This is a genomic window from Niallia sp. M35 (genome assembly GCF_050971705.1).
Classification (GTDB): Bacteria; Bacillota; Bacilli; order Bacillales; family Cytobacillaceae; genus Niallia; species Niallia circulans_A.
In genome coordinates, this window is the sequence record NZ_JBPCEP010000006.1 from 173,014 (window position 1) to 230,684 (window position 57,671).

Genomic DNA, 57,671 nt, shown 5'->3' on the forward strand with positions numbered 1-57,671 from the left:
AAGCATTTGATATTCTAGGGATTACAACTGTTAATGGCAATGTCTCCCTGGACCAAGCAACAACAAACACATGCAAAATACTAGATTTAGTAAAAGCAGATCATATTCCAGTAATAAAAGGAGCTGCCACCCCCCTCGTACGGGCACCATTCTTCGAACATCGCATACATGGAGAAGATGGTTTAGGCGGAGCACTAAAGGAGACAGCTGTCACTCATCCAGTGAGTGATGGCTTCGCTCCCGACTTTTTAATCAATTCCATTTTAAGCTTTTCGGGCGAAGTAACATTAGTGTTTACTGGCCCCTTAACCAATTTAGCCTTAGCCGTGAAAAAATGTCCGCAAATTACGAATCATGTGAAAGAAGTTATTTTTATGGGTGGGGTTGTAAAAGGTCCAGGTAATGTAACGCCAACTGCTGAATTTAACAGCTATGTCGATCCCGAAGCAGTAAAAATCGTCTTACATGCAGGCTTTCCTGCTATCACGCAAGTCGGATTAGATGTAACAAGAAAAGCATTATTAACGAAAGATCATCTTCATTTAATAACGGATAAATCTTTACAAGATTATATTGCTCAAAGTACAAATGACTATCAACAAAAATATTTTAACCGGTACGGAGTCCATGCTTGCGCTATGCATGACCCGCTCGCTGTAGGAATTGCCCTCAATAAAGGCCTAGTACAAACAGAAAAGTATTTTGTCGATGTTGAAACAAGAAGTGAATTATGTGATGGTCAGCTCGTCTGTGATTTTCAAAATCGTCTACAAAGAGAAGCAAATTTACATATTTCCTTACAAGTAGATGCTGATGCCTTCTTCCAGATGTTTATTGACATTTTGAATGGTCACTTTGAGGAAAGGGAGTGACGTCTTGAAGAAACGATATTTATATTTACTTTTACTGCCAGGAGTATTATTTTTAACAATATTTTTAGTAATACCCATTCTTTCAATGATGGGGACAACCTTTAATGACGGAGGATCCTTTAGTTTGCAAGGATATATCGACTTTTTTAAAGATAAATACTTTATCGATATCCTTCTTACTACTTTACGCGTTAGTTTACTCACAACTTTTATCTGTATTTTAATTGGATTTCCCGTTTCCTATTATATCGCGAAGCTTCCTAGCAAAAGAAAAGCGGTTCTCCTGTTATTCACGATTTTTCCATTGCTGACAAGTCCCGTTGTTCGTTCCTTTAGCTGGATGATTATTATTGGGAAAAATGGTGTGTTAAATAAAACGTTATTGAGTCTAGGGCTTATTCAAGAACCTTTAAATATTTTATATACGCCTAATGCAATTATTATCGGTTTAGTTCACCTTTTTCTTCCATTAATTATCGTAACGCTTGTTGGTGTAATGGAGAATATCGACAATGATTTACTGCGCGCAGCAGAAAGTCTTGGTGCTTCCAAAATGGCATCCTTTATGAAAATCATTGTGCCATTATGTGTTCCCGGCCTTGTGATTGGAAGTATTTTAGTATTTGTGGGCAGCTTTACCGCATATACTACACCTGCTTTGCTCGGTGGAAAACAACGGGTTATTTCCACTTTTCTTTATCAAAATGCAATTACCTTAAATGACTGGAAACTTGCCTCTATTGTGGCAACTATAATGATTATTTGTACCTTTATCATTATTTCGATCATGAATGGTGTTGCGAAAAAACTAAATCCAAAGGGGTAAACGTGTATGCAGGAAAAACATAGAGGATTGGCCCTGTTTACGATCCTTGTTTTTATTTTTTTACTTGGGCCGCTTGTAATAATATCGATTACCTCTTTTGAGAGTGGAAGTATTCTGAAATTCCCTCCAGAAGAGTTTTCCCTTAGATGGTATGAGAATATTTTTAAAGTGGAAATGTTTTTAAGCACCTTTAAAACATCCATTATTGTATCCATAGCAGGAAACATTTTAGCATTACTACTTGGTGTACCAGCAGCCTATGCGCTTAGCCGCTTTAACTTTGCTGGCAAAGGGATCATTAATGCTATCTTCGTTTCTCCGATTCTTATTCCAGGAATCGTTCTAGGTTTCTCGTTTTTGCGCTATATTGTTGTGACCTATAACCTTCCTATTTATTTATCCTTATTTATCGGTCATACAGTCATCATGCTGCCATTTATTATTCGCGTCATTTCTTCTAGTCTGGCAAACTTTGATTTTTCCATAGAAGAAGCGGCACTTAGTCTTGGTGCGAATCGAATTGGTACATTCTTTCGTGTTGTATTGCCAAACATTAAATCTGGCATTATCGCCGCTGTCATGATTGCTTTTTTAGAGTCCTTCAACAATGTGGATATTTCGGTTTATATGACTGGACCCGGTGTCAGTACGTTCCCTATTCAAATGCTGCTTTATGTAGAGAATTATTTTGATCCTACTGTTGCAGCCATCTCTGTTCTATTAATGTTCTTAACTGCTATCTTTATGTTTGTAGTGGAAAGATTAATGGGATTGTCTTATTTCACGAAAAGATAATGGAGGATAAAAATGGCTTTATTTACTTTAGAAAATGTATCCGTAGCATATGAAAAGAAAAATATATTAGAAGATTTTAATTTAAGTATTGAAAAAGGACAGCTTGTTTCCCTGTTAGGTCCAAGCGGCTGTGGAAAAACAACGACATTGCGCTTAATTGCAGGATTTTTAGAAGCAAGTAAAGGAAAATTTATTTTTGAAGGTAAAGATTATACAAAGGTTCCTGTGAACAAACGAAATTTCGGCTTTGTTTTTCAAAACTATGCGCTCTTTCCTCACCTATCTATTTTTGACAATATTGCATTTGGCTTGCGATTACGAAAAATCAACAAAAAGGAAATCGAGAAACGCGTTTTAAATATGCTGGAGATCGTTAACTTAAGGGGATTTGAACAACGATTTCCCAGCGAGCTATCTGGTGGTCAAAGACAACGTGTGGCAATCGCAAGAGCTTTAGTAATCGAACCTGATATTCTATTATTTGATGAACCACTAAGTAACCTTGATGCAAACCTTAGGGTCAATATGAGAGTAGAGATTCGCAGAATTCAGCAAGAACTAGGAATCACTACTGTTTACGTCTCCCATGACCAAGAAGAATGCTTCTCGATTTCAGATCAAGTTGCCATTATGAATAAAGGAGTCATTGAACAGTTGAGCGACCCAGCGACCATTTATCAATATCCCGAAACAAAGTTCGTTGCTGACTTTATCGGCTTTAAAAACTTCATTTCTTTTGATAAACGGACAGATCACAAGGATCATATCGAACTTGAAAAGGCTGGATTGATCTTCAAGGTTGATCGACATGCACATATGGAAAATCGCAATAAAAAAGTTGGCGCCATTCGTCCCGATGATTTTATGATGGAGCCAAGCATAGATGCTATCCCAACGAATGGAATGAAGGGAATCATTAAAATTACGACATTCCTTGGCAGAAGCTATCAATATGTGGTAGAAACAGCCCTCGGTGATTTCACGATTAATAAAGAAATGGTTCAGCCATTTAAAAACGGACAAGAAGTAACGGTAATTATTCCACAGAATCAAATGGTACTAGTGGAATAGAGGAGGGTTTTTCGTGCAAGTAGATACACTCGTTTTGAACGGAATTGTGTTTAATAGTTATTTTAAACAATTTAGAAAAGAAAATATCGCGATTAAAGATGGAAAGTTCTTTTATATCGGAAAAAAGGGAAGAGAATTTTTCCAAGCAAAAGAGACGGTTGACGCTGATGGAAATTATATCATTCCAGGCTTAATTGATATTCACTTGCATATTGAAAGTACGATGGTTACACCTGCAACCTTTTCCTATGGATTAATAAAGAATGGAGTAACAACTATCGTTCCAGAACCCCATGAAATGGCCAATGTTTTTGGAATTGCTGGGGTAAAAGAAATGATTAAGGCAAGCAAAAATGAAGTGGTCGATATGTTTTATGGCATTCCGAGCTCTGTTCCCGCTACTGCAATGGAAACAACCGGCGGCGCAATTGAAATAGAGGATATCGAAGAATTGCTGCAGACAGAGTCCATCAAATGCCTAGGCGAAATCATGAATTACTATGATGTTCTCACAAAGCCAGATTGCAAAACCAATCAAATTCTCGACTTTGTTCGCAGCAACTATCCTGAACTAATAATTGAAGGCCATGTTCCTAAGCTATTAGATGATGAGTTACAAGGAATTGCTTTTGCTGGCGTCGGCTCCGATCATACCCACCAGACAGTGGAAGGAATGATGGAAAGAATTGCAATTGGCATGTTTTTAGAAATTCAAGAAAAATCGATGACAAAAGAAGTGATCGACTATCTTAGTGCAAATCCAGTTAAAGAACATTTTTGTTTTGTGACAGATGATGTAATGGCAGATTCTTTTCAAAGAAGAGGCCACTTAAATGTCTTGCTAAAGAAAGCTATTGCTATGGGAATGTCCATGGAGGACGCCATTTATGCTTGCACCTATACTCCTGCACAGCGGATGAGAATGTATGATAGAGGCGTTATCGCCCCAAGTAAAATAGCTGATTTTGTAATGGTGAGTAATGTCGCAGACTTTTCCATTGATGCTGTATATAAAATCGGCCAAAAAGTTTTTGACCGAGACCTCCCTTATGTGCAAAGAGCGGTCTCCAAACAATTCCCTGCCTCTTTCTATGAAAGTGTAAAGCTTGCTCCCTTAAAAGCAGAGGATTTTGAAGTACCTATCGAAACAAAGAAAAAAAGGGTGACTGTCCGTACGATTCATGTACAAAATGGCTCTACTTTTACAGAAGAAAGACAAGATACACTTGCAGTGGAAGAAGGCAAACTACAATGGATGAATAGCGCTTATTGTTTAGTGAAAACATTTGAACGCTATGGGAAAAATAACAATCAAGCACATGGCTTAATTGGCGGAGATATTTTAAAAAAGGGTGCTGTTGCCACCACCTACTCCCATGATAATCACAACTTATTAGTAGTCGGAAAAAACAAAGCAGATATGCAGCTCGCTGCAAATGAAGTCATCAAAAACCAAGGCGGCATCTGCTGTGTCTATAATGGAAAAATCCTCTCCATGGTGCCACTACCAGTTGGAGGCATTCTATCGGAGGACCCTTTAGAAGTAATAGCATCACAGGTAGAAGAATTAACAGATGCTTTAAAGTCATTAGGTTACGAACATTATAATGTAATCATGTCATTAAGCACCTTGTCCCTGCCAGTAAGCCCAGCCCTAAAAATAACAGACCACGGCTTAATTGCAGTAAACGAAGGCAAAGTTGTTTCCTTTGAAGTATAAGGACATTTCTTGTGATGTCATTTTTGGCGAAGGAAAAACTTTTCTGTTTTAACCCCTTGATAGAACGTACAAGAGAGAGTTCTCACAATTTGCTTTGTGGGGATTCTCTTTTTTTATTTGCAGTTTGTGAAACTGTAAGGATCTTCTTTTAATAGATGATAAGTATGGGACATTTCTCCACTTCTATTTTTGAGGAAGCAGAAGAACGTCTCTATGTTTCCCACCAAGAACTTGCTATAATGGAAGTAAAGTTAAAGATTACTTAAATTATACATGTATTGGTGATGATTATATGAACAGGATATTATGGGCTACTTTTATTTTTGTTGTGTTATTTGCGGGACTGGCAATAGGCAGTTCACTGGAAGTGTTAAATCCAACCACCATCAATGGCATTTTCTCCATCCTTCTTTCTGTTTTTATTATGTTTCTTTTAGATAGCTTCTTGAATCTGCTGTCTAATAGTGAAACAAGCTGGAAAAAGAAGCATTATAAAAGTTTGTTAGAATGGGTTGATGATGGAGGAAACGGCGGCAGAAGACTGGAACAAAATCTTTTGAAAGACATTAAACCGAAGTATAATCTTTTAGACAACCTTGAGCTTATCAAACAGGCATTCACTAAACTCGAGAAGGAAAAAAGAGAACTCTTACTAGCTTACTTTAAGGCACAAAGAAACTCAGTTTCCCTTCCTGCCACCATTATGGCCATTTTTTCTACTCTATTCGCTGGCATCCTGTTGTATTTCATTCAACACCCAGGGATATTCCGTATAGAAATTAGCGTCAATGCTGACTTTGCTTTCATTGTACAGCTATTTACTTGGATTTTCTTTTTTATCATTGTAATGTATCACCTTGTCAAAATGAATAAAAGAGCATCCACCAAAAATGAACTATTTATCGAAATATTGGAGAAACTAAAGGACTGATTGTGAGAACGGGGGAAATATGGATACTATTACACATACTTTATTTGGTATAGGAATCTATAAAAGTGTTAATAAAGAAAAAATGACTAGAAAAGAAAAATATGCCCTGCTTGTTACATCCATAGGCGCTAGCCAAATCCCTGATATTGATGTTATCTCCCAGCTCTGGGACACTACAGGACAGTATCAGATGTGGCATAGAGGCATTACCCATTCTATTTTTCTAGCTCCTATATGGGCTTTAATCTTTTACATGATCAGCCGTTTTGCTTTTAAAATAAAAGGATTTCAATCATTCTATATTGCCCTTCTCGCCGTTTTCATCCACAATACTAGTGATGTATTCAACGCATGGGGAACAGGTTATCTCGAACCATTTTCATCTGTTCGTTTAACTTTCGGAACAGTTCCGATTGTGGATTTGGTGATATGGTTTATCTTTTTACTAACCTTTATTGGTTCCAAAGTTTATTCTAAAGTAAATCCTCATGTATTATTCCGTATTGGCTGGATTCTAATTGCACTTCATGTCGCTATCCAATCTCTTCAGGGTGCTATTTTATTCCAAAACTATAAAACGGATTATCAGGATGTCGCGCTGTCTGCCAGCTTTATCCCTTGGCATTTTACCATTATCGGAAAAAATGCTGATACGGTCGATATCATTAATGATTCCCTTCTAACAAAAGCTAAATTTGTGGACAGACTTACTTCAAGCGATGAAGTGGACCTTGATTACCTATTTGCAGAAAATCCTGCAGCTGCAACATTATACAGATGGTCGCCATTTGTAGTTGTAGTAGATGACGACAATAGAATCGGCATTTATGATCCACGCTTTTACCGAAATGGAGAATCTTTTTTAGGAGAGTATTTAGATAAATAATCTTATCCTATGACAGCTATCAAAATAGTACTATGCTAGACCAGGAAAAAGACCAATTGGCGGGATTTCCCACGATTGGTCTTTTTGTTCATAATCCACACAGTATGTGTTTTTCTACTCTGCTTTCGTTACATTTTCCTTATCGTTTTTTGCATATACTTGCACTTCTACTAACCCATTAGCCCAGTTCCCATTACTATTATCATTCACACGCTTTATTGCAGATACTGATAGACGAACGTACCTAAATTTGCCTTTTAAAGGGGTTGATTTAAACCCTGCCCATGTATTTTGGGACTCATCCGCTATTTCAACCCAATTCTCATTATTATTAGAACCATACACCTTGTATTGATAATACATTTCCGATCCATTATATAATCGAAATGCAATATCTATTCTAGAAAGGTCATACGCTTCTTCTAAATCGACCGTATAATCAAATGGGGCATTACCTGGGCGATACCAATGTGTATTATCTCCTGAGGTCCTTAAATTAAAATCATATCCATCATTCGCTAATTCAATTGGTCTTTCAAGGTCTTCTTCATTTGAACCATATGCTGTTTTCCCCTGTGAAACTAATGATATTCCTTCTGGCAAGCTGATATTTCCATCTTCCACATTCACTTTCCAGCCAGTGGCGTATTTCATGGACGCAGTATGATTTTCTCTGTCAATCGTTAACGGCAGCCACACATATCTAGAATCGCCCAGTTGCTTCGAATTCCAACGATCTCCCATATATACATATTGTTTTGTTCCATCTTGCTTAGTGATCGTCATAATATTGGTAGATTGACTATAATACGTACTATTGTTCCCGAGTGCAGCATGCTCTAAGATAAGTCCATCGCTTCCTTTTAGCGGTGTCCATCCATCGGGATTTGTTATATCGTTTGTATATCCTACCGTTGACTGATTTGGAAGCCATCCAGATTGACCGGATGTCACTAGGTAATATCCGTCATTCTCCACATGAACGATGGCAGGAGCTTCTCGGCCAACTCCTTCATAGAAGTTATAGGATTCAAAGACTGGATCTTTGCTATCTGATGATGAAAATGGATATGTTGTAAAGTCTACATCATAAAAACGGTCATTTAATCGGTGGATTCTCATCGAATGTCCTTCAGAAGAAATCAAGTATGCGGTATCTCCTTCTTGAAATACAGTGAAATCTCTCGAAACATAACCATATTTCTGTGGATCGTTTTGTTCAGAGACTGGTATTTGCTCCCTATCTCCAGCTTTAAAATATTCTTCATCTGTATACCATCCATTATTATTTCTCCAGTTTCTTTCGGTTCCTCCCGGACGCCAATGTCCTTGAAATACATAGGGGCCTTCAGGTTTATCAGCTGTTGCCACCATTATTTGACTGGAGGAATAGCCACTTCCATCCTCCCAGTGTCCCCATAATACATATTTCTTTGTTTTTTCGTTATAAAGGAGCTTTGGCCGTTCCACCTTGCTATACTGTAATCCTAATTCAGCACCAGGTACTGTTTCCGAAAATTGGTCCAAGATATTTCCTTCATTTTGCCAATTCACCAAATCTCTTGATGAATATAAACTCACTGCAAAAAAGTTTGCGCTATTGTGTATTTTATTCTCTCCAACCCAATAATAGATTGGTTTACCATCCGGGGCTGTTTGTTGTAAGAAGCCTCCCCCATGTGCCTGAATAGGATTTCCTTCTGTATCCAACCATGTATCTCCTACAGGGATTCCAAGTTCCGAATAATCAACTGTTTCTCGAACGTGCGCTGCATATTGAAAAGCTTGCTCTATTTGTGCTTTAGCCCTCTTTAAGTCTTGAATGGTTATTTGCTCTTGTGCAAGGAGTGCTTCAGCATTTGTTAAAGCTCGAGTTATATTATTCCAAGTGCTTACCGTAAAGGTTCCCTTCTCTGTATCCTTATATTCATTATAAATTTCTGCTAGGCTTTCTTTTACACTTGCTAGATAACTCGTTTCAATTTCTTCCTCTGTTAGAGCTCTTGAATAAATTTTCACATCATCAATTAATCCTTGAAAGTACTCTCCATTGCCCCAATTCGCTTTTCCTAATTGAATAATTCCTCCAGTCTCCGATAAAATATCTTTTAGTTTATACGTACTCTCCTTCGTATCCTGCTGTACACCATCTACAAAAATAGTTGTTCTATTTTTGTTCACTACTAAATCAATATGTTTCCAAGAAGTACTGGATGGGGCACTTAGATTATTCCCTGGTCGAGCACCTTTATTATAGTATCGTTCTACTATAACATCACTGGTTTTATCCATTATCCCTAAATAACGCTCCTGTTGGTAAGATTGTGTTTTTTCATCGCTGGAAGCATAAAATACCCAACCATTTCCTCCTTCCGGTTTGCTATTATAAGAAATAGTTATTTCGTCTTTACTTTTTAATAATGGCTTACCGTTTTTCTTTTTGACTTGAAGCCAAAAGGTTTCACTCAGCTTTGCTGCTTTTCCACGTGGGGCATCTACATAAACAGGATTCCCTTGAACTTCAGCCTTTGCTCCTGAACCAACAATCCCATTCACCGGATCATCAAAATGAAAGCTTGCGATCAATGCATCATCAATGGAATTCTCCTTTGCTAATACTTCTTGTCCAATAAAGTACTGAGAAAAAAGTGTAATGAAAGTCAGAGCGGCAATCTTCATCAAATTATTTGAGTTAATTATCATTGTTCCCTCCTTTGGACTTATAAAGAACTTTAGTTTTATAAAAAGTCGTTTACTAACATGATCACTTAGTCTTTGCTAAGTTTGGGCAAATCTGTTAATGTAATCGACTCTCCAACCTTACCTTCTGATTCAAAAACAATAATTTCATTAATACCTTGCTTTAAGAGAGGACCTGGAATATAAAGACGCTGCTGGGGTCCTTTTTCCCAGAATCGACCTATATTGAACCCATTGACGGTTATAAAGCCTTTCCCCCATCCTTCTAAATCAATAAATGTATCTCCTATAGTCGAAGCATTAAATGTAAACTGATAGAAAGCTGGCTGCCCGGATTGCCAGGTTGCTTCAAAGTCTAATTTATTCAGATTATCCATGGGTAAAGAATAGATATCCCATTCACTTTGAAAAGCTCCATTAATGATTACCCCATCCCGAATTCCTTTTTCTTGATGATTCATTTTTACGGAATAATTGACTCTCCCCATATTTTCCACTAGAATGCCTAATTGATTTTTTGGTTCTGTTAATTCAAATTCTAATTTCTGTCCTATTTCTAAATCATATTGCGTGGCTATATGGTTCTCATTAATAAAAATTTGTGCTCGATCCATACATTCAATCAAGCGAAAATCTTCAATTGGACGTGCCTTACCAATTTGACTTTGATAATAAATATATCCAGTCCCTTGATTCAACTCCTCCATTGTCAGTGGATAGTTATGATGGAACCTCTTGCTCAAGCTATCAAGGTTATGGAATAAGGATGTTTTAGCCCGTACCTTTAATTCACCATAAGCAATTTTTTCTATTTCTGTTGAAAAACGCACTTCAGGTATAGTGGTAAATTTTGCAATTACTTCTTGAAATTTACGATACTTCGGTGTAATATCGCCCCATTCTGTAAGTAATGCATCATAATCATAACTTGTCACATCTGGCGCCAATTTCTCATAATAATTGGCACCACTTGTAAAGCCAAAGTTTGTCCCCCCATGGAACATATAAATATTCACTGATCCTTCTTCTAAAATATCGGCTAATTCGTGTGCTGATTCCTCTGCATCTGTCGTATGATGAATGACATCTCCCCATGCATCAAACCAACCAATCCAGAATTCCATCACCATTAGTGGTTTTTTTGTGCCATGAAATGCTCTAAGTCGTTTAAAATGTTCCTTCACTTTTGACCCACAGTTAATAGTTGGTAAAGCCGTTTCCGGGATAGAACCATTTTCTAACATATCTCCCCATGGTCCGTCAGAGGTGACGAACGGAACATTTACGCCATGACTCTTCATCATGTCCGCCATTCTCTCCATATAATTTTTATCATTGGCATATCCACCGTATTCATTTTCTACCTGCATCAAAATGATAGGGCCGCCATTTGTAATTTGCAAATCTACAACTTGAGGAAAAAGATGCGCAAAATAACTACTAATTTTCTCCATAAATTTCGGATTCTCAAAACGAACTTTCACACTTGGATCTTTAATCAGCCAGTACGGTAATCCCCCAAATTCCCATTCCGCACAAATATATGGAGCTGGACGAAGAATCACATACAAGCCTAAATCACCAGCTAGTTGAATAAATTTACGTACATCCAATCTTTTTTCAAAATCGTATATTCCTTGATGCGGCTCATGTAAATTCCAAGGAACATAAGTTTCTACCGTATTACAGCCCAATGCTTTTAATTTTTCCAAGCGGTCTAACCAGTACTCTGGAACCACCCGAAAATAATGGATGGCACCTGATATAATTTTGAATGGCTGATTATCTAGATAAAAATCATCCTTTATTTCAAACCTCTTCATTTTTATACACCTCTCTATTTAAGTAGTAAAATATTGTATTTGCCCTTTTGTACTTCTCTATTTCTTTTTGCAAATAGGAGGGAATATCTAAAAACACACAGTGACCAAGATGCAGGAGATGTTTCTTCATGGATTCTCTGCCAAGCAAAAAGTGATTTGATTCTAGTTGATTTTCAATCATCTAGTAAACTGACTTGTGACTGGTGTGGCAGGCATGATAGAGCTGCAGCAATTGCTGTTTGTAGGTTACTTAAAATGGTAGAGTTAATAGGGAATTCAGAAGAACCACCTTAAAAACTATTAACTGGTTTAACAGAGTAAGGCTGTAATTTTGCTAGAAATGCAGACTGTTCAGCAGTTTATAGAATTTAAGATGACAATGATATGCAGACATTCCATGTTGCTACTTTCTAATTAATATTGCCCCGTGAGCATTTACTATTTGTTTTTCCAAGCAGGTATCCTTATTCCCCCATAAATCTCTCACTACTTTATTCGCTCCAATAAATCTATTAGATAGCTCACTAGGAATCTCAAGATTAGAGTCACCCACATTAAAGAGGGCAATATATTCATTATGTTCACTTCGTCCTTCCCAAACGATCCAGTTATCATCTCGATAAGCTTGTCGACGATATGTCAGCGTTCGATACATATCTAGTACTTCTTCATTTGTAAATAAGCTTAGAGTAAAATCATCAATATCCGGCAATGTTCCACCATACATTAATGGGGATTGGAAAATGGTCCATAAGGTCATCAACAAATACTGTTCGTTCTTTGTAAACCTTGTCCAGTTATCTCCCCCTCCTCCATCCACAGCCCGAATCCCAATATGGCCCAATGGCAACATATCGCAATCTGGCCAATTTCCCGGGCGAACATAGGAAACCCACTCAGCTGCTCGATCAAACATTCGATATAACGCATCCCAATGATCCCAGAAATCATCCGTTAATCTCCACATATTGGCGTGATCCTGCAAAAATGTTCCATTTTTCAACTGTGCAGGACCAGGAGATAAAGAAAGAACAATCGGTCGCTTGGTTTTATCAATCGCTTTACGAATTGCTGCAATTTCTTTTTTATGGGCATCATCATATAATCTTGAATAGGCGATATCATCCACTTTAATGAAATCTACACCCCATGAAGCATAAAGCTCTATTAGCGAATCATAGTACAGCTGACCTTCTGGCAAATCAACGTTTACGCCATACATATCCGAATTCCAAGGACAAATATTATTCAACGCAATATCTCTGGCTCGTTTATCCGTTCCTTTAATAGCCGTATTTTGATGAACAGCCTGTCTAGGAATTCCCCGCATGATATGAATGCCAAACTTCAATCCTAATTGATGAATATATTCCCCCAAAGCTTTAAAACCTTGTCCATTACTAGAGGAAGGAAAGCGATTCTCTGCCGGAATTAATCTAGAATAGTCATCCATATTCAAAGGGAAAAATTGATTATATCTAGTCGATTTGGCAGCTGGCTCTGCCCATTGAATATCTACTACAATATACTCCCATCCATATGATTTAAGATGCTTGCTCATAAATAAAGCATGCTCTCTCACTTCTTCTTCTCTAACAGACGCACCATAACAATCCCAGCTGTTCCACCCCATAGGTGGAGTCTTAGCAAAATGTAAAAATGTCATATAATTTTCACCTCAAGAATATTGATAACATTTTCAACAGTATGATAATAACAGAAGAATAAATTAACCACTTCAATATACTCTATGTAAAAAGACCTTGGATATCCCATTTCCGCAGATAAACAGTACTTCTTTCTTGAGATAATTTCTTTCTAAGCTGCTTCTTCTATTTCTCGATTTACAAAGTCTATTACTGGTTTAAAATTTATCATACATAACAGAATAGCTACCGATGCCCCAAACATCAATAAATAGATTGGAAATAGTTTCAATAAAATAAAGGTTCCTATCAAAATTAAAAAATTCAAATTACTTCTTATAGACTTTACTATTGCTAATTTAATAGTTAAGATGGCTGTTTCTTTAATCGTCTGCTTCCAGTTCGCCATTACAATTAGGAAGTTAATCGTAAATGTAATAAGAACTAATAGAAAAAGGATGTTTAACCAAAAAAGTACTTGGAGTCTTGGCAGTTGTGCAGTAATAAAGATATTTCCGACCATAATCCATAAAAAAAACAGCAATATTAAAGACAGCTTCAAAAGTCTTTTATATCCTATTTTTAAATGAATAAAGAAATTCTTCATAACCTTCGGCTCAGTTGTAACATCTTTCAACGTTCTAATAACAGCATAGGTGGAAGGAACGAGAGTCACCGATGAAAGATAAAGGATAGGCAAAGTCCCTAGGCGTATATCCAAAATAAAAATTAATACTGCGAATGGTAAGTTCATGAGCAAAAAGAGCATATTCATTTCAAATAACCAAATAATATAGTTAAAGTAACTAGAGTAATGATAGAGTCTGTATAACCACTCGTCTTTTTTCATAGGTGACTCCTTTCTTATTTCGTTCCACTGCTACCTACACCCAATTTCAATTGGAACAAATATTTCTGACCAAAGAAATACAACAGAATTTGTGGTATTGACAAAAGCAATGATAAACACATAACAAGAGACGTATTAAGTGTACCTGTAGGGTTTGTGGATGCTGATAAATTCGCAGCACCTAAAGCTAAGGTAAATTTACTTGAATCGGAAATATAAATTAATGGGCCCATTACATCTCCCCAAGCATGATTAAAAGTAAAGATGGCAATTGCCGCCAGCGCAGGCATGATGAGGGGCAATACTATTTTCCGATAGATACCAAAATTATTTAATCCGTCCATCTCAGCTGCTTCATAAAGAGAACCAGGAATGGCAGTCATAAATTGTCTTGTAAAGAAAACGTTATATGCTGAAGCAAAAAATTGTGGAATAATTAACGGCCACAACGTATTATATAAACCTAAGTTTCTAAAGATAACAAAAACTGGAATCAGTGTTATTTGAGCAGGAAGCATCATTGTCGCTAACAATAATAGAAAATATTTGTTCTTATGCTTATATTTCATCTGAGCAAATCCGTATGCTACCAATGAACTTGAAAATATCTGCCCGATAATACTTAAAATAACGACAAACATGGTATTTAAGAACCATAACCCTATCGGGCGAGATCCCCCAAATATATTAGAAAATAGTTCTATGAAATTTCTCCAATAAAACTCCTTTGGAAAGAAGGTGAAGTTTTGTATGATGTTTGTCTCCGGAGACGCAAGCGAAATCGAAACCATATATAAAAATGGGGCAAATAATATGAAACCAAAGAAACAAAGTACTAGGTACACCACTATTTTCTTCGGCAAATTTAAATGTCTATCTAACATATTATTTAACCTCCTCTTCGTAGAATACCCACATCTTGGATGATCTTAAGACAATCAAGGAGAGAACCAAAATGATCGCAAATAAGACCCATGCCATCGCGGAAGCATATCCCATTCGATAATAGGAAAATGCATTTTTATAAAGATAAGGAACAATCATGGAGCTGGCGTTATCTGGTCCACCATCTGTTAATAAATACACTTGGGTGAATGTTTGTAAGGATCCAATAATCCCCGTAATTAAATTGAAGAAGATAACTGGTGAAATCAGCGGTATTGTAATCGATCTAAACATTTTCAAACGGCTTGCTCCTTCCATCATTGCCGCTTCATACATTTCGTCCCCAATACTGTTAATGGCGGAAAGCAATAAAACCATCGTACCTCCCACACCCCACAGTGCTAGTAAGACAAATCCATATAGTACAGCTCCTTTTTCAAGTAACCAAGCCGGACCATCAATACCAATGTATCCCAATACTTTATTTAACAATCCATTTGCAGCTAAAATATTGGTAAATAAAATAGAGCTGGCAACGATAGGAACAATTGCAGGTAGATAATATAAGGTTCTAAAGAATCTCATGCCTTTTAATTTAAAGCTAAGTAAATATGCCATACCAAGTGAAACCAATAAGCTTACCGGAACACTCATAAGTGCATAAATGAACGTATTCTTTACACTTAGAAGAAATATTTGGTCTTTAAATAGATTGATATAATTCTCCAGTCCAACAAACTCCATTTTTGTTAGCATATCCCAGTCTGTAAAGCTCATAATAAACGAATAAATCATCGGTCCTACTGTTAATCCAAGAAACCCAATTAACCATGGAGAGATGAAAATAAAGAACCATCTTCTATTCATTTTAACGCGGTGCTCTTTACTAGATATTTTGGACATTGTAGATTCTGCCAATTTCACTTCCATCATTCTGGCCTCCCTCATGAGATATGTGTGAGGATTTCTCCATGAAACCGCTCACACATAGTAGTTATCACTCTACTAACTTAATATTTTGCAACAATATCAGTTAAATTCTTTTGCAGTGTAGAAAGAGTCTCTTCAGGAGTTAAGTTCCCTAGTAGCATTTCTTTAATTTTCGCACGCGCTTCTGTTGTCGCTTCTGAATACCAAGGACCAGTTAATAATTCATCAATCACGACACGTTCTTGGGCAACCGGAATCGCACTTAAATCAATCTCATGACCTTCAACCTTTTGATTTAAGAACTCATCGGAATTTAAGGTTTTTAAGTTTGCAGGACAGTCATACAAACCTTTTCCTACTAATTGTTGCGCTTCCTCACTAGCCATATATTCAATAAACTTCCAAGATGCTTCTTGTTCTTTCTCACTAGATTGAGTAGAAATAGTTAATGCACTACCAGTTGACCAAGATGTTTTTTCTGTTCCAATCGGCATAGGGGCAATTCCGTAATCAAATTTGTCTCCAATTACTTTTGCATTACTATTCATATCCCAGAATCCTGTCATATTCATTCCGACAAGCCCTGCCTGAAAACGGTTAACTTTATCTTCGGCAATTTGATAAGAGACACTCCACTTTTTAAAAGCTTCATCATACGCTTTGATGGTTGCTTGGTTTTCTGCTGAATCAATTACAACTTTGCCATCCTCGATTACAGCTCCGCCATTTGCTCGCAGGAAGTTGCCCCAAATTAATTGATAGTCACCTGCTGTACTTCCCCATTGATCAATTTCACCATCACCATTAGTGTCTTTTGTCAAGGTTTCTGCAGCCTTATAATAATCATCGATTGTCCAATTTTCATTTGGATATTCAATTCCCGCTTCATCAAATAAAACTTTATTGTAGTATAAAAGGGAAGAGCCGCCACGATCTGGTATACCAAAAATTTTATTATCTAATGTATAAAGATCAATAGCACTTCCCCATGTTGCTGCAATATCGATATTTGCTTCTTTAATTTTATCGGTCAAATCTATAAATGCATTTTTGGATGCAAAACCAGAACCGTTTTCTGCTACTTGTGCTACATCCGGTGCTTGTTTACCAGCAATCATGGTCTGTAGCTTTGTATCATAATCATCGGCAACGGTTATCGTTTTTACTTTGATATCAGGATTTTCCTTTTCGAAATTTTCAATTCTTTCTTGGTAAACTCCTTCAAAAGTTTCATCTCCGCCCCAATGCATAAATTCAATTGTCGTTTTGCCGTCGCCTGAGTCTGCATCAGAATTAGCGGCGCCTGCACAGGCAGTAGATAAGAGAGTAGTGGAAGCAAGCAATACTGAAAACCCTAGTTTTTTCCATTTTTTCATTTGTTGAGACCTCCCGATTTTTACTTTTTCTCCTTACTCATACTGAAAGAATAACTTTTTTACTAAAAAAAGTAAGCTAATTATGATTTCGGACTGCAATATATATTTTGATTTAATAATATTGTTTCCGCTTTCATGTTTTTATGATAAGCTTTTACCAATTAAAAGTAAATAGCAAAAATAATAATTTTTTAGTAAAATAATAGGCAAAGATTAACTTTTTCTGACACATTACTTTAAAAGATAACTATTTTTTCTGTATTATCGAATAATCCTTGTGATCGATTAGTCTTACTACTAACTTTTTTTTGGGAGAAGAGGAAAACAAAAATGAAAATAACCTTATCAGAAGAATCGCTGCCCATACTTGAGGCTATCGCTAGCTCTGTTCGCATTAAAATTATTAAACTACTTTCTACCAAACGTATGAATGTTAAGGAATTAGCACACGAGCTTGGTTTGAGTAATCCAGTTGTTGCAAAACATATTAAAATCTTAGAGGAATCCGGTGTGATAAAAACCGAAAAAATCCCTGGGAAGGCTGGTCTACAAAAGCAGTCGATATTAAAAGTCGATTTAATAGAAATTGAATTTCCAAAGAAAATATTTCAGGCTTTCGAATTTTACGAAACCTCTATTCCTATTGGACAATATGTCGATTACCTTATTACCCCTACTTGCGGAATCGCCAGTATAGAACATCTTATCGGGGAGTATGACGAACCTAAATACTTTATGGATACTGATCGATTTAACGCAGCAATATTATGGTTTACAACAGGCTTTCTCGAATATAAAATCATTAATCCTTTAAAGAATACAGATAAATTAGAAATGGTTGATATAAACTTAGAAATCTCCTCTGAATTTCCTGGGGGAAATAATGTCTGGCCATCTGATATAACATTTTCCTTGAATAATGTGGAAATTGGTACGTGGACTAGCCCTGGTGATTTCGTTGACACGAAAGGAAAGTACAATCCAGACTGGTGGTCACCAAAACTTAATCAGTATGGTACGAATTTAAAAATTAGAATTACTGATTATGGAGTTTGGATAAACGGAAAACAGCTTACATGGATTTCTTTTAATCGCCTTGCTCTTGAAAAAAGCGTATGGAGTCTTCGGATAGAAGTCAAAGAAGATGCCGAAAACGTCGGTGGATGCACACTATTCGGTAAAGGCTTCGGAAATTATAATCAGAACATTGATTTTAAGTTTTACTATACAGATAAAGAAGAGCCCTTTTAATTTAGGGTTTGGTTACATACTGAACAATAGACGACTAAAAAGGAGAGGTGAAAACCTCCCCTTAAAAACGTTCATCAAAAAAAAAACGCCAACATTACGAATAATCGTTTACCGTTCGTTTGGACTCACTTTAATCTTCTAAATGCTCTGATCAATCGCACCCTCTTTCCCTTGCCATATTTTTTTACTACTCCATTCTTCATCCTGATCATTCCAAAAAGCGTCTTCTTCAGATAATCCCAGTGGTAAAAACACTGCTGAACAGAGATATAAGCTTCCAATGCCAATATAAGATTCCGCTAATGCAGGTTGATGTCCATATACTCCGGGTAACAACCACCCTTTTTCATCAAAGGTTCCAGGTGCTTGCATTCCTTTTTCCATTATAGCTGTTAACCCACATCTGACTTGAGCAGGAGTGACTGTAGCAGGCAAGGCATGTTGCAATGCTGATTGAGCTAAAGCTTGAAATGCTCCAAATCGATATGTACTAGATCGGCCAATCACAGGATAAGTTCCATCAGGTCCTATCATTCTTTCTTGAATTGCTGCATAACGAATGAATCTTGGCAGCATTTTTTCCCGATAATTTTCCAGCTCTTTACTTTGGTGATAGAATAGATTTAATAAATCTATTGCCATCGGCTGTATAACAAAGCTGTTGTAATAATCCCAATGGAAGACTGGACCATCCCCATAAACGCCATCCCCTACATACCAATCGTCTAATAGTCTAATAGCATAAATTACTCGAAGCAAATCGTATTCCTTCTCTCCTAGAACATATAATGCTCCTTCTACCATGGCAGAAAAAAGATTCCAATTCATATTAGGAGGCATTGTTCTTCTCGTTGACTTTAGTGCTAGAATAATATTTTCTCGCACATACTTTGGAAGCGCGTCTCCAATTTGTTTCGGCGCACGAATAATCGAATGAGCTAAAAAAGCAGCATCAACTAGTGGTTGACCCGGGTCGGTAAAGTTCATGTAGTCCTTAGAGTATGGATTTGTTGCTTTATCTAAACACAGAAGAACCATTTGTCGATATCTCTTTTGCATCTTTCTTTCTGACGATTCCGAGATAGAATCTAACTCAAGCCACGGAGCGATACCAGTCATCGTTCGTCCAAAAGCTTCTAACATTCCATATGATTTACGATCGGGATGAAAATCTGTTGGCAATTCTTGATGTAATTTCTCTTCACTTAATGCCTTAATTACTGGATATGCGATCTTATCCATTGCTTCTAACCATTTTCTTCTCGTCATAAGTAAAACTCTCCATTCCATTAAAAATTTTCTATCATTGATCTGGCTCAGAAATTGATAAAACCAAATCCCTCTCCTTTTTGACTAAATAAACAGGAAACATCGTAGTTTTTTTCCTAAAGTTCAGATATTATTATATTAAAAGAATTACTGAAAGGAATTTACATATGGCCACTATTACAGATATTGCCGAAAAAGCTGGTGTCTCCATTTCTACCGTCTCTCGCGTATTAAATCAGGACAAAAATTTATCCGTAACGGAGGACACAAAACGTAAAATATTTGAAATTGCGGAAGAATTAAACTACACAAAATACAAACAAAAGAAAAAGAAAAGTGCGGAACAAAAAGCAAAGCAAAAAAGCATTGCCATTATACAGTGGCGTATTGGCGAACAAGAGTTAGATGATATTTATTATATGTCTATAAGAATAGGAGCCGAAAGAAAAGCCCAAGAACTTGGCTATTATTTAATGAAATACTCTGATCTAAATGATTCTTTAAGCAATGTTGATGGAGTACTTTGCATCGGAAAATTCGATAAAATTACGATTGATAAGATACTATCAAAAAATGACAATGTGGTTTTTGTCGGCACAAATTTTCCTTTAAACAACTTCGATACTGTTAATAGCGATTTCTCTTATGCTGCCGAATTAGCATTGCAGCATCTGCTCGAACTTGGACATAAAAGAATAGCCTTTATAGGTGCAGAAGAAAGTAATAATTTATATGGCTATCGTACGTACCGCACTCCAGTAACGAACACTTACATAGACATGATGAAACATTTGGGATATTATGACGAAAAATATTTTTTCGTTGCAACAAATACTTACCTATCAGCTGAAACTGGTACAGATCTAGCTAAACAAGCTTTGGCAAAATGGGGGGGAAATCTTCCTACTGCTATCCTCGCTGGTAATGATGCTATGGCTATTGGCATTATGAACGTGTTAACTGCAAATAATATAAAAATACCAGCGGATATCTCTATTATTGGCATCAATGACTTAGCGTTCAGTCAATATACCAATCCTCCCCTTTCAACCGTACGAATTTTCACAGAAGAAATGGGGGAAATCGGTATGGAGACATTGAATCAAAGAATTTCCGCTCCAAAAATAGATCGCAGAATCATATTAACTACTGAATTAATCAAAAGGGCTTCCACCGCTAAACCACGTGAATAAGGAAAATTGCTTCCTTATAATTTATTTATTCCATATACTTCAAATTCGGTCAAAGCAGGAAACGGTGACTCATCCTCTGCTTTGACCAAGTTTGTTAATTGAACATATGTTACCGCTCTCTTTTTAAAATAAAAAAATTGTGGACTTGTGTTTTTCTGCAAGCTGAATGTTTCGCTTGATGCGTCTGAAAATAGCAAGGTAACTTCGGTCCAATAACTATCGTGAGGGAAATCTGCTCTGATTGTTATACCAATCTTATCTACCTCAACCAATCTACCAAAATCAATTGTCAATGTTGCATCAGACTGCCGATTTATTCCCCAAGATTGGTACGGATAGGACCCATGACTATTATTTGCATATATTCCGTTTATTGCATTGCACGCAAAGAATGTTGCATCATTTCTAGTTTCTACATTTGCACTCGCATGAGGATAAGCTCCTGAAAACTCCTTTTGATCATGAGGATTTAATGCCCAATTCTGATATCTTCTAATCTCTTCATTTGTCGCATATCTAACACCTAAATAATGTCTTTTGCTCTTAAAACGATGATCTGGCATTGCCTCTTTTGCCGTTTGCTCCATGTTTATTCTGTACGTCCAGCTATGACTTGGAATAAAGACAATTGTACTATCCAGACTTTCATCTAGCTTAACCATCAAATATTGATTTTTCTGTGCTACAAATATATTAATCTCATCCCCCTCTTCAAATATAAAATCTTGGGAAGCAATATCGCACATAGTATCTCCAGCACTTTCTAAGTTGTGACTTTCCTCTTCATAATCATTCCTCCCCTTTTTTATATTTCCATATTTATCACTGATACTTAATTTAAGCATTACATCCACCTCCATTGATTCTTTTTTGAATTATAATGTTTTTTTAGTATAAACACTACAAAAATCTCTGTTTTTTACTTTTTATCATTACATAAAAAATCCTAATAATCAGATTCAATCAACAATTATCATTGATAAATAAGGGTTCATTTTAAAATCACGCTTTGTTTTTTTTAGTAAAAGTAGTAAACTATCATTATAACAAAATATTTACATTTTCTTATCTTGAGCAAACACCATCTTCTTCCACTTGAAACAAACTCGAATTTTGAAAGGACGTACATTTTATGGACAAATGGATTAAGGAAGCTAGTGCTTTTATCGAAAGGAAAACGACCAAAAATGCAATCGATATTGGTGCATCCTTCCCTCATGCAACAAAGCAGGGTAAGTATGATAAGGAAAGCCCTCAATGGTGGACAGCAGGATTTTGGCCTGGGATTTTGTGGAATGTCTATCACGCGACTAATGAATACGCTTTCAAGAATTTAGCCATTCAGCTTGAGCATAAGATGGATTACTTATTAAATAATCCAAACAAAGTGGATCACGATATAGGATTTATGTGGACACTCACGAGCTTAGCCCGATACCAAATAACTGCTGATGAAACAGCGAAGAATACAGCACTTCTTGCTGCTAATATGCTGCTCGCACGTTTTAATAGTGCTGGTCATTTCTTTAAAGCATGGAACAATTGGCATGGGACTAATGATAATAGTGGCATTGTTATCATTGACAGCATGATGAATATGGGATTGCTTTTCTGGGCATCTGAAGAAACCGGTGATCCTCGCTTTATGGTGGCTGCAAAAGCTCATTGCGATATGGTCTTAAAGCACTTTATTCGGAACGATGGTTCTGTTCATCAAATGGTTAGATTTAATTCTTTAACAGGTGAATTAATAGAAAAACTTGGCGGTCAGGGGTATTCAAAAAATAGTTCATGGTCTCGTGGATGTAGTTGGGCTATATTTGGTTTTGCGATTGCCTATCATTATACGAAAGAAGAACGCTACTTATCTAGTGCAATGAAAGTAACGAACCATTTCGCGTTACACCTGCAACATGACCCTATTCCTCTTTGGAATTTTCGAATTCCTTCCCATACTGATGGAACGAAATATGACTATCGAGATTCCTCTGCTTCTGCAATAGCTGCTTGTGGCACCTTATTAATTTCCCAATATGCACCTTTGGAGGAAAAAAGATTTTACTTAGCTTTCGGAAGGGACTTATTAAAACGACTATACGAACACGCAGCAACAATAGAAGATGATCAAAATCAAGCACTCATTATTCACGGAACAAGTCATTGGCCAGAGAAAAAAAATTTAGATACTGGCTTAATTTACGGAGATTACTTCTTTACGCAAGGTATCTATGCACTCAATGGTATTAACAATAACTTTTGGTTAGGAGATTCTTGGAATGTACTTTAATACAATTTAATTTAATTTAATGCTTAAGCTGTTGAAAGAACAATTTTTGATCCTGTGCCACACCTATATAGTATTTACTAAGACAATTCTTCCTGCTCTTTGCAGAAAGGTAAAAAAACCATAGCAATCCTGTAACACGAGAATCGCATGAGAAATCATACTCTTCCTATCATTATGGGGGAAGAGTCAAAAAGAAAACACTTACTCACTTGAAAACTAGTGGTCTATTAGAAAATAGTTTAAGAAAAAGTATCAATATACAAATTATATTTTTCGAAAGAGAGTGTTCATAATATGAGAAACTATAAAATTTCTAACTGGTTATTCTTTCAAGGCGATGATTCTAATGCTTGGCAAAAAGATTATGAGGATAAATCTTGGCAACCCGTAACCGTCCCACATGACTGGAGCATTACCATGCCATTTAGTAAAAATAATTCTAGTGGTACTGGTTATTTACCTGGAGGAATTGGCTGGTACAGATGTCATATCCCATTAACAGACTTTACCAATATCGATAATAGTGTTGTTCAATTGACCTTTGATGGTGTTTATAAGAATGCTCAAGTGTGGATTAATGGATACAATCATGGCATTCGACCATCTGGATACTCGTCCTTTACCTTTGATTTAACAGAAATTCTTCCGTATACACCAGATAATGAATTAGTCATTGCAGTAAGAGTTGACCATTCAGATATTGCTGATTCTCGTTGGTATAACGGATCTGGGATTACTAGAAATGTTTGGCTGGAAATACATGATTACATTTATATCCCAAAATACGGAACTACATTCTCTACACTAGAGACCAAAACAGATGTCTCCAACATTCGTATTCAGCATTTAATCACAAATACATATCCTGCTGCTAGTGATGTAAGAGTTGTGAACGAATTAGTTTCTATCGATGGGGAACAAACCTATTGTTTTGAAAAGAAAATAAAACTAAATCCACAGGAAACGTCGAATATTACATTTAATGAAAAACTAGATAATCCCAAATTATGGACAACTGATGAACCAAATCTATATATGCTCCATACTCATCTATATTATGAAGCAGACGACAACAAAGTCCATTCAGCCTATACTAATCACGTAGGAATTAGAACTTCTCAATTTGATGTTAATAAAGGATACTTCCTTAATAACCAAAATATGAAATTAAAAGGTGTGTGCCTTCATGAGGATGCTGGCTGCTTTGGGACTGCTGTGCCTGTAAGTGTATGGGTAAGAAGGCTTTCTAAGTTAAAAGAAATGGGATGTAACGCAATTCGCATGGCTCACAACCCACATGCTCCTGAACTGTATACCCTATGTGATATTCTAGGTTTTCTAGTGATTGATGAAGCCTTTGATGAATGGGAAAACCCCAAAAACAAATGGTGGCAAGGGCATAATGTTTATCCACCTAAAATCGAAGGCTATGCTCATCATTTTCCAAATTGGCACCAAGATGATTTAAAAAATATGATCATCAGAAATAGAAATCATCCTTCCATCATTGCATGGAGTATTGGCAACGAAATTGATTATCCTAATGACCCCTATGCAAATCCTTTATTTGAAGAAATGACAGGTAATAATGATGCGAACAAACCAGCTCAAGAAAGAATTTATAATCCAAATAGGCCAGATACTACTAGACTCACAACAATCGCCAATAGATTAATTAAAACGGTTAAGTCGATTGATGATACAAGACCTGTAACTTTAGCTGCGGCTTTTCCAGAATTGTCCAGCCAAACTGGCTTATTAACTGAAGTCGATTTAATAGGATACAATTATAAAGAGCATCTTTATGAGGAACATCATAAAATGTTCCCAAACCAGCCAATCATAGGCAGCGAAAATGGACATGGATATTCACAATGGAAGATTGTTCGAGATACTTCTTATATATCAGGACAGTTCTTATGGACTGGTATCGATTATCTTGGAGAAGCTCATGGATGGCCCATACACGGATCCGCAGCAGGAGTATTAGATTTAGCCGGAAATGAGAAAACACTTTATTTTCTTCGGAAAAGCTGGTGGACAGAGGAACCTATGATTTATTTAGTTACTCGTCCATTAGAAACTAATACGAATAATCATTCTCAGATAAAGGAACTATCGAAAAAGTGGGATTACTGTATAGGTGAAAAAGTAGAGGTCATCTGTTTTTCCAATTGCGAGCAAGTTGAAGTAGAGCTAAATGGAAATAGGATACCATTAAAGTTTGATGAAGACTTTGGTTATTTTGTTACATATGTAGCTGCAACAGAGTCTCCTATCAAAGCTTTGGGATACATAGGAGATAAAGTAGTCGCGGAGGAATTAGCCCCTGTTTTATCCCCAGCACAATTAAAATTAGATATATGGGAAATACCAGAAATATATAAGAATGTCTTACAATCAGTGTTTCCTAATATAACTCAGGACGTCATCCAAATAGAGTGCTCCCTTCTAGATAGAAGTGGAAAGTTATCAGATTATAGTCAGAAAGTAGCCGTTTCTGTGCAAAATGGAAGACTCTTAGGAATAGAAAACGGAAAATTAGATGACGTAACCGATTACACCGAGCCTTTTAGAACATCAAATCATGGTAAATTAGTTATCTATGTCCAAAAAAATGGGGATAGTGAAACTCAAGTAAAAGTGGAAACAGATGGAATCAGAAATACTTTATTCACTTTAAAAACAATTAATTAGCGATTAATATATTGCTGAAGCTCTAGTGCAACATATATACTGGATTTCCGCTTGCAGATACTCTAGAGGATAAATTATTCGTTTTTTAAACATTTTTCATAAAAATAAAAGGCCAAGTAAAAGTATTTCCACTTCTACTTGGCTTTTTTATGGAGAAAGTCCTCCGAAGAACGTTCCCTCTGCTTATTTCACTAGACTTTCTACTACGTCGTCAATGATTTGTGTATTGGCGATTGGACCCGAGTATAGCCAGCTTGTGTCTGGACCGTATTCATAAATGTTTCCTTTTTTCACGGCTGGAATATTAGACCATAAGGAATCTTTTAGCACTTCTGCTCCTTCGCCATCACTGTTGATTAAGAAAAGATGATCGGCATCCAATTGAGCTAGTTTTTCTAATGAAATAGCTGACCAGTTTCCTGTTGCGGTAGCGGATATTTCTTTTACTACTTCTGGAACCTTCAAGCCTAAATCGCCATATAGAACCGCTCCGCTTGATACATTTTCTCCCACAATAAATAATTTATTCGATACAAGCCAGATTGCTGCTGCTGATTCATCCTTAATAGATGCTTGAATCTTCCCTTTTGCATCTTCTGCCTTTTGGTCATAGTCTGCTAATACTTTTTCTGCCTCGTCCTTTTTGCCAATTACTTCTCCAATTGTTTGAAGTCTCTTGCGCCAGTCGTTATTATTTTCCTTTGAAACAACATAGGTAGGAGCAAGTTTCGCGTATTGATCATATTTAGCTCCCTCTACTTGTGCGCCCGATGACATTAATACTAAATCAGGAGCAAAGCTGGACACTGCCTCATAAGGCAATGAAGAGTCAATAGTTGGAACATCTTTTAACGAGTCTTGCAGATAAGCTTGAACTCCTTTTCCTTCTCTAATGGACCATTGAGCAACTGGCGTTACCCCTAATGATACTAAATCATCTTCTAAGTAAGAACCGATAATTCTTTTTGGCTCTGCCGGAACTTTCACTTCATTTCCGATAGCATCTGTTAATGTTCGTTCCTTTGTTTCTTGGGAAGCACCATTTTCTTTATTGTTATTTTCTTTACTATTATTTCCACATGCCGCAAGAACAGTGAAAACTAGTAGTAAACAAATAAATAATACCGATTTCATTTTCCGGTTATTCATTACGTATCCTCCTAATAGGTTATGTTATATTTAAATTATAAATGATAACGATTATCACTTTCAATAATAATATCGATTTTCAATTAATTTTATAGTAAAATTAATTGAAATGTTTCCGATATCCATTATTATTTAACCATTTACATACTATTATTTACTATTTTTCTCTCTATTTTATTAGAAAGTGGGTTCCTCATGAGTAAAAGTAACTCTATTGAAAATGATCAAGCTGCCATATTTAGACCAAAAGCTGCCACTTTGGTTCTCATAATTGGTCTTATAATGCTTTTCTTTTCTATTTGCATGTCCATCATTTTAGGAGTAGCCGATATTAACCTATCAACAGTTATACAAGGACTATTTCATTTCGATAATACGTCCACTGCTCATCAAATTGTTTATCGTTTACGCCTGCCAAGAGCACTTGCTGCAACCTTTATCGGAGCAAACCTTGCTGTATCTGGTGCCATTATGCAAGGGATGACGAGAAATGCACTCGCTTCCCCTTCTATAATGGGGGTAACATCTGGAGCTATGTTTGCTGTATCGATTGCCTTTGCTTTTCTGTCTGCTGTTTCCAATATGACTATTATGCTCTTTGCATTCATTGGCGCAGGATTAGGGGCAGCTTTAGTCTTCTTGATTGGCGCACTCTCCAAAAGAGGATTAACACCTATGAAATTAGCACTCGCTGGTACTGCTATTAGTGCCTTTCTTGGTTCCATTTCCACTGGAATTGCCCTTCGCTTTGATGTAGCAAAAGATATTAGCTTTTGGTATGCAGGAGGAGTAGCTGGAGTACAATGGATTAATGTAAAATTACTTATCCCTGTAGCTATACTAGGACTAATTCTCGCTTTTTTCATTAGTAAATCTATTACCATTTTAAGTTTAGGTGAGGATATTGCTGCTGGTTTAGGCCAAAAGGTTGGTCTAGTGAAATTATTAGGGACGATTGTCGTTTTGCTTTTAACTGGTGCTGCTGTGGCAGTCGGGGGAACTATTGGGTTTGTAGGACTCGTTGTTCCCCATATTGTTCGTTTTATTGTAGGATCGGATTATCGATTAATTATTCCTTGTTCGGCAGTTGTTGGTGCTCTTTTGTTAGTGCTGTCAGATATCGTTGCCCGTTTGATTCACCCTCCTTTTGAAACACCATTAGGAGCGATAACAGCGGTAATTGGCGTTCCTTTCTTTCTATATTTAGCACGTCGAGAAGGGAGGGGTCTGTAATGTCTTCTTTAAAATTAGCGAACAAAAAAATATATATTGTTAGCACCACCTTACTTACTGCTCTCGTTTTAGTCTTTATTCTAAGTCTAAATATGGGAACCATAAAAATTAGTCCGATGGAAATGATAGAAGCTTTTACCGGTAAAGGCACTGTTCAAAACTTTAATATTCTATATAACTTTCGATTACCTCGTTCTGTAATTGCCGTTTTAATAGGAATGGGTATGGCGATTGCTGGAGCAATTTTACAAGGGGTTTCGCGAAATAGTCTAGCAGATCCAGGTATTATAGGCATCAATTCTGGAGCTGGATTTGCCGTTATCCTTTATATCTTCTTTATTCAAGGAAGTGCCTTTCAAGCAGGTCCATTATCAGTTTATATCATGCCATTTTTTGCACTTGCCGGAGCTCTAATGGCTGCTGCACTCATCTACATCATTGCATGGAAGGATGGGGTTACGCCTGTTCGCCTAGTATTGGTCGGTATCGGCATTAACGCTGCTTTCGGTGCTTTAATCATCATTTTTCAATTGATGATGGACCCCCGGGATTTTACTCAAGCAACAATTTGGCTTTCCGGAAGTATTTGGAGCGCAAGTTGGAGTTATGTTCTTGCCCTTTTACCGTGGATTCTTATTCTTGTTCCAATTGCAATTAGTAAATTCCAATCCATTAATTTACTACAGCTAGGTGATAATCTGGCAAAGGGTCTTGGTGTTTCGATTGAAAGAGAGCGAGGATTACTTTTGCTGCTTGCTGTCGGACTTTCAGGAGCATGTGTATCAGTTGGCGGAGGAATCTCTTTTTTAGGGCTTCTTGCACCACATTTAGCAAGAATGCTAGTTGGTCCAAAACACCAACGACTCCTGCCGATAGCGGCCCTAATAGGAGCACTTCTCCTGTTAACATCTGATATCATCGCCAAAAGTCTCATGGTTGGCTCAGAAATACCAGTTGGGCTCGTTCTATCCTGTTTAGGTGCTCCATATTTTATCTATCTTCTAATTAAAGAATAAGGAAGCAGAGCCACGGTTCCTGCTTCCCTTTTTATGGTAAAAGAATATCCCCCTCTTATTGAATCAGCAAGGAATGGACTTCTCGTATTTTTAATTTTGATATGTTTGCACGCTTATCTGTTCCAGAGAAATAGGCTAAATAGGATTCTCCGAATAATTCAATGCGAACAATTTTCTTTAAATTAACAAGAAAGGAACGATGGGTACGATAAAAATACCACGGCAATCTGTCTACGAAGGAGAGAAAGGTTTCTGACGTTTCATATGACTTCTTGATTGTATGTACCATTGTTTTTCGTGCGATTATTTCTATATACAAAATTTCTTCTATTGGGATATAAACAAATCGATTACTTAATTTAATTAAGATCCGCTTTCCCTTCCCTGTATGAATCTGTCTTCTACTTTTAGAATAAGAATCCTTTATTTTATATAAAAGGGATAGGAAGGATGATTCCATAATAGGCTTCTGCAAATAACCAACAGCTGAATAATTAAATGCTTCAATTGCCATTCTCTTATCCTTGCCTACTAAAATAAGCTGGAAATCGGGGAGATAATCTTTATAGGCACTATTAAAAATAGTGGAATGGATAGATGGTAAGTCATAATCAACAATTATAATATTAGGCTTCGCTCGATAAATTAATTCTAATAATTCTTCTCCAGTCTTTGCTTCTCCTATTATTTTAAAACTAGAATGGATAGCAATCAAATGATGGATAGATGAATTAATAGGCGAATCGATACAAGCTACCGCTATCGTTAGCGTTTCCATTCTTTCTCCTTTCTATATAAGACAACTACCTCCTGATGTTCCATCTCATTAACTCCCTATTCACTGATGAAACTATCGGAATCACCTATGCAGCACGAAGAATCAAAAAAGTATCGCATCCCCTGTATTTTTCCCTGTAATAGATACTCATCCAACAGCCCTTATTTAAATGCCTCATATAACCTTATGTAAATATAACTTTATTTTATTCATAATTTCAATGTCATTCTATGATTCTCCGACTTTTTATGATTCCTTTATATAAAAAAGCTGCCATAAGATGTTTGATCACATGTAAGTAGTTGAGATCTAAACACAATGATACGGCAGCGTGCTTTTTCTATAAAAAACATTTATGTTAGTCCTTGTTTTTAATAAATAATCCATTAAAAACTAATTATACCAACATCTCCGGCTTTCCTAATAGAAACCCCTGGCCAAAAGGAACCTTCAATGCTTTAGTCATCGCTAAATCTGTTTCCTCTTCTATTCCTTCCAAGATGACCTTCATCTTCTCATCCGCAAAATCCAATAATAAGTGCACCAGTTTTTGTTTTTCAGCAGAAAAAGCCAAATTGTTGGAAAAATAGCGATCTAGTTTAAGATAGCTAGGAGCAATCTCTAAGATTTTCTCAAAATTTGCTATTCCTTTCCCAAAATCATCTAAAGCAATTTGAAACTGATTGTCTTTTAGAAAGGCAATTTTCTCCTTAAAAAGAGGGGAATTCCATAGCTCTTCTTCTAATACCGTTTCATTTAATTCAAAGATAATCTTCCCATTCATGGCTGGGAATTTTTCAAGTAAAGATAGAATTAATGATTCAAATGATTCATGTATGATAGTCGATGGAAATATATTGATAAATAGTGGCTTCTTTCTTCTTGATGAAAGTATCTGGTAGTGTTCGATCGTATCGTTAATAAGAAAGGTATCTAATTCAGATAAATAATTCTCTTTTCTCGCATCAGCGAAGAAAGCTTCTAACGAGATGTCTGGCTCTTGGGATATACGTAGCAATGATTCATATCCAATGATTTTCCATTCTTTTATATTCCAAATTGGCTGATATACATGATAAAACTTTTTGCTTTTTAATCTTGTTATTATATCCACTTAGGGTATCCTCCAAAATAAACGAAAAGTCCTGATTTTTCAAATTTATCTAATCATACAAGTAAATTTACCGATTCTGTCAGTATTTGTCTATTGAACTTAACGCCATTTAGACATAATTTTAGTCATTTCTGTATGAAAAAGATACATTTTAAACAGAACTTTAGTCATTTTAGAGTAGCTACATAAAATTCCATGTTTCGACATATTTAATTTTATTTAAAAGATATAAAAGTACTAGCTAGCTTATAAAAACAAAGATACTCTTTCCTTTACCTCATTAATTTTCAACTTTGATATTTTCGCTTGTCTGTTTACTCCATCAAAATAAGCAATATACGTTTCCTTATAGGGACTAATTTCTGTCACCTTTTCTAGATTGATAATATAGGAACGATGCGACAAAAAAAATGTATCATCTAATTGCGGTAATAATTCTCCGATATTCTCCCGAGTCTCCACTATTTCTGCGTCCGTATATATAACACATTTCTTGCCTATTTTTTCAATAAAATATATTTCTTCCTTTTTAATATAATACACGCCTTTATTATATTTAACTGGTAAATTGTTGAAAGAATATCTTTCTCTCTTGCTCGCTATTACTCGTTTTGCTTTTTCAATAGCTTTAGATAAACGAAAACTTCTGAATGGCTTGACCAAAAAATCAATAGCATCTAATTCCAAGGCTGCTAATGCATGCTTCTCATCTTCTGCTAAAAAAATAAAATGAATTTGGTCCCCTAGTTGATAACATTGCTTCATGACTTCCAGTCCGTTCATAGATGGTAAATCGACTTCTGTTATTATCAAATCAGGCTTCCACTTCTTATATTGATAAACTAAATCATTGCCGTTATCACACATGACAATAATTTTTATATCCTTATGATCCTTTAAATAATAACGAATACGAGCAATCACTCGTTTATCTTTATCGGCAATCATTACCCTAATTAACATAGTAACTCCTTTCTCTATGTTTCTATTAAATACAACAGGATAGAGTTATTTTCTTAAAACTTCTTCTCAAAAATCAATGTTTTTATCATTGCAAATAGTTAAGCAACTGAACTATTTTAACATGTTCCTTTTCTTTAAACCAAACAAAAGTCTTTAGTGAATCCTCCTACTTTTGCCATAAAAAAAGGGCGACTATAATAGTGACCCTTTCCACTTGCACTTATGAATGCTTTTCCAATCCTTCAATAAAAGTAGAAACCAAATAATGAAAGCTTTTATCTACCTCTATCGGCATGCCAAATCCTTGTTGATTTTCAATAGAGGCAAATCCATGAAGAATGCTCCTTAGCCCACGAATGGCATGAATGGTCTCTTCTTCGTTTAAGTCATATGGCTTTAATACTTCTATTAATAATTGAATGATTTGATTTGCAGCTGTTTGAATTTCCTCTCCTTTCTTCGATGCTGACTCGATAGTTAACATGTAGAGCCCTGGCTGCTCTCTAGCATAGGTTAAGTAGGCAAAACTTAGATTATGAATAGTCTCTGCTTTTTCCCCTTCCATTATTGCTTTCTTTAGTAACTGATATAAACTTTCCAAAGCTCGCAATGTTAACAGATTCATAATATCGGGAAGCCCCTTGATATGATTATAAAGGGATGGAGATTTAACCCGAAGCCGCTTAGCTAAATTAGCTATCGTTACTTCCTTTAATCCTTCCGTATTGGCAATTTCGATTGCCGTGACAATAATATCATTATGTGTTATTCCTGCTCTTGGCGTCATATTTATCCTCTTTCCTTTTGGAGTAATGATTCTATCAAAGGCTGTGGATTTTCGAGTAGATCTCCATGCCCAGTAGCTAAAAGACTAACATTTAGAGACATCACTTTCTTCGCACTTTCAATGGCTTTCTCTTTATTCCAGGTTGCCATTGCTGGAAAAGGAAAGAAAGACCGAAATTGACCACTTATAGCAAAGCCTCCTCTTGTATGAAAAGCATCTCCTGTAATCAAACTAGTATCTCGTTTATCGAGAAAACCAAAGCTCCCTGGTGTATGTCCTGGTAAAGAAATACTTATTAGTGAACCAATTTGATCCCCCTCTTTTATTAGCACATCTGGATTTGTCTTGATATTTTTAGGTAAACCGCCTTTTAAAACAAAGGGTTCCTCTTGCTTGTCAATAGTATGATCCCCGCCTAATATGCGAGCATCCCGTACAGATATATAGACTTTCACATCTGGTAATCTTTCTTTTAGAGCATCTAATGATCCAATATGATCTCCATGAGCATGAGTAAGAATAATCTTCGTAATCGGTTTATTCAGTTTTTCAGCAAATGCGAGAATTTTTTTATAACTAAAAGGCAAAGCTGTATCAATTAATGTTAATTCTTCCCCTTCCTCGACGAGATAGCAGTTCACTGGAAAAATTCTTGGCAAAAAAGTCAATTGATATAAATAATTATGGTGGATAATTCTCAATAGTCAAACCTCCTGATTAGAAAACTAATGGTATTAGTTTTATTTTAACTAATACCATTAGTTTTAGCAAGTCATTGTTTTCAAACAAAAAAATACTCTTCATCATACGAGAGTATTCTAAAAAAACAGCTTATGATTTGTTATCCTTTTAAATCTCTCTTTTTTTGCCGCAACGTACACACTTATTGGAGTAATAGCTAAATTTATGGCGTCTTTTAAAAAAACAGATAATGGAACCTAGTCTCACTTTATCATCTCCATCCCCCAATAAATAACTCAAGTATTCAATTATCTTATTCTGTGATGTTACGACTTTGAAAGATTTAAGCCGCTTCTATATATTGTATTCATTATATAACAACATATTAATAAGATAAAAGGTAACACTGTAAATTTACTGTATATTTTTAATATTTCAATAGTGATTTGTACAGCAACTCTTCTCTTTACTTATTTTATTTATATCATGCATAAAATATGTAAGATTTCATCTATTAAAAAAAATATTTTTCTAACAATCAATAGGATTTATTTTCAGCATCTTGTATATAATAAATCATTGGTGAAAGCATAATATTTGAATTAAAAAGTGTCTGGTGGTAAGTTTTTTAGATAAACATATATTTTTTTTATGAAAGAAGGCAAGAATATGAAGGATCTATTTTCTCCTTTTTCTTATAAAGGATTAGAATTAAAAAACCGAGTGGTAATGCCTCCAATGTGTCAATATTCAGTGGAGAAGAAAGATGGAATTGCAACGGATTGGCATTATGTTCATTATGTAAGCCGTGCGATTGGCGGTGCTGGATTAATCATTATTGAAATGACTGATGTAGAACCAGATGGCCGTATTACAGATAACGATTTAGGTTTATGGTCTGATGAGCAAATTGCACCATTGAAACGTATTGTCGATGCTTGTCATCAATATGGCGCAAAAGTGGGTATACAAATTGCACATGCTGGTAGAAAAGCAGAAGATGCTCCACAACCAGTATCAGCTTCTGCTATTCCATTTGATGATAAATCAAAAACTCCAAGAGAATTAACAACAGAAGAAGTAAAAGAAATGGTAGAAAAATTCCGCCAAACAGCTGCCCGTGCAATAAAAGCTGGTTTTGATACTATCGAGATTCATGGTGCACATGGATACTTAATTCATCAATTCCAATCTGCCTATACAAATAAACGTACAGATGAATATGGTCAAGATTTAACGAAGTTTGGTGTAGAAGTCATTAAAGCAGTGAAAGCAGAAATGCCGACTGACATGCCACTAATCATGCGAGTTTCTGGTAAAGAGTATGTAGAAGGCGGATACGATATTGAAGACAGTGTTGCTTTTTCTAAAAAATACGAAGAAGCTGGAGTAGACATTTTCCATGTCAGCGCAGGTGGAGAAGGCCCAATTGCAGCTGCTGGAAGACCTGGGACTCATGTTGCCTACCAAGTTCCTCTAGCTCGTGCATTTAAACAAGAACTAAATGTGCCTGTTATTGCTGTTGGAAGACTAGATTCAGCAGAATTAGCAAACTCTGTTATTGGTAATGAAGATGCAGACCTTGTTGCGGTAGGAAGAGGAATGCTTCGCAACCCATATTGGACAATCGAAGCAGCGACACAATTACGTAAAGAAACAGAAATGCCAAAACAATATGCTGTTGCCTTTCCAAAAAGATAAAAATTCCCAAAGTGCCTGAGAAATGATCTCGGGTGCTTTTTTGTGGGGAGTCGGAGGGAAGGTTCTTCTGTTTCCATTTAGACTTGCTATTAAATAAGGATTCTATAGAACCATCCCTCCGTTTTCTTTACATACCTGTTTTATACTTTTTTTCACTTGAAGATGTATTTTTGGTGTCATGTTTTGCCTTTTCTTCTCTTTGTTCTTCTTTTAAATCTTCCATTGGAATGGGATCAACTGTCTGCTCTATCTCAAACTTATCAAATAAACTTTCATTTTCTGTAGGATACTGTTCTGGATTATCCATATTCAGCTGCGTCTTATTCGAGGTAGATTTCCCTTTATTCTCAGCCATCAGCGTCACCTCCCTATTTATATTATTTATACCCGAGTTTCATAGAAAGTACTCCGAGGTTCTTCTGTTTCCCATGGTAATAATGGGGAACGCAACCTTCTCTCTGTCTGCCATTAATCTCCTATTTATTTAAAATAATTATTAGTTTATAATTATTTTAAAAGGAGGCTGAATAATGGCTAAACAAGCACTTATCAATAAACAAAAACGTACTGCTAAATATAAAGTACAAGAATATACGCGATGCGAACAATGCGGAAGACCTCATTCTGTATACCGCAAATTTAAATTATGCCGGATTTGCTTAAGAGAATTAGCCTACAAAGGCCAAATTCCTGGACTAAAAAAAGCAAGCTGGTAATATAGAGGAGAATCATGGGGATAGTTTTCTAATTCCCTTTCGTGGTTCTCTTCAAAAAGAGAGACAGTAAAACGTTCTCGTCGCTTCCCCCAATGATATATATGCTCCTATTCTAAACTTAGGTACGTTTCAACATTATCTATTAAATCCGTATAATTCACATTAGGATAATCGGTCACATCCACTTCAAAAAGTCTCCCTAAATTGAATGTGTTATAACCTCTTGTTTTACATCTTTCTATGAACTCTTCATAAGTTAGTAAGTTATCTGCTTTTTCTCTATTAGTTAAATAATCTCCCTTCTTATAAGAATTAACTATATGACTTAAGTGTCTAGTTGGATCTAAGTCTCGTTTTTGCTGACGCATATATAATATATCCAAATCTGCGATTAACCTAATGGTAATTACTTTATAGTTATAATTTCCGCTTAATTTTTCTAGATAAGTTTTTTGTTTATTGCTAAAAGGATAATCTGAAATAATACCGTTATCTCTTTTCATTTGCTTTTCCATTATTTCATAGTATTTTTCCCATGCTATTCTTTCAATTTGCTGCTTCTCTTTTATATTACGAAAGCCGTACCTATCGAAATAGTCCTCTTTTATATCGTCTGGTGAAATCCTGACTAAACCGCCAAGCTTCTTTTTAATAATATTACTTAGAAAGGTCTTCCCAGTTCCTGGATAACCCGCTAATAAAATTAAGACCCCATTCATTTCTAATCACCTCTTCCACTATTCATACAAGAAAAAAGAGTACTTTTTTAAATACTTGTACTCTCTTCTCGCAATAAGGAGCAATATTTTGGGTAATTATTAGACGTTATTTATAGCCCCTTCCTTATTCATGAAAATTTCTATTTTATGTTTTACAATTTCCTTTACAGCTTCATTACATGGAATAATATTGTGTCGCAGAGATTTATTTTCTTTTGTTTCATCAAAATATTTTTTTGCTGTTTTTGTCCAAGTCACCAGTAATTCTGTACCTACATTAAACTTCCGAATACCATTATTTATTAATTCGTGAATATCGTTTTCCTTTACACCTGTTCCTCCATGAATAACTAAAGGTACATCTACTAATCTGTTGATTTCTTTCAATAGCGGTATATTTACATCTGTTTTTGATTTGTATTGTCCATGATTGGTGCCAATGGCAATTGCCAATGCATCTACTCCTGTTGCTTTTACGAATTTCAAAGCATCCTGCGGATCTGTATAAATTTTGTCACTCTCCTCCACATGAATTCCTTCTTCAGTTCCCCCGATAGTTCCTAACTCTCCTTCTACAGATACACCATGCTGGTGAGCATATTCCACTACTACACTTGTCTTCATAATATTTTCCTTAAAGGGCAAGTGAGAACCATCAAACATAACAGATGTAAACCCTTTATCTATCGCTTCTTTAATGTCATTGAAATCACGTGCATGATCCAAATGGAGAACTACATCTACCATCTCCTTAGTAGCCATAGACTTACAAACCGCTACTATGTTTTCATGCCCGATATATTTAGCCGTATCTATACTTGTTTGGATAATGATAGGTGCGCCCATTTCTTTTGCCGCCCGTATCATTTCTGGCAGCATCTCTAAATTATGTGCATTAAAGGCACCTACTGTATAATTTAGTGCCTCGGCTTTACGAGTAACTTCTTTTAATGTTGTATACATATTGTGATTTTCCTCCCTAAATAAGTATCACTTAACACCACGGGTAACATCTTTTGAAATTTGCATCAGCAGATCTATTTTATTCAAAAAAGTCTGTAAATTATCGACATCATTACTTTTCGCTGCTTCTGCTCTTTTCTTGTTATATAGCTTTAATAATGTTTTAAAGCTTTCTCCAATTGTTTTTTTCAGCTGAAGACTTTTTTCTAGTGAAGCTATTGCATTCTCTTCATCACCAAGCTCGTAATAGGCTAAACCTATTTCTTCAAAGACCCTTGCCTGATTCTCAATATTCAACGACTGTACTTCTATTGATTTTCTCGATATAAAACCTAATAATTCTTCTTTCTGATCCTCCGTAAGCTTCTTTTTCGATATGGTATTCTCGTTTTTATTTATCTCTGATTTTCTTTTAAACCACATAAGCATTCCCTCCAAATCCAGTTAATTCCTCTTAGAAGGCCTTCATTAATGGACCAATCAGCCATGCATATAATAAAGCAACTGTTACAGTATCTACATCTGTTGCTGTTGCATTGACAAATCCCATAGAGTTAAAAATGGTTACTAATAGTGCCGGTAATAAGGTGATAAAAAATCCGTGGAATATCCCTCCTATAATGGCACCTCGTCTTCCACCTGTTAGATTTCCAAAAATTCCTGCTGTCCCCCCTGCAAAGAAGGCGGTTAATATCCCTGGTAAAATCATCGCTAAACCAAAGACAGGAAGAACAAACATCGCAATGATTGATCCAATGACAGTCGTAATAAAACCAACAATTACCGCATTAGGACTGTAAGGAAAAAGAACTGGACAATCAAGCGCAGGCTTTGCATTTGGAACAACACGCATAGCTATCCCTCTGAACGCCGGGACAATCTCCCCTAATAACAAGCGCACTCCTGATAATAGTACATAAACTCCTACTACAAATTGGATGGATTGCAAGAATGCATACATGATATAATTCGTGCTTCCAGAAAAAGTAGAAGCAAATTCCTCACCGGCAAAAATAGCTGTAATAATGAATAGAGGAACCATCACTGTCATTAAGGAAAGATACGTATCTTGCAAAAATTCTAATTGAGAAGGCAGCTTTATATCTTCCACTGATTTTTTCTTTTCGCCTTTTTCCCCGAATACTTTTGCTACCCCAGCTTCAAAAACATAACCAATTGTACAAAAATGCCCTAATGCAATCTCATCCATACCCGTAATTTTTCGTACAAATGGCTGAGCAATTGCCGGCATAGCGACCGCAAAGATTCCTCCAATTAAACCGCCTACCAGTATTAATGCTAATCCGCGTAAGCCAGCAAAATATCCAAAAACAGTGGTCATAGTAGCCATCCATAATATCGCTTGACCTGTAAGGAATATATATTTCCATCTAGTGAATCGAGCTATTAGAATATTAAAAACAAATATAGCTAAAAAGGTAAGTGCAATATCGCGACCTAACCCCAATTCATTCATAGCCTGACCATTAATAGCCTCTATGGAGGGAATAATCCCTTGCATATGAAAGCCTTCTGTAAAAATCTCTCCGAAATACAGTAAACTTCCTACAATAATACTGGAGCCAGCTGATAAAACCATAAATCCTAACAATGTCTTTAAAGAGCCCGATATAATTTGTCCAGTCGATTTTTTTTGTAAAATAAGTCCAAGCATCGCAATTAAAGCGACCGTAATAGATGCTTGCGTTAAGATATTTTGGATGATAAAGTTTATGACGCTCATTTTTATCCCTCTCTCTACCTATTTATTAAGATAGCACACCTTTTTCTCGTAAAATCGGTGTTAGTTTTTCTTCAATTTCTTGTTTTGAAACAATATTTTTCAAATAGATGATGTGAGTTTTGGCAGGATCAATAGTGAACTTTTCGAATTGAGTCTGGAAGTTTTGTGCCGTAATAATAATGTCTGGTTTTGCTGCCGCGCTTGAGGAAATGTCACTGTGATCTAATTTTGCATTTACTTTTAGTTTATTTAACACATCCTCCGCTGCCATCTGACACGCAAAGCTGCTTCCTAACCCAGCACCACAGACAAATAAAATATTTAACTTTTTCAATTAGCATTCTCCTTTAACTTTTTAATAGTTTGATAGCATTAGCAAAGTCCATTTTTATTGCATGAATTCTTTTCAAACAACTCTTGCTTAAAAATAGCTAGATTATCTGCATGGATTAATCTTTCTACCTTTTGTTTATCATTTATCAAATCAACCAAGCTCTTCATTATGTTTAGATGAGAGTAAGAATCTACAGCTGCTAAGCAAAAAATAATTTTCACAGGATCATTTTCTTCATTTCCAAACATAATTGGTTCTTTCAATGTCATCACACTAATTCCTAATTCATTCACACCGTCTTCTGGTCTAGCATGCGCAAGCGCCAAGTTCTTCCCTATCACAATATAAGGACCGTATTCTTCAACAGAATGAATCATAGCCTCAATATATCTAGCTTCGATAACTTGCTCCTTTACTAAAGGGAGAGAGACTCGCTCAATCACCTCCTTCCAATCTTCACATTCTTGATGGAGTATAATATTCTTATCCCTGAGGATATCTTGTAACATTGGCTGAATCTCCCTTGTATTAAATTTCAAGCGGTGTTGTTTAAAGGTATCTACTAGGTTCAGATAGCTCTCCGCTGTTATCTTTGCACCGCACGCTTCCATTAAGGTTAGTATGTCCTGCAGCATCTTGGTTGCATCTCTTTCATTAGACACTAATCTTCTTTTTTCTTTATTTTGTTCTAAGAAAGCATCAATCTCTTTTTTATCACTTTCTCTTAATATAGGATTAAGCAAAAGGGAGGGTTTCTTAGAATATTCAATCGGAATGGTTGAGAAAATAATGTCTACATCTAACTTGTCGATAAAAGACAGTTCATAGGAACTCAAAACAGTGACTATCTCTATATTGAATTGCTCCTTTAAATTTGCCGCCAACAGCCTTCCTGTAGAAATACCGTGATTACAGACAACTACCGCTTGATAAATATACTGCTCCTCTTGCTTCATCCGACTTGTCGATGTAGAAAAATAAATAGTCAAAAAGCCTATTTCATCCTCTGATAATGGTTTCTTTATATAACTTTCTATATGATTACTAAATCCTGCTACAGCTTGATAAATCCAACTATAGGATTCCTTAATTGTCTCTTTTAATGGATTGAATACCTTTATGTCATTCCTTGCTCTACTGAGTAAGCCTGTAATATGTTTATACAATCCCTCATATAAATCTTCTTCTTCCAAAGAGAAAGGGATAAGTGTTACTTTCTCCACATGAGTGATTAGTTGAATTGTCAATAACTGTGCTGTAACCCAATCAAGTGAATTACTCATATCTTTCGAATCAAAAGATTCAATCGTAAAGGCAATATATTTCATTTCTGATAGGGAGGGATATAGCTTAAAGCGCTCACAAATATGATCGATAAAATCTCTTATTTGCCCTTCCGTTAATTCTCTTTTTCCTTTTACCGTATCACTAATGGTATTGCCATCATGTATCCGTCTGATCCAAATGGCTAAAAATAAGATAACTTGATTATGATATAAAGGATTAACATCTGGGTTCAACTGCTTCAATTGCTGGTTATACAATTGTGCAATAATCTTTATCCGTTCTCTTTCCAAATAGTTTAATACTAGCCTAGTCTCAAAATTAATTTCCTTCGGCATTCTGCTCGATAGCGTTATATAATCGAAATCTGTCCGATTATTAATGACATCAAAAAGCATCGACCGAATAGACCTTTCATCCCCTTGTAAAACAACTCCTTGCTTCGAAAGACTTACGACTTGAATACCATACTTTTTTAAATACTGACGAATCTTACGCATATCTTCATCCACTGTACTTTTAGATACTTGTAAGCGTCCTTCCATTTCATATAAGAGAGTGGTCTTACTAGTATCAGCAATATCTAAAAGTAATACTAAGAAACGCTCATCAGGATGGTAATATTCTTTCGTTCCTTCCGCATTCATTCGCTCCAATAAGGTTTGTGCATCTCTATGTGCCAGAGTAAGCTGCATTCCCTTCCCTCTTTTTGTGGTAACCAGTGAATAATTGTTGCTTTGGAGAAACTCATTAATTATCATTAATTCATTTCGCAAGGTTCGTTGGCTAATATGGTATTCATTACTTAAATCTTCTAAAGTTAAATACGTATTTGCCGTTAGAAGTCTTTTCAATACTTGTTTTGTGCGTTCCTTCATGAAAAGTAACCCCTTTCATAATTTGATTATAATTAACTGTTTATAAGAAGTTTAGTATATGTTTTTGCAACTTTAACTGGCAAAAATGTAAGCGGTTAAATAATTATTCATATGCATAGTTATTGCATCTTTATCTCATTATCAAAAAAATATGAAATATGATAAATTACATAATTGTAGGCGTAGAAAGTGTCCAGAAAAATCGAACTGGATCATAAATAGAAAGTTCAAATGTTAGTTATTTAAAAAAAGGGAGAACCATCCCTCCGCTTCCTCAAAACCCAAATAATCCCACTTTTCCCTATTACTTTACCGTTTAATCTGCTTCAAATCGTCTATATATAAGAAAAAGGGAGGCGTTATAGATGGTTAAAAATGAAGATTTAAAAAACAAAACAGTGGATCGTGATTTTAAAATAACAGAGGAACAAAAAGAGAAACAGCAAGAAAAGAAAAAAGAGGATAAAGAGAAATAATAATCATAAAAAAGGGTACTTGCTTCAGGAGCTAGTACCCTTTTTATGATTTAATTTATTGCTGAACCTTTATTTTCCCTCTACTACTTCTCTCAATATTTCATAAGATCGTTTCTGTTTTTCAGGGTCATAAATATAAGAAACTGCCATAATTTCATCGACATTAAAGCGTTCCTGAAAAGCTGTAAGCTGGTTGCGAACGGAATCTTTGCTTCCTAAAAGAGTCACGCTAGACATGGATTTGACCATTTCTTCTTCCTGTGGATTCCAAAGACCATCTAAACTATCCACTGGTGGCTGAAGCGGCATTTGTGTTCCGCGCACAACATTTAGGAAAAATTGATGAGTAGACGTCTGTAAAACAGCTGCCTCTTCATCTGTTTCGGCGGCAATCAGATTTAAACAAACCACCATATATGGCTTATCCAAATACTTCGAAGGTTTGAAACGCTCACGATAAATCTTGATTGCATCTGCCATATATCTCGGTGCAAAATGAGAAGCAAACACATAAGGCAGTCCTAGACTTGCCGCTAAGTAAGCTGAATCTGTAGAAGAACCAAGAATATATATCGGTACATTTGTACCAACACCTGGATGTGCTTTTACATAGCCTTGATCCTCTTCAGGTCCAAAGTACGTTAGAAGAGCATTAACATCCTCTGGGAAGGTATAGACGGAATCCTTTTGCGAACGTCTTAATGCACTCGCAGTCAGCATATCAGTTCCAGGTGCTCTACCAAGTCCTAAATCTACTCGATTTGGATAAATCGTTGCCATCGTTCCAAACTGTTCGGCAACAACTAATGGAGAATGGTTTGGAAGCATCACGCCGCCAGATCCTACGATAATGCTGTCTGTGTGTTCAAGCGTATGCTTAATAAGAATTGCAGTTGCCGAACTAACAAGTGTAGATGTATTATGATGCTCTGCAATCCAATAACGTTTATAGCCCATTTTCTCTGTTGCTTGAGCTAAATCCACCATTGATTCAATAGCTTCTTTAGAAGTTTGTCCCTCTCGAATCGGGGCAAGGTTTAATACGGATATAGGTATATTTAAATTTGCCATTTTGCAAGATCCTTTCTTATTTAAGTCATTCTTAATCATATCAATTGCCTTACAGGAAAAAAAATTATTTGCTTGCGGAGCACCACAGGAATAGAAAAGGAAGGATAAATAGCCATATAACTCATGAAAATATTGTTCCCTATTCAGTCACAAACATCCTTATGATCCACTCTAAAAGAAGCAGAAGATACTCCCCTCTGCTTCTATTTATACCATTGGATAGTTTGGGCTATACCGGTTTGAAATGTAAAAGTTGGCTGCCAGCCTAAAGCTGTTATTTTTGTTGGATCGATGGCATATCGTTTGTCGTGGCCGAGGCGGTCCGGGACGAATTCGATTAGATCTTCTGACTTACCTAGTATGTTTATAATGGTTCTTACTACTTCTAAGTTTGTTCGTTCATTATGTCCACCAATGTTATAGACTTCTCCATTTTCGCCTTTATGGAGCACTAAATCGATGGCTGCACAGTGATCAAATACATGTAGCCAGTCACGAATATTCTTCCCGTCTCCATATATAGGAATCTTTTGATCGTTTAAAACACGAGAAATCGTCAAGGGGATTAATTTCTCAGGAAATTGATAGGGTCCGTAATTATTCGAACAACGGGTAATATTAATTGGCAAACCATATGTTTGATGAAAGGCACGAACAAGCATATCTGAAGATGCTTTACTTGCACTATAGGGACTATTGGGTTGAAGTGGGCTATCTTCCGTAAAGAAAGAAGTGAAATCGAAGTCTAATTCTCCATATACTTCATCGGTTGAAACATGTAGAAACTTTGTTACGCCAATTGTTTTTGCCGCATCTAATAATACTTGCGTGCCAAGAACATTTGTCCTTACAAAAATTTCTGGATTTGTAATGGAGCGATCAACATGGCTTTCTGCTGCAAAATGTGTTACGTAGTCGAACCTCTCTTTTTCAAAAAGAGCAAGGATGGTATCTCTATCTACAATATCTGCCTTAATAAAATGATAATTCTTCTTTCCTTCTATTGTTTTATGCTTTATTAAATCGCCTGCATATGTTAGTAAATCCAAATTATAAATTTCATAATCCGGATATTTATTCACCATATATTGAACAAAATTTCCTCCAATAAACCCTGCCCCACCTGTTACTAAGACCTTCTTTCTCGCCATTTCACTTACCTCCTTCTCTTTTATATATAAAGCATTTATCTCTCTTTACTATTGGAATACAGTATGTCTATATTTATTATAATGAAAATTTCCCTGCCAATATAGACAAACAAAAAAACACTGCTTTCTTCAGATTTTTGTTCATCCATATAAGAAAGAGCGGTTGGGTTATAAAAAGAAATTCCTATACTTGTAATTTGCAATTCATTGCATCCTTTTAGCAAAGACAGAGACAGGAGAATTGTCCCCCTAAAAAAGGTACTAGCTATTTTCAGCTAGTACCTTTTTATCCTTCTTTATTGTAAATTCTCACTCAACATATCATGCACTTTCGTTTTTTCTTCTTCTGGAACATTTAAATAATAGGTTTGTCCGGGAGGAGTGCCTTGCCCTTTTACTTCATATTGCTCTACAGATTTTCGCACATCACGGTAATTTTTCTGTATGGTCATCATTTGATCAAACGTAATGTTTGTTTTTACATTTGCTCCAAGGGCATCTAGTATTTCATCAAAATGAGCTACTGTTGATATTCCTGTGGCCTTGTCAATAATAGCCGTAATGACTTCCCTTTGTCTATCATTTCGACCAAAATCACCATTTGGATCTAAATGACGCATTCTAACAAATCCCAATGTTTGTGGACCATCTAATGTTAAAGTTCCTTTTTTATAATGATAGCCTTTTTTATAATATCCTTCATCAATCCAATCCAAGTCATTTTGAACTGTAATTCCCCCAATGGCATCAACTAAATCACTTAGCGCTTCCATATTTACTTGGATATAATAATCCATTTTAACACCTGTAAAATTTTCTACTGTATCTTTAGCCATTTTCACCCCGCCATAAGCATAGGCAGAATTGATTTTTGTTACTCTCCCATCTCCAATAATTTCTGTTTTTGTATCACGAGGAATACTTACCATCTGCATTTTATCTTTATTTGGATTCAAAGTCATGACGATGAGAGTATCCGATCTTCCTACATCACCTTTTCTTTCATCCACACCCATAAGCAAAATAGAAATGGGTTTTGTATTATCAAGCTTTTCTTCTCTTGCTTTTTTTTCTAAATTCGAATCACCCTCAAGAGGATTATACATTTTGTTTGCTGTCTCTTCTACGCTATGATATAGATAAAATACATAAGACCCTAATCCAATAACAAGTATTCCAATAATTACTCCTAAAGTAATCCATATCTTTTTCTTTTTGCTTTTCCTTGTTCTCATTCTCGCTCTCACTTTCCTTGTTAAATTTTCGCTCATCCATTTTATTATAAAAAAATGAGAAAATGATGAAAATAAGGATGATTCTCCTAAATTTTCTAACAAGAAAGCAGGAGAACCGTCCCACCCTATCCTTAATAGACTCATTTTGCTTCTTCGCAATACTAGGACCAATAAAGTAGGCTGCAATCCTTTTATAGTTGTAGCGGAAATGGATTGGTTTATTTCCCTATAAAATCCTACATAGGAAATGATCTCTGTTGAATTAACTAAAAAAATGCTAAATCGTATCGCTTTAACTTCCATCCTTAGTATGTATTCAAAAAGACCATTCTACTGTGAACAGAACCAACCAATTCATGGTAATTGTCACTCTGTATCCCTCTAATTCCCATATGTAATTTTATTTAAAGGTGAAAAAATAAAAGGGTAAAAACTTTATATACAAAAGGAGAAAATATAATGAAGATTAAAAATACGTTTTCTGTCCTTGCATGCATGAGTTTTCTTATGCTAGCAGGATGTAATAATAATGACCATGAAGCTTCAGATATGAATATGGATCGTTATAATGACTCTACAATTTCTAGCTTAAAAACAAATGTAAATAGTAAGAAATATCCGCATACACAACCTGTAAAAATACAAAATGCTAAATACGAATTTCGAACAATTGTCGGAACGTATGATTCAAATAATCCAAATGCAACAAATAAACAACAAGTGCAAAAAGCCACTCCACAACAGCAACAGCCACAGGCTACTGAGCAGCAACAAGCAAATCAAGGCGCACAACCAGGTGCACAATCTGCTCCGCAAACAACACCTAATAATACAGCAAAAAAAGAACCAAGTAACTTTGTGTCGGAAGTTATCGACTTAACAAACGCTGAAAGAAAAAAACAAGGACTTCCTGCTTTACAAGCGTATCCGGAATTAAACAACGTAGCAGATATGAAAGCAAAAGATATGAATGACAAGGGATATTTCTCCCATACAAGTCCTACTTATGGATCGCCATTTGACATGATGAGAGACTTTGGAATTACGTACGAGTCAGCCGGTGAAAACATTGCACAAGGACAACGTTCACCGGAAGAAGTAGTCAACGCTTGGATGAATAGTGAAGGTCACCGTGCCAATATCCTAAATGATAAGTACACACATATCGGTGTTGGTTTTGATGAAGGCGGTTATGAATGGGTACAAATGTTTGTTAAAAAGTAAGGAAAGCAAATGATAAAACATTATCATTTCTAGGAAAGCAAAAAAGACACAATTAGCAAGGCTAGTTGCGTCTTTTTTGTTATAAATTATACTTTCTGATTAAATAGGTTGGTGTGCAACTCGAAAAAATGAATTTAATGTTGAATAGAACGAGATCGATTATTCTTCTATTTATAAATGAGTTATTATTGTTTAAAAAAAATTAATTGTTATAGATTTTTTTATTCTGTTTCCTCGATGTAACTCATTATTAAATAGCTAAGATTAACCTTCTCTTCATTGTTCTTATGCGCATCAATATACTTTAGAAATACCTGTCTTATTTCCTCGTTAAGGTTATTCCATTCAGTTTTCGGAATCGCTACTTCTGTAATTAAATTGGCTACTCCTTTTCTATCTTTTGATGGATCTTCAACGGTTTGTTTTAATGCATCTATAGCTCGATTTATATAGGAATATAGGTTGTTAAGCATATCAGGGTTATTGTGTAAATCTTCAGGAGATAAGTTTATCACTTTTCTCGTCCATTCTGCTGCCTTGTAATACTTTTGAATAATATTCCCGAGTTTTTCCTCTTTTACTACTTCTACTAACCCAAGTTCTTCTAGCTTTTTCATATGATAATACAGCCTTGATTGTTTTTCTTTCATTCTATTTATCGATTCGACCAGAAATTAATTATCCGTTATTAGTTACAAAGTTCGGTGCTAATTTAATGGGGCTTATTCTTATAATTTTTGCTCTACCAATTCTTTTTCACCTATCTTCTATTTTTCTACTTATTTATTATTTCATCCTAATGCTACTCTTAGGTGTTATTCAAATTTTTGTAAATACACCAATCAATGTAATGTTGCAAACAGAAGTGGAAGAAGAATATAAAGGGAGAGTTTTTTCCATAATTCGAACCGGAGCGCAATCTTTAGTTCCTATTGGTGCAATTCTTTTTGGCTTTCTTTTTGATTGGCTACCCGCATATTGGGTATTTGGAATTTCTGGTTTATTCCTCATCCTTACAAGCCTATATTTCGCCAGACCAACTATCGTGCGACAAGTGTATCCAGATTATGTAGGTAGAAGAAAGCAGGAGAACAGCACTACTGTGAACAATTCGAAATTATTTTATGTAAAAAAACGCGACTAGTAGGACAATAAAAATGTTTGTTTGGTTGGACGACAGTTTTATTTCGGAAAAACGTCCCCGTCCTGTTGATTACTGGAGTGGCAATAACTGGTCTTGGCATTTATGGAATCTTGGCACAACCAAATGCCACTCAAACACAATAAGCACTATCCTACATCGAAATAAGCTTCATCTAGGAATCAGTAGAATCTGATTCCTTTTTCTTTACTGTAAGTTTAAGAACACGTTCCCTCCAAGCATCTCTTCATAGCGTAGCTGCGCTTTTTCTCCTTTTTTCACTAATCCAGAGATATAGCCTTCTTTTTCGTTTCCCACATACATTTCATAACTAAATTCAGGGTCAGTTGTACCGAGAATGTCACCACTATATATATCCCCATTTTCACTAACCATTTCGAAATTCATTATTCCGTCAATATAAAGGGACAGATCTTTTGTAGCCGATTCAGTAAACTTCACTTTTGTTTTCGCTAAAAGCCATTCATATCCATCTGGCGCAGGCTCATTGAATTCATTCATAGATTTCAATTTTTGATAAGCATCCTCTCCGCGTGTCACTTCCAATACAGTTAAATCAAATTTTATGGGAAAGGACTCCCCTTTGTCATTATATAGTTCATCTTCAACCGTTACTGTCTTCTTAAATGGGACTGGATTGGTTCGAGAGCCGAGCTTCGACTTTGCTTCTTCTTTCTTATCTGACTTTTTTTTCTGCACTTCTTCTTGAGCTTCATCACTCTCTTTCATTTTTACATCCTTGGTATCTTGTCCACATCCTCCAAGAATAGTGATAATAAATAAACTAGTTAGACACAGCTTAAATGTATTTGGTAGATTCTTTTTCATGTTCATTCTCCTTACTTGCTCTATATTAAAAACGACCTTCTATTTATTTCGAATCTTCTTCTAAATCATCAGGATAAATAGTTTCATCCAAAACGTCTTTTGTAGCCTCGTCTTTTGTCAAAATCTTGACCTGATAATCATCGGGGTCTACTCCACTATACACTTGATACATCATGCCTGTTATTCCAAGGGTAAAAATAGCAAAACTATCCATACTATCTTCATATTTCTTTTTATCAACCACTAACGTAAATTCAGAAAATGCTTTATTATGCGTGATATCCTTAATCGACACATAATCATCACTCTCTTTTATTTCCTTAATGGATTCTTCTAAAGAAGCTTCCATTTCCTTCATCATCTCTTTATGCTTTGCCTTAGACATTTTATAGGTAAGGGAACCATCTTCATTTTTAGTAACTTTAATGCCCTCTTTTTCTACATCGGCAATTACGGAATCAATATCTTCCCCTTCAAACAAAGAGGCTGGCAGTGTGATTTCAACATTTGAAAGACCTTTATCCACATTCATCTTTTGTTCATCTGCTTGTTTGTTATTATCCGTATTTTCCTTTTTATCCTTATCTGCTGAACAAGCAACAAGCAATATCATACATACTGCTAGAAAAGCATACGTAAATTTCTTCATAAAAAATCCGCCTCCAAATCATTTTTGACAGAACCATTTCCATTATTATTCCTTTTTCCTATTTTCCAATACATCTAAAAAAGAAGCATAGAGATGGTTCTTCCGAAGACATAACTTCAGATGAACCGTCCCTCTGCTTCCCTTAAACGAGTAATAATTCCTTCATTTCTTTTTCTGCTTTGCTCAAACTACTTAACCAGCTTTCCACAAACTTAACACCGTCGATTAATTCAACATTTAATCCTTTGGCATATTCATAAGCTGCCGGTGTAAAGCTGCCTGTTGTAATAACATATCCACCTTGAGCTCCTCGTTTGATTATATTCGAATGAATCAGGGCAATTGAATCAAATGGTAAATCTTCTTGATAACATTTTACTTGCCCAAGAAACCATCCTTTTTCTGTTTCATGTTCAAAGTCTACTCCAAAATCACCTGTTGGAGGAGTCACCCATGTCGATCCGCCTCTTGTCTTCTCCATAATTTCCGCAGCAAACCTTTCAAATTGGAGAGGATCTTGTTTTAAATAAATGGAAGAATAGTCCTTGTCTTCTTCCTCTTTACAAAACCTCAAATAAAGCCCCATCGCCAAAGTCTTTTTTAACTCGTCACTTGACTCGATATGATTAGCCAGTAGAGCAGTCTGATATTCATTTTCTTTTTTCGTCCATAAATATTTCATAAAAGCCAAGATTAAAAGAATTGCTACTATAATCTCTATGTAGAACATTGCACAACACTCCCTGCATTATTAAAGGGTAAACAGGAATGCTGCTTTTTATACCGCCATTTGGTATTTAAATCTAATCTCCGTTACTTAATTTGCGCCATTCTTCCGTTTAATAACATATCAATATGGGGAATATTATCTTCTAAATACACTTCAGATATGGCTTGAAAGCCAAAAGACTGATAAAAGTTCCGCAAATAGTCCTGTGCCTGGATTTTTATCCTCTCTTCTTTTAACTCTTGCTTGGTATAATCAATTCCGCGACTTACAAGCTCTTCTGCAAACCCTTGTCCTCTATATTCTTTCTTCACAAAAATCCTCCCTAAAGAAGCCTCTGGATATGACACCCCTGGAGGTAAAATTCTTAAATACGCAACAATCTCCCCCTGTTTTTCAGCAAAAAGATGATACGATTCTAAATCCTTTCCATCTACCTCTAAATAAGGACAATTTTGCTCCACCACAAAAACAGCCGTTCTCTCTTTCAGAAGCGTATATAATTCCACATTTGTTAACTCATTAAATTTCTTTATATGCCATTTCACCTGTATATTTCCCCCTCTTTAGTCCTGAGAGGACCGATCGTACTAAAGGTATATCTCAGTAGTACCGTCCCTCCGCTTCCGCCATTTTCCTCCTCAGCTCAGCTGCCACCTCTGTTGGATTTTCAATTTGGAAAATGACATAGCGATACTTCTCATGGTTATCCAATTCGATGATTACGACTGGAATCCTTCCTTCGTAAGATAAAAAGTACCATTCATCTTGGTATTTATAAGAGCCCTCATATATATTTAACGGCGAAATAGAAGTTCCAGGCATACGAATCATCCATTTCGGTGGATCAAAATAATCAACAAACACACTTTTAATCATTCTATAGGGCAGCTTCACTTTATGCTTGAAAGTGAACAGCATCATTAATCCTCTTATCTTCAGTACTGCAGCATCCTCTTCAAAAATAATTTCCCTGTTCATTTGACTCCCTCCTAAAGAATGTCTCTATGTATTTACGAATTAACCAGGATTATGTTTCATCTACTATTGTATTACCCTAGATAGCATTTTCCAAATTAAACGAAAAAATGCTATATTTTATAAACAGCTTAAATTAAACTGAATAGTAAAAGATAGTGAAAAGTGTTTTAGCAAAAGGAGGGTGTTCCTAGGGAAGAAATTAGCAAACTAGGAACAGAGGGATGGTTTGAGGGGAGTGGAACAGTCTTTTTTCTTTAATGAGAATGTGTGAACAAGCTTCAAGAGGAAGTAGCACCAATAATTTTAAATAATAGAAATGTAAAGAGGATAGTACGGCTGCTATCTAGTGAAGCTTGCGAAGAATCTGGCCACTCAGCGGTACTGCCGCGTCCCCTTTTCATTATTTAGAAGGAATAAAAGATTTGTTGTGGTTATCCTGACTGGCTACCGCATCGTCCGTAATTGTCGGAACACCTAATTTTCTCGGAGTAGCGTGTCGGTAGCACATATTTATAAACCAAACAGATTATAACTGATTGAGCTTGCTAACAGGCTCTTCTCCATTTTCTATACGTTCTATATTCTTTATAAAGAAGTCATATCTTTTTTTATGAAATTTCCGACCATCAGGCATTCCTGCTGTATGGGGAGTAAGTATCACATTACCCAGATTCCGGAGCTCGCTGTCAATAGGAAGCGGTTCGGATTCAAAAACATCCAGGCATGCACCTGAAATGTCCTTGTTTTTTAATGCAGCAATCAAGTCACTTTCGTGCACAATCCCGCCGCGGGCTGTATTGATAAAAAGAGCGGTCTTCTTCATTTTTCTAAATGCAGCTTTGTTGATCAGGTGTTTGGTTTGCTGATTCAAAGGTACATGTACACTGACTATGTCCGATGTGCTTAGAAGTCACAAGCTATTGTAAGCTATTGGTTAAAAACAATGGCGTAGGAAATGGGGACCATTTGATTGAGTGAAAAAAGGGGTACCAAAAAATCTGTCCCCCTCTTAGAAAGTCTCGAAATATATAGTTATCCTACTTAGCAAATGCTTCAAAATAAATCTTTTATTGGCAACTTCAGTTAGCGATACTTAGTTCTTTCCTCCATTCAATCATTTCCGCAATGAGCAATTTAATTGTTTCTGTACTCATAAATTGATCTTCTGCATGCATTAATAAAATAGAGAATTCTGTTTTATTACCCGCAGCCTCATTTTTAATTAATTCACCATGAATTTTATGACCTTCAACCAAAAGGTCTGATCCTTCCTTCATCAATGAAGCTGCACTGGAAAAATCACCATTTTTCGCTTGAGCTAGTGCATCTATAAACTTTGTTTTCGCCATTCCTACATTCCCAATGATTTGAAAAGCAATTAGTTCTATTCCTTCCATTCCTATCCCTCGCCATCTAATAAACTATTTTTCTATCATTTCTAAAGCGGTCTCCAGAACTGCCGCTCCGTTTACTCTTCCATAATCAACAAAATCAATGACAGTAACAGGAATACTATTACCGACTACTTTCTCTGTATTGCTTTTTAAATATCCTACCTGTGGTCCCAATAAAATAATATCTGCTTTTTCCCAGTTTTCATGTAATTCTGCATCTGAAACTGCCCAAATATTTACCTCCATGCTCTGGTCTTTTGCCGCCTGCTTCATTTTTTCTACTAAAAAACTTGTAGACATTCCTTGATTACATACTAATAAAATATTTTTCATACAAACCACTCCTCCTATAGAATAGACTGTTTTATTTCCTTATTTATTCTGCATGGCACTTACTCTCTCATCTATTTTCAAAAATGGCAGATACATAAATACTGTTATGATGATTATTAATAATTGTAATATAGATGCTCGCCAGTCACCTCCTGTAGCTAGGAATCCTGAAATAATCGGTGGCGTAGTCCATGGGGTTTGAACAACCACGTGATTTATTAAACCTACAGCTGTCGCAAAATAGGCAACTGATAAAGAAAAAATTGGAGCAAGAACAAATGGAATGATTAACATTGGGTTAAATACAATTGGTAGCCCAAATATAATTGGTTCACTAATATTAAAGATAGAAGGTGTTAAGGACATTTTCGATATATCTCTATAATCCTTACGTCTACTAAAAATAAAAATGGCAATTAACAATGAAATCGTATTTCCCGATCCCCCCATAACAGCGAAGGTATCTTTAAAAGCCATATTAATTATATGGGGTATCTCTTGATGATTAGCGTATGCTAACATATTATCTTGCATGTTTTGTAATAAAAAAGGATCCAAAAGTGCTCCAGAAATAACTGCCTGATGGATACCGAATCCAAAAAATAAATTAGCGATAGAAGTAATTAATAAGAACCCTGGTAAACTGGTTGTCACATAGCTTAACGGCTTAGTAATAATGGTGGATATTAAAGTATTAAAATCCATATTAAATAATTGATTTAATAAAAAGGATGCAACTGCAAAGATGATAACATTCACCATAATTGGAATTAACACATTAAAAGATTTAATAACTGCCGGTGGTATATTTCCACTGATATTGATTTGCATTTTTTTATTTGAAGATAATTTTATAAATAAATCGGTTGCAAGCAGCCCTACGATAATTCCAACAAACATCCCTGATGCGCTTGTATAACTTACAGGAATCACATTAGAAACAAGAAAGCTTTCGGTTGATCCTTCTGGTGAAAAAGTCGTTGTCAATGGTGTAACTACTATCATTGTAGAAAGTACAACTAAGATTGGAGCTATTACATTTTTATATCCCCTATTTACACATAGATGATAAGAAATGGCAACAGCTACTAAAAGTGTCATGATATTCAGTGTACCGTTAGCAATGGATACCCCAATAGATTGCCAAGTTGTTAAAGTATCAGGATTAACCAAATTTCCCATAAAACCAGTTGGCTCTAAAATAACATAATTAATTAGAGTCATAAATCCAGCTAGTATCATAAATGGCATAATCGATGCAAAGGCATCACGCAAACTTCTTAGATGAATCTGCGCTCCTAATTTTTGTGCAACAAAAGCAAACCGATCTGCAATACCTTGCTTTGTTGAGTTATTCATGATCTATCCACCCTTTTTATTTTATTTATCCTAATTTACTCGTTTCGTACTCAAATCCGTTGTCCTTGCTCATTTTTTTATAAAATTCTCCACTTTTCTTGATTGTTCTTTCTTGTGTCTCTAAATTAAGAGAAACTAGTCCATATCGATTTTTATAAGCATTAATCCATGACCAGCAATCAATAAATGTCCATAAATGATATCCTTTGATATGGCAGCCTGCTTGAATGGCTTTATGGACATAGGCGAGATGATCTTTAATAAACTCAATTCGATAATCATCGATAATTTGTCCATGCTCATTAAGAAATCGTTCTTCATTCGCTACCCCCATACCATTTTCAGATATAAAAGCTTCTATATTACCGTAATTATCTCTAATGTCTATACATAGATCATAGATACCCTTTTCATAAATTTCCCATCCGCGGTACACATTCATTTTTTTCCCTGGCATATTATGAAGTTCAAAAAACCATTCGGGTAAAAAAGGGCTTTTTTTATTAATTTCTGTCAGGCGTGCCTTCACTCTTCTTGGTTCATAATAATTCAACCCTAAAATTTGAGAAGTATTTTCCGCAATTACTTTTAAATCGTTCTCTTCATATAAAGGCATCTGGTTATATTCCTGCAATATTTTTACCAATTTCTTTGGAAATGTTCCTTTAACCATGGGGTCTAAAAAGCTTCTTGTATAAAAGGCATCCGCAATTTCAGCTGCTTCTACATCAAACTCATTTTGGCTTCTCGGATAAGTTGGACTTAAGTTTAATATTACTCCTATCTTAGAAGGCAGTTGCTTTTCCTTAAAAGATTGAATAGCCTTCGCATGTGCCAATATAGTATTAAATGCTGCCTGTGCGCCACGCTTGAAATCTACTAAATTTGGATAATGAAAATCTTCTAAATAACTTCCTAAAATTGGTCCTAACGGCTCATTAAAGGTGAACCAATGATAAACCAAATCACCAAACTCTTCAAAACAAGCAGCTGCATAATTTACATATGCTTCAACCACTTCACGTGATTCCCATCCTCCCTTTTCTTGAAGTACATACGGCATATCAAAATGATAAAGATTAGCAAAAGGTTTGATACCGTTTTCATTCATTTCAGTCAAAAGGTTTCGATAGAAAGAAATAGCCTTTGGATTTCTTTCTCCTACTCCACCATCTGGAAACATCCTTGCCCATGAGATGGAAATACGGAAAGAATTATGCCCTGTTTCCTTCATTAATTGAATATCTTCCTTGTATCGATTTATATGATCAGTTGTTACTTCAGGTCCAATCCCCTGATAAAAACGTGATGGTTCCGTTTTAAACCAATGTTCCCAAACTGTTTCAGCTTTTCCTGTATTACCTCTACCTTCTGCTTGCTCAGCTGACCAAGCCGTTCCCCACCAAAAACCACTCGGAAACGTTAACATTTCTTTCATAATAAATGCCTCCCTCTTTCCTTTACGAACAAACTATAACACTCTTTTTAATATAAGTAAATACTTTTAATGAAAAGTATATATCTTTTGTTATTTATATACTTGTTTTTAACTGTATGGTATACTTATTATGAAAACCGTTATAAAATGGAGGATTTAACTTGAGTCAGTTACCTAAATATATGGAAATATATACAGATATTAGAGATAAGATAAATAATAACGAATATGAGATAAATGAAAAGTTACCTGACGGGGATACGCTTGCTGATTATTACCAATGCAGTAAACTGACAGTAAAAAAAGCATTAGATATTCTTGTAAAAGAAGGAATGGTTGTTAGACGTAGAGGTTCCGGAACTTATGTAAAAGGGGTTTCTACTAATGGAGGAGCTATTGCATTAGGTCCATCAGAAGGTTTATCTAACATTGTTGGAAAAGAAAATATTTCCTCAAAAATCATTCTTTTTTCGATCGAAAAACCGTCCTTAGAAATTGCCAAAAAACTTGAGATTGATGACGAATATATTTATCGAATTATTCGAACACGGCATATTAATAATAAGCCTTATTCGCTGGAACATACTTACATGCCTTTATCTATTATTACTGGACTAGAGCCAAAACATCTAGAAGGATCCATCTATAATTATATACGCGAGGAATTAAAGCTGAAAACGCATAGCACCCATGTCTGGATTAGAGGAGACAAAGCAAATAGTGAAGATACTTCTTTACTAAAGATTCCAGACAACTCCTTCATGATGGAAATCGAAAAATTAGCTCAGTTAGAAGATGGAAGAATATTCGAATACTCCATCACACGCCATCTGCACGAGAGTTTTGTTTTTGAAACAGTTTTTGTTCATAACTAAGAAGGAAATAAGAGGGCAGGTGTGGAGTATCCCAAATCAGAAGGAAATTTCCAATCTTTACCCATTTAACCAGAACTGAGGACTATATTCATTAATAAAATAATAAAATAGTTTATATCCATTTTATTAATGAATAAGGGAGAAGAAAAAAATGGGAATAGTGAATGGAAAGACATATTTATCACGAATCAGCAGTTTATCTACAGAAATTTGGTTAGATGGGGAAAAAGTCCAGGATCTCTCTAACCATCCTGCTTTTAAAGGGATACTAAATTCAAAAGCTTCTCTTTATGATTTACAATGTCAGCCTAACTTAAAGGAGGAAATGACTTTCTTGTCCCCATTATCTGGGGACTCTATAGGTATGTCATACTTACAGCCAAAGACAAAAGAGGATTTGCGAAAAAGAAGAAGGATGATCGAACGGTGGGCTAAGGAAACAGCAGGAATGATGGGACGGAGCCCAGATTATTTAAATACAGTAATCATGAGTTTTGCCACTTCTGCTTCCCTTTTAGAAGGAAAGGAAAATTGTTATCCAAAACATATCCAAACCTTATACGAATCGGCAAGAGAAAAGGATCTTAGTTTTACCCATACTTTTATAACTCCTCAAGTTAATCGCTCGAGTATGTATCTAGAGTATTCCAACGAGCCAATCTCTGCCCAAATAATCGAGAAAAATAATAAGGGGCTAATT

General features: G+C 35.7%; 55 protein-coding genes and 1 pseudogene (2 of these 56 only partly in view). 20 read left to right on the forward strand and 36 right to left on the reverse strand.

Annotated features, from left to right (window positions below; genetic code table 11):
- The 7 genes from NiCM35_RS09880 to NiCM35_RS09910 form a co-directional block, all read left to right on the forward strand.
- Positions 1-872, forward strand: the 3' portion of a protein-coding gene (locus NiCM35_RS09880) for a nucleoside hydrolase (RefSeq protein WP_095329805.1). Its footprint begins 76 nt before the window's first position; only the last 872 of its 948 coding nucleotides appear in the window; the start codon falls outside the window, past its left edge; it ends in the stop codon at positions 870-872.
- A 4-nt stretch (positions 873-876) separates the two neighbouring features.
- Positions 877-1,698 (forward strand): ABC transporter permease, encoded by an 822-nt coding sequence (locus NiCM35_RS09885; protein WP_095329804.1) that lies wholly within the window; start codon positions 877-879, stop codon positions 1,696-1,698.
- Between the two features lie 6 nt (positions 1,699-1,704).
- Entirely contained in the window at positions 1,705-2,493 is a 789-nt protein-coding gene (locus NiCM35_RS09890; RefSeq protein ID WP_047944426.1) for an ABC transporter permease, read from the forward strand.
- A 12-nt stretch (positions 2,494-2,505) separates the two neighbouring features.
- Positions 2,506-3,564 carry an ABC transporter ATP-binding protein gene (locus NiCM35_RS09895; RefSeq protein WP_095329803.1) on the forward strand — a complete coding sequence of 353 codons (1,059 nt, stop codon included), beginning with the start codon at positions 2,506-2,508 and terminating at the stop codon, positions 3,562-3,564.
- 13 nt (positions 3,565-3,577) lie between these two features.
- Complete coding sequence (locus NiCM35_RS09900; RefSeq protein ID WP_433779344.1) at positions 3,578-5,284, forward strand: adenine deaminase C-terminal domain-containing protein; 1,707 nt, start codon at positions 3,578-3,580, stop codon at positions 5,282-5,284.
- 292 nt (positions 5,285-5,576) lie between these two features.
- Complete coding sequence (locus tag NiCM35_RS09905; RefSeq protein ID WP_433779346.1) at positions 5,577-6,215, forward strand: hypothetical protein; 639 nt, start codon at positions 5,577-5,579, stop codon at positions 6,213-6,215.
- 19 nt (positions 6,216-6,234) lie between these two features.
- Positions 6,235-7,101, forward strand: coding sequence for a metal-dependent hydrolase (locus NiCM35_RS09910; RefSeq protein WP_123258318.1), 867 nt, complete (start codon positions 6,235-6,237; stop codon positions 7,099-7,101).
- A 114-nt stretch (positions 7,102-7,215) separates the two neighbouring features.
- Here the strand turns inward: NiCM35_RS09910 and NiCM35_RS09915 are convergent, their stop codons facing one another.
- Both NiCM35_RS09915 and NiCM35_RS09920 read right to left on the reverse strand, forming a co-directional pair.
- Positions 7,216-9,804 (reverse strand): LamG-like jellyroll fold domain-containing protein, encoded by a 2,589-nt coding sequence (locus tag NiCM35_RS09915; RefSeq protein WP_433779349.1) that lies wholly within the window; start codon positions 9,802-9,804, stop codon positions 7,216-7,218.
- 65 nt (positions 9,805-9,869) lie between these two features.
- Positions 9,870-11,624 carry a glycoside hydrolase family 35 protein gene (locus tag NiCM35_RS09920; protein ID WP_123260495.1) on the reverse strand — a complete coding sequence of 585 codons (1,755 nt, stop codon included), beginning with the start codon at positions 11,622-11,624 and terminating at the stop codon, positions 9,870-9,872.
- Positions 11,625-11,657: 33 nt separating this feature from the next.
- Between NiCM35_RS09920 and NiCM35_RS09925 the strand changes: the two genes are divergently transcribed.
- Positions 11,658-11,918 (forward strand): hypothetical protein, encoded by a 261-nt coding sequence (locus NiCM35_RS09925; RefSeq protein WP_095329797.1) that lies wholly within the window; start codon positions 11,658-11,660, stop codon positions 11,916-11,918.
- 109 nt (positions 11,919-12,027) lie between these two features.
- On the opposite strand, the gene NiCM35_RS09930 is transcribed toward NiCM35_RS09925, so the two are convergent.
- The 5 genes from NiCM35_RS09930 to NiCM35_RS09950 form a co-directional block, all read right to left on the reverse strand.
- Positions 12,028-13,290, reverse strand: coding sequence for a glycoside hydrolase family 27 protein (locus tag NiCM35_RS09930; protein ID WP_433779352.1), 1,263 nt, complete (start codon positions 13,288-13,290; stop codon positions 12,028-12,030).
- Between the two features lie 152 nt (positions 13,291-13,442).
- Positions 13,443-14,120 carry a hypothetical protein gene (locus tag NiCM35_RS09935; protein WP_095329795.1) on the reverse strand — a complete coding sequence of 226 codons (678 nt, stop codon included), beginning with the start codon at positions 14,118-14,120 and terminating at the stop codon, positions 13,443-13,445.
- Positions 14,121-14,134: 14 nt separating this feature from the next.
- Entirely contained in the window at positions 14,135-15,004 is an 870-nt protein-coding gene (locus tag NiCM35_RS09940) for a carbohydrate ABC transporter permease (RefSeq protein WP_095329794.1), read from the reverse strand.
- A gap of 1 nt (position 15,005) precedes the next feature.
- The gene (locus NiCM35_RS09945) at positions 15,006-15,938 is read right to left on the reverse strand and encodes a carbohydrate ABC transporter permease (RefSeq protein ID WP_235850254.1); all 933 of its coding nucleotides are present in this window, start codon (positions 15,936-15,938) and stop codon (positions 15,006-15,008) included.
- Between the two features lie 77 nt (positions 15,939-16,015).
- Entirely contained in the window at positions 16,016-17,311 is a 1,296-nt protein-coding gene (locus NiCM35_RS09950) for an ABC transporter substrate-binding protein (RefSeq protein WP_095329793.1), read from the reverse strand.
- Between the two features lie 330 nt (positions 17,312-17,641).
- On the opposite strand from NiCM35_RS09950, the gene NiCM35_RS09955 reads away from it, so the two are divergent.
- Positions 17,642-18,562: an ArsR/SmtB family transcription factor gene (locus NiCM35_RS09955; protein WP_095329792.1), complete on the forward strand. Its 921-nt coding sequence runs from the start codon at positions 17,642-17,644 to the stop codon at positions 18,560-18,562.
- Positions 18,563-18,700: 138 nt separating this feature from the next.
- On the opposite strand, the gene NiCM35_RS09960 is transcribed toward NiCM35_RS09955, so the two are convergent.
- Complete coding sequence (locus NiCM35_RS09960; protein ID WP_095329791.1) at positions 18,701-19,831, reverse strand: DUF2264 domain-containing protein; 1,131 nt, start codon at positions 19,829-19,831, stop codon at positions 18,701-18,703.
- A 167-nt stretch (positions 19,832-19,998) separates the two neighbouring features.
- Here NiCM35_RS09960 and NiCM35_RS09965 point away from each other — a divergent pair, with 167 nt between their 5' ends.
- On the forward strand, positions 19,999-21,024 hold the full coding sequence (locus NiCM35_RS09965; RefSeq protein ID WP_433779356.1) for a LacI family DNA-binding transcriptional regulator: 1,026 nt from the start codon (positions 19,999-20,001) through the stop codon (positions 21,022-21,024).
- Between the two features lie 14 nt (positions 21,025-21,038).
- Here the strand turns inward: NiCM35_RS09965 and NiCM35_RS09970 are convergent, their stop codons facing one another.
- Complete coding sequence (locus tag NiCM35_RS09970) at positions 21,039-21,869, reverse strand: hypothetical protein (RefSeq protein WP_433779357.1); 831 nt, start codon at positions 21,867-21,869, stop codon at positions 21,039-21,041.
- A 287-nt stretch (positions 21,870-22,156) separates the two neighbouring features.
- Here NiCM35_RS09970 and NiCM35_RS09975 point away from each other — a divergent pair, with 287 nt between their 5' ends.
- A complete protein-coding gene (locus NiCM35_RS09975) occupies positions 22,157-23,311 on the forward strand; it encodes a glycoside hydrolase family 88 protein (RefSeq protein ID WP_433779359.1) in 1,155 nt (384 codons plus the stop codon).
- A gap of 294 nt (positions 23,312-23,605) precedes the next feature.
- Complete coding sequence (locus NiCM35_RS09980) at positions 23,606-26,008, forward strand: glycoside hydrolase family 2 TIM barrel-domain containing protein (RefSeq protein ID WP_433779361.1); 2,403 nt, start codon at positions 23,606-23,608, stop codon at positions 26,006-26,008.
- A gap of 183 nt (positions 26,009-26,191) precedes the next feature.
- On the opposite strand, the gene NiCM35_RS09985 is transcribed toward NiCM35_RS09980, so the two are convergent.
- Positions 26,192-27,157 (reverse strand): iron-hydroxamate ABC transporter substrate-binding protein, encoded by a 966-nt coding sequence (locus NiCM35_RS09985; RefSeq protein WP_095329787.1) that lies wholly within the window; start codon positions 27,155-27,157, stop codon positions 26,192-26,194.
- A gap of 195 nt (positions 27,158-27,352) precedes the next feature.
- Between NiCM35_RS09985 and NiCM35_RS09990 the strand changes: the two genes are divergently transcribed.
- Together NiCM35_RS09990 and NiCM35_RS09995 are read left to right on the forward strand one after the other, a co-directional pair.
- The gene (locus NiCM35_RS09990; protein WP_433779363.1) at positions 27,353-28,390 is read left to right on the forward strand and encodes a FecCD family ABC transporter permease; all 1,038 of its coding nucleotides are present in this window, start codon (positions 27,353-27,355) and stop codon (positions 28,388-28,390) included.
- On the forward strand, positions 28,390-29,406 hold the full coding sequence (locus NiCM35_RS09995; protein WP_095329785.1) for a FecCD family ABC transporter permease: 1,017 nt from the start codon (positions 28,390-28,392) through the stop codon (positions 29,404-29,406). Before NiCM35_RS09990 ends, NiCM35_RS09995 begins: the two co-directional genes overlap by 1 nt.
- Before the next feature lie 55 nt (positions 29,407-29,461).
- Here the strand turns inward: NiCM35_RS09995 and NiCM35_RS10000 are convergent, their stop codons facing one another.
- From NiCM35_RS10000 to NiCM35_RS10020, 5 genes are all read right to left on the reverse strand, one after another.
- Positions 29,462-30,184, reverse strand: coding sequence for a LytR/AlgR family response regulator transcription factor (locus tag NiCM35_RS10000; protein WP_095329784.1), 723 nt, complete (start codon positions 30,182-30,184; stop codon positions 29,462-29,464).
- A gap of 397 nt (positions 30,185-30,581) precedes the next feature.
- The gene (locus tag NiCM35_RS10005) at positions 30,582-31,298 is read right to left on the reverse strand and encodes an EAL domain-containing protein (protein ID WP_095329783.1); all 717 of its coding nucleotides are present in this window, start codon (positions 31,296-31,298) and stop codon (positions 30,582-30,584) included.
- 246 nt (positions 31,299-31,544) lie between these two features.
- Positions 31,545-32,261, reverse strand: a complete 717-nt coding sequence (locus NiCM35_RS10010; RefSeq protein ID WP_095329782.1) for a LytR/AlgR family response regulator transcription factor — start codon at positions 32,259-32,261, stop codon at positions 31,545-31,547.
- A gap of 220 nt (positions 32,262-32,481) precedes the next feature.
- The gene (locus NiCM35_RS10015; RefSeq protein WP_095329781.1) at positions 32,482-33,048 is read right to left on the reverse strand and encodes a TetR/AcrR family transcriptional regulator; all 567 of its coding nucleotides are present in this window, start codon (positions 33,046-33,048) and stop codon (positions 32,482-32,484) included.
- A gap of 2 nt (positions 33,049-33,050) precedes the next feature.
- Entirely contained in the window at positions 33,051-33,749 is a 699-nt protein-coding gene (locus tag NiCM35_RS10020; protein ID WP_095329780.1) for an MBL fold metallo-hydrolase, read from the reverse strand.
- A 649-nt stretch (positions 33,750-34,398) separates the two neighbouring features.
- Here NiCM35_RS10020 and NiCM35_RS10025 point away from each other — a divergent pair.
- Entirely contained in the window at positions 34,399-35,430 is a 1,032-nt protein-coding gene (locus tag NiCM35_RS10025) for an NADH:flavin oxidoreductase/NADH oxidase (RefSeq protein ID WP_095329779.1), read from the forward strand.
- 127 nt (positions 35,431-35,557) lie between these two features.
- Here the strand turns inward: NiCM35_RS10025 and NiCM35_RS10030 are convergent, their stop codons facing one another.
- Positions 35,558-35,785 (reverse strand): YczO family protein, encoded by a 228-nt coding sequence (locus NiCM35_RS10030; RefSeq protein ID WP_123258326.1) that lies wholly within the window; start codon positions 35,783-35,785, stop codon positions 35,558-35,560.
- A 175-nt stretch (positions 35,786-35,960) separates the two neighbouring features.
- Here NiCM35_RS10030 and NiCM35_RS10035 point away from each other — a divergent pair, with 175 nt between their 5' ends.
- Positions 35,961-36,146 carry a type Z 30S ribosomal protein S14 gene (locus NiCM35_RS10035; protein WP_047944445.1) on the forward strand — a complete coding sequence of 62 codons (186 nt, stop codon included), beginning with the start codon at positions 35,961-35,963 and terminating at the stop codon, positions 36,144-36,146.
- 107 nt (positions 36,147-36,253) lie between these two features.
- On the opposite strand, the gene NiCM35_RS10040 is transcribed toward NiCM35_RS10035, so the two are convergent.
- The 9 genes from NiCM35_RS10040 to NiCM35_RS10080 all read right to left on the reverse strand — a co-directional run bounded on the left by NiCM35_RS10040 (position 36,254) and on the right by NiCM35_RS10080 (position 46,001).
- On the reverse strand, positions 36,254-36,865 hold the full coding sequence (locus NiCM35_RS10040; protein ID WP_433779366.1) for a P-loop nucleotide/nucleoside kinase family protein: 612 nt from the start codon (positions 36,863-36,865) through the stop codon (positions 36,254-36,256).
- Positions 36,866-36,964: 99 nt separating this feature from the next.
- The gene (locus tag NiCM35_RS10045) at positions 36,965-37,828 is read right to left on the reverse strand and encodes a class II fructose-bisphosphate aldolase (RefSeq protein ID WP_095329776.1); all 864 of its coding nucleotides are present in this window, start codon (positions 37,826-37,828) and stop codon (positions 36,965-36,967) included.
- 27 nt (positions 37,829-37,855) lie between these two features.
- Positions 37,856-38,251, reverse strand: coding sequence for a tetratricopeptide repeat protein (locus tag NiCM35_RS10050; protein ID WP_095329775.1), 396 nt, complete (start codon positions 38,249-38,251; stop codon positions 37,856-37,858).
- 31 nt (positions 38,252-38,282) lie between these two features.
- Entirely contained in the window at positions 38,283-39,572 is a 1,290-nt protein-coding gene (locus NiCM35_RS10055) for a PTS sugar transporter subunit IIC (RefSeq protein ID WP_095329774.1), read from the reverse strand.
- A 25-nt stretch (positions 39,573-39,597) separates the two neighbouring features.
- The gene (locus NiCM35_RS10060) at positions 39,598-39,906 is read right to left on the reverse strand and encodes a PTS sugar transporter subunit IIB (RefSeq protein ID WP_095329773.1); all 309 of its coding nucleotides are present in this window, start codon (positions 39,904-39,906) and stop codon (positions 39,598-39,600) included.
- A 38-nt stretch (positions 39,907-39,944) separates the two neighbouring features.
- Positions 39,945-42,068: a BglG family transcription antiterminator gene (locus NiCM35_RS10065; RefSeq protein ID WP_095329772.1), complete on the reverse strand. Its 2,124-nt coding sequence runs from the start codon at positions 42,066-42,068 to the stop codon at positions 39,945-39,947.
- Positions 42,069-42,613: 545 nt separating this feature from the next.
- Positions 42,614-43,615 carry an LLM class flavin-dependent oxidoreductase gene (locus NiCM35_RS10070; protein ID WP_433779370.1) on the reverse strand — a complete coding sequence of 334 codons (1,002 nt, stop codon included), beginning with the start codon at positions 43,613-43,615 and terminating at the stop codon, positions 42,614-42,616.
- A gap of 203 nt (positions 43,616-43,818) precedes the next feature.
- Positions 43,819-44,766 carry a dTDP-glucose 4,6-dehydratase gene (gene rfbB / locus NiCM35_RS10075; RefSeq protein ID WP_249877752.1) on the reverse strand — a complete coding sequence of 316 codons (948 nt, stop codon included), beginning with the start codon at positions 44,764-44,766 and terminating at the stop codon, positions 43,819-43,821.
- Between the two features lie 296 nt (positions 44,767-45,062).
- Positions 45,063-46,001, reverse strand: a complete 939-nt coding sequence (locus tag NiCM35_RS10080) for an LCP family glycopolymer transferase (protein ID WP_172859390.1) — start codon at positions 45,999-46,001, stop codon at positions 45,063-45,065.
- Positions 46,002-46,460: 459 nt separating this feature from the next.
- Here NiCM35_RS10080 and NiCM35_RS10085 point away from each other — a divergent pair, with 459 nt between their 5' ends.
- Positions 46,461-47,225 (forward strand): CAP domain-containing protein, encoded by a 765-nt coding sequence (locus NiCM35_RS10085; RefSeq protein ID WP_095329769.1) that lies wholly within the window; start codon positions 46,461-46,463, stop codon positions 47,223-47,225.
- Between the two features lie 221 nt (positions 47,226-47,446).
- Here NiCM35_RS10085 and NiCM35_RS10090 read toward each other — a convergent pair whose 3' ends face one another.
- On the reverse strand, positions 47,447-47,842 hold the full coding sequence (locus tag NiCM35_RS10090; RefSeq protein WP_303984969.1) for a hypothetical protein: 396 nt from the start codon (positions 47,840-47,842) through the stop codon (positions 47,447-47,449).
- Between the two features lie 14 nt (positions 47,843-47,856).
- Between NiCM35_RS10090 and NiCM35_RS10095 the strand changes: the two genes are divergently transcribed.
- Entirely contained in the window at positions 47,857-48,369 is a 513-nt protein-coding gene (locus tag NiCM35_RS10095; protein ID WP_433779373.1) for an MFS transporter, read from the forward strand.
- A 204-nt stretch (positions 48,370-48,573) separates the two neighbouring features.
- On the opposite strand, the gene NiCM35_RS10100 is transcribed toward NiCM35_RS10095, so the two are convergent.
- The 10 genes and pseudogenes from NiCM35_RS10100 to NiCM35_RS10145 form a co-directional block, all read right to left on the reverse strand.
- Positions 48,574-49,215, reverse strand: a complete 642-nt coding sequence (locus NiCM35_RS10100) for a hypothetical protein (RefSeq protein WP_095329766.1) — start codon at positions 49,213-49,215, stop codon at positions 48,574-48,576.
- 43 nt (positions 49,216-49,258) lie between these two features.
- Positions 49,259-49,864 carry a hypothetical protein gene (locus NiCM35_RS10105; protein WP_433779374.1) on the reverse strand — a complete coding sequence of 202 codons (606 nt, stop codon included), beginning with the start codon at positions 49,862-49,864 and terminating at the stop codon, positions 49,259-49,261.
- Positions 49,865-50,006: 142 nt separating this feature from the next.
- Positions 50,007-50,594, reverse strand: a complete 588-nt coding sequence (locus NiCM35_RS10110; protein WP_433779376.1) for a restriction endonuclease — start codon at positions 50,592-50,594, stop codon at positions 50,007-50,009.
- Positions 50,595-50,677: 83 nt separating this feature from the next.
- Positions 50,678-51,139 carry a GNAT family N-acetyltransferase gene (locus NiCM35_RS10115; protein WP_095329763.1) on the reverse strand — a complete coding sequence of 154 codons (462 nt, stop codon included), beginning with the start codon at positions 51,137-51,139 and terminating at the stop codon, positions 50,678-50,680.
- A 55-nt stretch (positions 51,140-51,194) separates the two neighbouring features.
- Positions 51,195-51,572: a hypothetical protein gene (locus NiCM35_RS10120; protein WP_095329762.1), complete on the reverse strand. Its 378-nt coding sequence runs from the start codon at positions 51,570-51,572 to the stop codon at positions 51,195-51,197.
- Between the two features lie 526 nt (positions 51,573-52,098).
- A pseudogene (locus NiCM35_RS10125) lies at positions 52,099-52,470 on the reverse strand (NAD(P)-dependent oxidoreductase); the annotation flags it as partial.
- A gap of 181 nt (positions 52,471-52,651) precedes the next feature.
- The gene (locus NiCM35_RS10130) at positions 52,652-52,969 is read right to left on the reverse strand and encodes a PTS sugar transporter subunit IIA (RefSeq protein ID WP_433779378.1); all 318 of its coding nucleotides are present in this window, start codon (positions 52,967-52,969) and stop codon (positions 52,652-52,654) included.
- 24 nt (positions 52,970-52,993) lie between these two features.
- The gene (locus NiCM35_RS10135; RefSeq protein WP_095329760.1) at positions 52,994-53,299 is read right to left on the reverse strand and encodes a PTS sugar transporter subunit IIB; all 306 of its coding nucleotides are present in this window, start codon (positions 53,297-53,299) and stop codon (positions 52,994-52,996) included.
- A 39-nt stretch (positions 53,300-53,338) separates the two neighbouring features.
- Positions 53,339-54,658 carry a PTS sugar transporter subunit IIC gene (locus NiCM35_RS10140; protein ID WP_095329759.1) on the reverse strand — a complete coding sequence of 440 codons (1,320 nt, stop codon included), beginning with the start codon at positions 54,656-54,658 and terminating at the stop codon, positions 53,339-53,341.
- 25 nt (positions 54,659-54,683) lie between these two features.
- Positions 54,684-56,096 (reverse strand): glycoside hydrolase family 1 protein, encoded by a 1,413-nt coding sequence (locus NiCM35_RS10145; RefSeq protein ID WP_095329758.1) that lies wholly within the window; start codon positions 56,094-56,096, stop codon positions 54,684-54,686.
- A gap of 161 nt (positions 56,097-56,257) precedes the next feature.
- On the opposite strand from NiCM35_RS10145, the gene NiCM35_RS10150 reads away from it, so the two are divergent.
- Together NiCM35_RS10150 and hpaB are read left to right on the forward strand one after the other, a co-directional pair.
- Positions 56,258-56,971, forward strand: coding sequence for a GntR family transcriptional regulator (locus NiCM35_RS10150; RefSeq protein ID WP_095329757.1), 714 nt, complete (start codon positions 56,258-56,260; stop codon positions 56,969-56,971).
- Between the two features lie 151 nt (positions 56,972-57,122).
- Positions 57,123-57,671 carry the 5' portion of a 4-hydroxyphenylacetate 3-monooxygenase, oxygenase component gene (gene hpaB, locus NiCM35_RS10155; RefSeq protein WP_433779381.1) on the forward strand. It continues 882 nt past the right edge of the window, so 549 of the gene's 1,431 nt are visible here — the first part of the coding sequence; it begins with the start codon at positions 57,123-57,125; its stop codon lies beyond the right edge, outside the window.

Coding starts and splice junctions, on each gene's coding strand:
- NiCM35_RS09890 (WP_047944426.1), top strand. CDS start 1,705: ATGCAGGAAAAACATAGAGGATTGGCCCTGTTTACGATCCTTGTTTTT.
- NiCM35_RS09895 (WP_095329803.1), top strand. CDS start 2,506: ATGGCTTTATTTACTTTAGAAAATGTATCCGTAGCATATGAAAAGAAA.
- NiCM35_RS09905 (WP_433779346.1), top strand. CDS start 5,577: ATGAACAGGATATTATGGGCTACTTTTATTTTTGTTGTGTTATTTGCG.
- NiCM35_RS09910 (WP_123258318.1), top strand. CDS start 6,235: ATGGATACTATTACACATACTTTATTTGGTATAGGAATCTATAAAAGT.
- NiCM35_RS09915 (WP_433779349.1), bottom strand. CDS start 9,804: ATGATAATTAACTCAAATAATTTGATGAAGATTGCCGCTCTGACTTTC.
- NiCM35_RS09920 (WP_123260495.1), bottom strand. CDS start 11,624: ATGAAGAGGTTTGAAATAAAGGATGATTTTTATCTAGATAATCAGCCA.
- NiCM35_RS09930 (WP_433779352.1), bottom strand. CDS start 13,290: ATGACATTTTTACATTTTGCTAAGACTCCACCTATGGGGTGGAACAGC.
- NiCM35_RS09935 (WP_095329795.1), bottom strand. CDS start 14,120: ATGAAAAAAGACGAGTGGTTATACAGACTCTATCATTACTCTAGTTAC.
- NiCM35_RS09940 (WP_095329794.1), bottom strand. CDS start 15,004: ATGTTAGATAGACATTTAAATTTGCCGAAGAAAATAGTGGTGTACCTA.
- NiCM35_RS09945 (WP_235850254.1), bottom strand. CDS start 15,938: ATGATGGAAGTGAAATTGGCAGAATCTACAATGTCCAAAATATCTAGT.
- NiCM35_RS09950 (WP_095329793.1), bottom strand. CDS start 17,311: ATGAAAAAATGGAAAAAACTAGGGTTTTCAGTATTGCTTGCTTCCACT.
- NiCM35_RS09955 (WP_095329792.1), top strand. CDS start 17,642: ATGAAAATAACCTTATCAGAAGAATCGCTGCCCATACTTGAGGCTATC.
- NiCM35_RS09960 (WP_095329791.1), bottom strand. CDS start 19,831: ATGACGAGAAGAAAATGGTTAGAAGCAATGGATAAGATCGCATATCCA.
- NiCM35_RS09965 (WP_433779356.1), top strand. CDS start 19,999: ATGGCCACTATTACAGATATTGCCGAAAAAGCTGGTGTCTCCATTTCT.
- NiCM35_RS09970 (WP_433779357.1), bottom strand. CDS start 21,869: ATGCTTAAATTAAGTATCAGTGATAAATATGGAAATATAAAAAAGGGG.
- NiCM35_RS09975 (WP_433779359.1), top strand. CDS start 22,157: ATGGACAAATGGATTAAGGAAGCTAGTGCTTTTATCGAAAGGAAAACG.
- NiCM35_RS09980 (WP_433779361.1), top strand. CDS start 23,606: ATGAGAAACTATAAAATTTCTAACTGGTTATTCTTTCAAGGCGATGAT.
- NiCM35_RS09985 (WP_095329787.1), bottom strand. CDS start 27,157: ATGAATAACCGGAAAATGAAATCGGTATTATTTATTTGTTTACTACTA.
- NiCM35_RS09990 (WP_433779363.1), top strand. CDS start 27,353: ATGAGTAAAAGTAACTCTATTGAAAATGATCAAGCTGCCATATTTAGA.
- NiCM35_RS09995 (WP_095329785.1), top strand. CDS start 28,390: ATGTCTTCTTTAAAATTAGCGAACAAAAAAATATATATTGTTAGCACC.
- NiCM35_RS10000 (WP_095329784.1), bottom strand. CDS start 30,184: ATGGAAACGCTAACGATAGCGGTAGCTTGTATCGATTCGCCTATTAAT.
- NiCM35_RS10010 (WP_095329782.1), bottom strand. CDS start 32,261: ATGTTAATTAGGGTAATGATTGCCGATAAAGATAAACGAGTGATTGCT.
- NiCM35_RS10015 (WP_095329781.1), bottom strand. CDS start 33,048: ATGACGCCAAGAGCAGGAATAACACATAATGATATTATTGTCACGGCA.
- NiCM35_RS10025 (WP_095329779.1), top strand. CDS start 34,399: ATGAAGGATCTATTTTCTCCTTTTTCTTATAAAGGATTAGAATTAAAA.
- NiCM35_RS10030 (WP_123258326.1), bottom strand. CDS start 35,785: ATGGCTGAGAATAAAGGGAAATCTACCTCGAATAAGACGCAGCTGAAT.
- NiCM35_RS10035 (WP_047944445.1), top strand. CDS start 35,961: ATGGCTAAACAAGCACTTATCAATAAACAAAAACGTACTGCTAAATAT.
- NiCM35_RS10040 (WP_433779366.1), bottom strand. CDS start 36,865: ATGAATGGGGTCTTAATTTTATTAGCGGGTTATCCAGGAACTGGGAAG.
- NiCM35_RS10045 (WP_095329776.1), bottom strand. CDS start 37,828: ATGTATACAACATTAAAAGAAGTTACTCGTAAAGCCGAGGCACTAAAT.
- NiCM35_RS10050 (WP_095329775.1), bottom strand. CDS start 38,251: ATGTGGTTTAAAAGAAAATCAGAGATAAATAAAAACGAGAATACCATA.
- NiCM35_RS10055 (WP_095329774.1), bottom strand. CDS start 39,572: ATGAGCGTCATAAACTTTATCATCCAAAATATCTTAACGCAAGCATCT.
- NiCM35_RS10065 (WP_095329772.1), bottom strand. CDS start 42,068: ATGAAGGAACGCACAAAACAAGTATTGAAAAGACTTCTAACGGCAAAT.
- NiCM35_RS10070 (WP_433779370.1), bottom strand. CDS start 43,615: ATGGCAAATTTAAATATACCTATATCCGTATTAAACCTTGCCCCGATT.
- rfbB (WP_249877752.1), bottom strand. CDS start 44,766: ATGGCGAGAAAGAAGGTCTTAGTAACAGGTGGGGCAGGGTTTATTGGA.
- NiCM35_RS10080 (WP_172859390.1), bottom strand. CDS start 46,001: ATGAGAACAAGGAAAAGCAAAAAGAAAAAGATATGGATTACTTTAGGA.
- NiCM35_RS10085 (WP_095329769.1), top strand. CDS start 46,461: ATGAAGATTAAAAATACGTTTTCTGTCCTTGCATGCATGAGTTTTCTT.
- NiCM35_RS10090 (WP_303984969.1), bottom strand. CDS start 47,842: ATGAAAAAGCTAGAAGAACTTGGGTTAGTAGAAGTAGTAAAAGAGGAA.
- NiCM35_RS10100 (WP_095329766.1), bottom strand. CDS start 49,215: ATGAAAAAGAATCTACCAAATACATTTAAGCTGTGTCTAACTAGTTTA.
- NiCM35_RS10105 (WP_433779374.1), bottom strand. CDS start 49,864: ATGAAGAAATTTACGTATGCTTTTCTAGCAGTATGTATGATATTGCTT.
- NiCM35_RS10110 (WP_433779376.1), bottom strand. CDS start 50,594: ATGTTCTACATAGAGATTATAGTAGCAATTCTTTTAATCTTGGCTTTT.
- NiCM35_RS10120 (WP_095329762.1), bottom strand. CDS start 51,572: ATGAACAGGGAAATTATTTTTGAAGAGGATGCTGCAGTACTGAAGATA.
- NiCM35_RS10130 (WP_433779378.1), bottom strand. CDS start 52,969: ATGGAAGGAATAGAACTAATTGCTTTTCAAATCATTGGGAATGTAGGA.
- NiCM35_RS10135 (WP_095329760.1), bottom strand. CDS start 53,299: ATGAAAAATATTTTATTAGTATGTAATCAAGGAATGTCTACAAGTTTT.
- NiCM35_RS10140 (WP_095329759.1), bottom strand. CDS start 54,658: ATGAATAACTCAACAAAGCAAGGTATTGCAGATCGGTTTGCTTTTGTT.
- NiCM35_RS10145 (WP_095329758.1), bottom strand. CDS start 56,096: ATGAAAGAAATGTTAACGTTTCCGAGTGGTTTTTGGTGGGGAACGGCT.